General features: G+C 57.1%; 49 protein-coding genes and 1 tRNA gene (2 of these 50 cut by a window edge). 15 read left to right on the forward strand and 35 right to left on the reverse strand.

Annotation, left to right across the window (positions count from 1 at the left end; translation table 11 throughout):
- Both ROO76_04520 and ROO76_04525 read left to right on the forward strand, forming a co-directional pair.
- Positions 1 to 183, forward strand: partial view of a PEP/pyruvate-binding domain-containing protein gene (locus tag ROO76_04520; protein ID MDT8067411.1) — the 3' end only. Its footprint begins 1,599 nt before the window's first position; only the last 183 of its 1,782 coding nucleotides appear in the window; the start codon falls outside the window, past its left edge; its stop codon occupies positions 181 to 183.
- Complete coding sequence (locus tag ROO76_04525) at positions 180 to 3,350, forward strand: PEP/pyruvate-binding domain-containing protein (GenBank protein ID MDT8067412.1); 3,171 nt, start codon at positions 180 to 182, stop codon at positions 3,348 to 3,350. Before ROO76_04520 ends, ROO76_04525 begins: the two co-directional genes overlap by 4 nt.
- Here ROO76_04525 and ROO76_04530 read toward each other — a convergent pair.
- Complete coding sequence (locus tag ROO76_04530) at positions 3,347 to 4,195, reverse strand: metallophosphoesterase (GenBank protein MDT8067413.1); 849 nt, start codon at positions 4,193 to 4,195, stop codon at positions 3,347 to 3,349. The genes ROO76_04525 and ROO76_04530 overlap by 4 nt on opposite strands.
- A 227-nt stretch (positions 4,196 to 4,422) precedes the next feature.
- Positions 4,423 to 5,340: a PIG-L family deacetylase gene (locus ROO76_04535; GenBank protein ID MDT8067414.1), complete on the reverse strand. Its 918-nt coding sequence runs from the start codon at positions 5,338 to 5,340 to the stop codon at positions 4,423 to 4,425.
- A 136-nt stretch (positions 5,341 to 5,476) separates the two neighbouring features.
- On the opposite strand from ROO76_04535, the gene ROO76_04540 reads away from it, so the two are divergent.
- Positions 5,477 to 5,860: a hypothetical protein gene (locus tag ROO76_04540; GenBank protein MDT8067415.1), complete on the forward strand. Its 384-nt coding sequence runs from the start codon at positions 5,477 to 5,479 to the stop codon at positions 5,858 to 5,860.
- On the opposite strand, the gene ROO76_04545 is transcribed toward ROO76_04540, so the two are convergent.
- The 15 genes from ROO76_04545 to ROO76_04615 form a co-directional block, all read right to left on the reverse strand.
- Positions 5,832 to 6,653 carry a ribonuclease HII gene (locus tag ROO76_04545; GenBank protein ID MDT8067416.1) on the reverse strand — a complete coding sequence of 274 codons (822 nt, stop codon included), beginning with the start codon at positions 6,651 to 6,653 and terminating at the stop codon, positions 5,832 to 5,834. The genes ROO76_04540 and ROO76_04545 overlap by 29 nt on opposite strands.
- Before the next feature lie 129 nt (positions 6,654 to 6,782).
- Entirely contained in the window at positions 6,783 to 7,130 is a 348-nt protein-coding gene (gene rplS, locus ROO76_04550) for a 50S ribosomal protein L19 (protein ID MDT8067417.1), read from the reverse strand.
- A gap of 41 nt (positions 7,131 to 7,171) precedes the next feature.
- Positions 7,172 to 7,999, reverse strand: coding sequence for a tRNA (guanosine(37)-N1)-methyltransferase TrmD (trmD, locus tag ROO76_04555; protein MDT8067418.1), 828 nt, complete (start codon positions 7,997 to 7,999; stop codon positions 7,172 to 7,174).
- A gap of 11 nt (positions 8,000 to 8,010) precedes the next feature.
- A complete protein-coding gene (rimM, locus tag ROO76_04560; protein ID MDT8067419.1) occupies positions 8,011 to 8,598 on the reverse strand; it encodes a ribosome maturation factor RimM in 588 nt (195 codons plus the stop codon).
- A gap of 1 nt (position 8,599) precedes the next feature.
- Entirely contained in the window at positions 8,600 to 8,842 is a 243-nt protein-coding gene (locus ROO76_04565) for a KH domain-containing protein (protein ID MDT8067420.1), read from the reverse strand.
- A 95-nt stretch (positions 8,843 to 8,937) separates the two neighbouring features.
- Positions 8,938 to 9,186 (reverse strand): 30S ribosomal protein S16, encoded by a 249-nt coding sequence (gene rpsP / locus ROO76_04570; protein ID MDT8067421.1) that lies wholly within the window; start codon positions 9,184 to 9,186, stop codon positions 8,938 to 8,940.
- A 283-nt stretch (positions 9,187 to 9,469) separates the two neighbouring features.
- Positions 9,470 to 9,979 (reverse strand): DUF5818 domain-containing protein, encoded by a 510-nt coding sequence (locus ROO76_04575; protein MDT8067422.1) that lies wholly within the window; start codon positions 9,977 to 9,979, stop codon positions 9,470 to 9,472.
- 196 nt (positions 9,980 to 10,175) lie between these two features.
- Positions 10,176 to 10,898 carry a hypothetical protein gene (locus ROO76_04580; GenBank protein MDT8067423.1) on the reverse strand — a complete coding sequence of 241 codons (723 nt, stop codon included), beginning with the start codon at positions 10,896 to 10,898 and terminating at the stop codon, positions 10,176 to 10,178.
- 75 nt (positions 10,899 to 10,973) lie between these two features.
- Positions 10,974 to 11,411 carry a hypothetical protein gene (locus ROO76_04585; protein ID MDT8067424.1) on the reverse strand — a complete coding sequence of 146 codons (438 nt, stop codon included), beginning with the start codon at positions 11,409 to 11,411 and terminating at the stop codon, positions 10,974 to 10,976.
- A gap of 499 nt (positions 11,412 to 11,910) precedes the next feature.
- On the reverse strand, positions 11,911 to 13,269 hold the full coding sequence (ffh, locus tag ROO76_04590; protein ID MDT8067425.1) for a signal recognition particle protein: 1,359 nt from the start codon (positions 13,267 to 13,269) through the stop codon (positions 11,911 to 11,913).
- Between the two features lie 104 nt (positions 13,270 to 13,373).
- Positions 13,374 to 14,156 carry an MBL fold metallo-hydrolase gene (locus ROO76_04595; GenBank protein ID MDT8067426.1) on the reverse strand — a complete coding sequence of 261 codons (783 nt, stop codon included), beginning with the start codon at positions 14,154 to 14,156 and terminating at the stop codon, positions 13,374 to 13,376.
- Between the two features lie 24 nt (positions 14,157 to 14,180).
- Positions 14,181 to 15,170 (reverse strand): histone deacetylase, encoded by a 990-nt coding sequence (locus ROO76_04600; protein ID MDT8067427.1) that lies wholly within the window; start codon positions 15,168 to 15,170, stop codon positions 14,181 to 14,183.
- A gap of 93 nt (positions 15,171 to 15,263) precedes the next feature.
- On the reverse strand, positions 15,264 to 15,806 hold the full coding sequence (locus ROO76_04605) for a hypothetical protein (protein ID MDT8067428.1): 543 nt from the start codon (positions 15,804 to 15,806) through the stop codon (positions 15,264 to 15,266).
- Positions 15,807 to 16,340: 534 nt separating this feature from the next.
- A complete protein-coding gene (locus ROO76_04610) occupies positions 16,341 to 17,153 on the reverse strand; it encodes a helix-turn-helix transcriptional regulator (GenBank protein MDT8067429.1) in 813 nt (270 codons plus the stop codon).
- Positions 17,154 to 17,359: 206 nt separating this feature from the next.
- Positions 17,360 to 17,437 (reverse strand) — tRNA-Val (locus ROO76_04615).
- Between the two features lie 328 nt (positions 17,438 to 17,765).
- On the opposite strand from ROO76_04615, the gene ROO76_04620 reads away from it, so the two are divergent.
- Together ROO76_04620 and ROO76_04625 are read left to right on the forward strand one after the other, a co-directional pair.
- Positions 17,766 to 18,716: a hypothetical protein gene (locus ROO76_04620; protein ID MDT8067430.1), complete on the forward strand. Its 951-nt coding sequence runs from the start codon at positions 17,766 to 17,768 to the stop codon at positions 18,714 to 18,716.
- A gap of 59 nt (positions 18,717 to 18,775) precedes the next feature.
- A complete protein-coding gene (locus tag ROO76_04625) occupies positions 18,776 to 20,266 on the forward strand; it encodes a PLP-dependent aminotransferase family protein (protein MDT8067431.1) in 1,491 nt (496 codons plus the stop codon).
- A 45-nt stretch (positions 20,267 to 20,311) separates the two neighbouring features.
- Here ROO76_04625 and ROO76_04630 read toward each other — a convergent pair whose 3' ends face one another.
- The 6 genes from ROO76_04630 to dcd form a co-directional block, all read right to left on the reverse strand.
- The gene (locus ROO76_04630; protein MDT8067432.1) at positions 20,312 to 21,805 is read right to left on the reverse strand and encodes a serine/threonine-protein kinase; all 1,494 of its coding nucleotides are present in this window, start codon (positions 21,803 to 21,805) and stop codon (positions 20,312 to 20,314) included.
- 330 nt (positions 21,806 to 22,135) lie between these two features.
- On the reverse strand, positions 22,136 to 23,845 hold the full coding sequence (locus tag ROO76_04635) for a 30S ribosomal protein S1 (protein ID MDT8067433.1): 1,710 nt from the start codon (positions 23,843 to 23,845) through the stop codon (positions 22,136 to 22,138).
- Positions 23,846 to 23,903: 58 nt separating this feature from the next.
- A complete protein-coding gene (locus ROO76_04640) occupies positions 23,904 to 25,199 on the reverse strand; it encodes an amidohydrolase family protein (protein ID MDT8067434.1) in 1,296 nt (431 codons plus the stop codon).
- 136 nt (positions 25,200 to 25,335) lie between these two features.
- The gene (locus ROO76_04645; protein ID MDT8067435.1) at positions 25,336 to 26,130 is read right to left on the reverse strand and encodes a hypothetical protein; all 795 of its coding nucleotides are present in this window, start codon (positions 26,128 to 26,130) and stop codon (positions 25,336 to 25,338) included.
- 221 nt (positions 26,131 to 26,351) lie between these two features.
- Positions 26,352 to 27,374 (reverse strand): L-threonylcarbamoyladenylate synthase, encoded by a 1,023-nt coding sequence (locus tag ROO76_04650; protein MDT8067436.1) that lies wholly within the window; start codon positions 27,372 to 27,374, stop codon positions 26,352 to 26,354.
- A 1-nt stretch (position 27,375) separates the two neighbouring features.
- Positions 27,376 to 27,930, reverse strand: a complete 555-nt coding sequence (dcd, locus tag ROO76_04655) for a dCTP deaminase (GenBank protein ID MDT8067437.1) — start codon at positions 27,928 to 27,930, stop codon at positions 27,376 to 27,378.
- Positions 27,931 to 28,219: 289 nt separating this feature from the next.
- Between dcd and ROO76_04660 the strand changes: the two genes are divergently transcribed.
- The 6 genes from ROO76_04660 to ROO76_04685 all read left to right on the forward strand — a co-directional run bounded on the left by ROO76_04660 (position 28,220) and on the right by ROO76_04685 (position 34,499).
- On the forward strand, positions 28,220 to 28,489 hold the full coding sequence (locus ROO76_04660) for an HU family DNA-binding protein (protein MDT8067438.1): 270 nt from the start codon (positions 28,220 to 28,222) through the stop codon (positions 28,487 to 28,489).
- 175 nt (positions 28,490 to 28,664) lie between these two features.
- Positions 28,665 to 29,699, forward strand: coding sequence for a site-2 protease family protein (locus tag ROO76_04665; GenBank protein MDT8067439.1), 1,035 nt, complete (start codon positions 28,665 to 28,667; stop codon positions 29,697 to 29,699).
- 235 nt (positions 29,700 to 29,934) lie between these two features.
- Positions 29,935 to 31,020, forward strand: coding sequence for a tetratricopeptide repeat protein (locus ROO76_04670; protein MDT8067440.1), 1,086 nt, complete (start codon positions 29,935 to 29,937; stop codon positions 31,018 to 31,020).
- A gap of 492 nt (positions 31,021 to 31,512) precedes the next feature.
- Entirely contained in the window at positions 31,513 to 31,644 is a 132-nt protein-coding gene (locus ROO76_04675) for a hypothetical protein (protein ID MDT8067441.1), read from the forward strand.
- 66 nt (positions 31,645 to 31,710) lie between these two features.
- Positions 31,711 to 33,165 carry a potassium/proton antiporter gene (locus ROO76_04680; protein MDT8067442.1) on the forward strand — a complete coding sequence of 485 codons (1,455 nt, stop codon included), beginning with the start codon at positions 31,711 to 31,713 and terminating at the stop codon, positions 33,163 to 33,165.
- 206 nt (positions 33,166 to 33,371) lie between these two features.
- On the forward strand, positions 33,372 to 34,499 hold the full coding sequence (locus ROO76_04685; protein ID MDT8067443.1) for a tetratricopeptide repeat protein: 1,128 nt from the start codon (positions 33,372 to 33,374) through the stop codon (positions 34,497 to 34,499).
- A gap of 195 nt (positions 34,500 to 34,694) precedes the next feature.
- Here ROO76_04685 and ROO76_04690 read toward each other — a convergent pair whose 3' ends face one another.
- From ROO76_04690 to ROO76_04730, 9 genes are all read right to left on the reverse strand, one after another.
- Positions 34,695 to 36,218 (reverse strand): cytochrome c3 family protein, encoded by a 1,524-nt coding sequence (locus ROO76_04690; GenBank protein MDT8067444.1) that lies wholly within the window; start codon positions 36,216 to 36,218, stop codon positions 34,695 to 34,697.
- 338 nt (positions 36,219 to 36,556) lie between these two features.
- Positions 36,557 to 37,657 (reverse strand): 6-bladed beta-propeller, encoded by a 1,101-nt coding sequence (locus ROO76_04695; protein ID MDT8067445.1) that lies wholly within the window; start codon positions 37,655 to 37,657, stop codon positions 36,557 to 36,559.
- Complete coding sequence (locus ROO76_04700; GenBank protein MDT8067446.1) at positions 37,639 to 39,483, reverse strand: hypothetical protein; 1,845 nt, start codon at positions 39,481 to 39,483, stop codon at positions 37,639 to 37,641. Before ROO76_04700 ends, ROO76_04695 begins: the two co-directional genes overlap by 19 nt.
- A gap of 12 nt (positions 39,484 to 39,495) precedes the next feature.
- The gene (locus tag ROO76_04705; GenBank protein MDT8067447.1) at positions 39,496 to 40,524 is read right to left on the reverse strand and encodes a peptidyl-prolyl cis-trans isomerase; all 1,029 of its coding nucleotides are present in this window, start codon (positions 40,522 to 40,524) and stop codon (positions 39,496 to 39,498) included.
- A 76-nt stretch (positions 40,525 to 40,600) separates the two neighbouring features.
- On the reverse strand, positions 40,601 to 41,635 hold the full coding sequence (locus tag ROO76_04710) for a hypothetical protein (protein MDT8067448.1): 1,035 nt from the start codon (positions 41,633 to 41,635) through the stop codon (positions 40,601 to 40,603).
- Between the two features lie 95 nt (positions 41,636 to 41,730).
- Positions 41,731 to 43,041 (reverse strand): 6-bladed beta-propeller, encoded by a 1,311-nt coding sequence (locus ROO76_04715; GenBank protein ID MDT8067449.1) that lies wholly within the window; start codon positions 43,039 to 43,041, stop codon positions 41,731 to 41,733.
- A 14-nt stretch (positions 43,042 to 43,055) separates the two neighbouring features.
- Positions 43,056 to 44,468, reverse strand: a complete 1,413-nt coding sequence (locus tag ROO76_04720; protein ID MDT8067450.1) for a cytochrome c3 family protein — start codon at positions 44,466 to 44,468, stop codon at positions 43,056 to 43,058.
- 303 nt (positions 44,469 to 44,771) lie between these two features.
- Entirely contained in the window at positions 44,772 to 45,404 is a 633-nt protein-coding gene (locus ROO76_04725; GenBank protein ID MDT8067451.1) for a tetratricopeptide repeat protein, read from the reverse strand.
- Between the two features lie 250 nt (positions 45,405 to 45,654).
- On the reverse strand, positions 45,655 to 46,602 hold the full coding sequence (locus ROO76_04730) for a 6-bladed beta-propeller (GenBank protein MDT8067452.1): 948 nt from the start codon (positions 46,600 to 46,602) through the stop codon (positions 45,655 to 45,657).
- A 771-nt stretch (positions 46,603 to 47,373) separates the two neighbouring features.
- On the opposite strand from ROO76_04730, the gene rsgA reads away from it, so the two are divergent.
- From rsgA to ROO76_04750, 4 genes are all read left to right on the forward strand, one after another.
- The gene (gene rsgA, locus ROO76_04735) at positions 47,374 to 48,444 is read left to right on the forward strand and encodes a ribosome small subunit-dependent GTPase A (GenBank protein ID MDT8067453.1); all 1,071 of its coding nucleotides are present in this window, start codon (positions 47,374 to 47,376) and stop codon (positions 48,442 to 48,444) included.
- A 228-nt stretch (positions 48,445 to 48,672) separates the two neighbouring features.
- Positions 48,673 to 51,993, forward strand: coding sequence for an IPT/TIG domain-containing protein (locus ROO76_04740; GenBank protein MDT8067454.1), 3,321 nt, complete (start codon positions 48,673 to 48,675; stop codon positions 51,991 to 51,993).
- A gap of 613 nt (positions 51,994 to 52,606) precedes the next feature.
- The gene (locus ROO76_04745) at positions 52,607 to 53,215 is read left to right on the forward strand and encodes a hypothetical protein (protein MDT8067455.1); all 609 of its coding nucleotides are present in this window, start codon (positions 52,607 to 52,609) and stop codon (positions 53,213 to 53,215) included.
- An 885-nt stretch (positions 53,216 to 54,100) separates the two neighbouring features.
- Positions 54,101 to 54,382: a DUF2513 domain-containing protein gene (locus ROO76_04750; GenBank protein ID MDT8067456.1), complete on the forward strand. Its 282-nt coding sequence runs from the start codon at positions 54,101 to 54,103 to the stop codon at positions 54,380 to 54,382.
- 188 nt (positions 54,383 to 54,570) lie between these two features.
- Here the strand turns inward: ROO76_04750 and ROO76_04755 are convergent, their stop codons facing one another.
- The 3 genes from ROO76_04755 to ROO76_04765 form a co-directional block, all read right to left on the reverse strand.
- Positions 54,571 to 54,747 carry a hypothetical protein gene (locus ROO76_04755; GenBank protein ID MDT8067457.1) on the reverse strand — a complete coding sequence of 59 codons (177 nt, stop codon included), beginning with the start codon at positions 54,745 to 54,747 and terminating at the stop codon, positions 54,571 to 54,573.
- A 120-nt stretch (positions 54,748 to 54,867) separates the two neighbouring features.
- Positions 54,868 to 56,259 (reverse strand): PP2C family protein-serine/threonine phosphatase, encoded by a 1,392-nt coding sequence (locus tag ROO76_04760; protein MDT8067458.1) that lies wholly within the window; start codon positions 56,257 to 56,259, stop codon positions 54,868 to 54,870.
- Positions 56,260 to 56,387: 128 nt separating this feature from the next.
- A protein-coding gene (locus ROO76_04765) for a pitrilysin family protein (GenBank protein MDT8067459.1) crosses the window boundary here: on the reverse strand, positions 56,388 to 57,671 show its 3' portion. Its footprint extends 105 nt past the window's final position; only the last 1,284 of its 1,389 coding nucleotides appear in the window; its start codon lies beyond the right edge, outside the window — the gene reads right to left on this strand; it ends in the stop codon at positions 56,388 to 56,390.

Consider the following 57,671-nt stretch of genomic DNA (forward strand, 5'->3'; position numbering starts at 1 on the left):
TTCATGCTGCGCTACGATGGTCCGTACCAGGTCAACTGGGAGTGGCTGAATGGACAGTCCCTCCGGCGGGAGACAGCTCATTTGCGTCACGTCCGGGTGACAGAGCCATTGAGCATACGCGTGGATGGACGACACGGCCGCGGCATCATTCGGCCGCTTGCGAATGAGGCACCTCAAGCATGAAACATGACGAAGCCCAACTGATCCATATCATGCAGGCGCTACGCGAGCGCGCTAAGGAACTGAACTGCCTTTACCGGGTTGACGACCTCCTCAACAGCGGTAGCGAGCGGCCGCTTGACGAGGTTCTGCGGCAGATTATCGAAATCGTGCCGCACGGTTGGCAATACTGCGATATCTGTTCAGCGTGTATCACCATCGAAGATACGACCATTGCGCCCGTCGGTTTCCGTCGTACGCCCTGGGTGCAAACCGCGAAGATTGTCGTGGAAGGTGAGGCCATCGGGACGGTCGAGGTCTTCTATAGCAAGCAGATGCCACATGCCGACGAAGGCCCATTCTTAAACGAAGAGCGGAAACTCATCGAAACCATCGCGGAACGAATCGCCAGTACCATCATTCAGCGCAGGTTGCGTATGGCCCATCGCGACTGGATCGAGACTTCCGACGCCATCGGCAAAGAAAGGCACGAGTGGCGCGTAGTCCTCGAGTTCCTCCGTGAAACTGATCCGGTGCTGCTGAAGAGGATCTCCCGCAAGCTCATCAATCACTTGAGTTGGCGGGGTATTCACGAGGCGCGCGAACTGTTGCAGCGAGACGGAATCGGAAGCCTGCTCGTAAACGGATCCGCCGCCGACGATAATAGACCTCTGCAGAGGGGCCCCAGGAACGCACCCGACCTCACCCGGGACGCCTTCCGGATCGCGGGCGAATACCTCGACGAATCGGAAATCCTCGACTTGGTTACGACATGGATCAAGGAAGACAAGTCGAGTTTCCTGGTCAATGCCCTGGAGAACCAGGACACGCCGCTGGGCGACATCATCGAGGCCCTGGAACGCTACGAACATACGGCAATCGATGAAAGTGAACTCTCCACCGCAACTCAGAAGAGCCTTCGTGTCTCGCTGATCCGGCGGTTCTTTTCCGAGAGCATTGACTTCATCAGTGTTGCGGAACAGTTCATCGAGATCAAGGACCTCTATGAACTTCTAGACCGGATCATCTATCCACCGCGGTGCCACGGAAAGCTGGGTGGAAAGAGCGCCGGGCTGTTTCTCGCCAGGAAAATCATTGACAAGTCTCCGGAGGCAGGCGAATTGCTCCGGGCTATCAAGGTTCCGAAAACCTGGTACATCACCTCGGACTGGATTCTCAACTTCGTTCACCACAACGATCTCGAGGAAGTTCTGAGCCGCAAGTATTCCGATATCGATCGAATTCGCCAGGAGTACCCCCACCTGGTCGCGCTGTTTAAAAATTCTTCATTCCCAACTGAGTTCATCAAGGGACTCGCGGTCGCGCTCGATGACTTCGGGGATCGTCCTATCATCGTGCGCAGTTCCAGCCTGCTGGAGGATCGCTCGGGCTCAGCATTTTCGGGGAAGTACAAGAGCTTGTTTCTCGCAAACCAGGGAACCAAAGAGGAGCGGTTGACCGCCCTCATGGACGCCATCGCGGAGGTATACGCATCTATTTTCGGTCCCGACCCCACCGAGTACCGCACCGAGCGTGGGTTGTTGCATGTGCACGAGGAAATGGGGGTCATGGTCCAGGAGGTCGTCGGCCAGCGCGTCGGCAGATACTTCATCCCGGCTTGCTCAGGCGTGGCTTTCAGCAATAACGAATTTCGTTGGTCGCCGCGTATTCAAAGAGGGGATGGCCTGATTCGGATGGTTCCGGGCCTTGGCACACGGGCAGTTGATCGCGTTTCTGACGATTATCCCGTCCTGATTGCGCCGGGTCAGCCGAACCTGCGCGCCAATGTCACAGTCGACGAAATCCAGAAGTACTCGCCGAAGCATATAGACGTGCTTAACCTGGAGGCGAACACCTTCGAGACAATTAACGCGGTTGACCTCCTGCGAGAGTACGGCGAGCTATACCCGCAGATCAGGAACCTCGTTTCGATCGTCAAAGATGACCGGGTCGAGCAACCGATCGGCGTGCTGGACTTCCGAAACGATGACATGGTCTTCACATTCGAAGGCCTGATCAGGAACACCAAATTCGTGGTGCAGGTGCGTGAACTCCTGAACCTGTTGCAGGCGAAGCTTCGAACACCGGTAGACCTGGAATTCGCTTTCGACGGCAATGATTTTTATCTGGTTCAGTGTCGTCCTGAGAGTTTCGGCGGCGACTCTCTCCCAGCGCCGATCCCGCAGAATATTCCCGATGACCGCATCCTGTTTTCCGCGCATCGATTCATTTCCAACGGGCGTGTTCCCGACGTGACCCATATTGTTTACGTAGACCTGGAGGGCTATTCCAACCTGGGAGTCGCCCAGATGCGTGAGGTCGGTGAGGCCGTAAGTAGACTGAACAAGCTTCTCCCCAAGCGGCAATTCATCCTGATCGGACCGGGGCGCTGGGGCAGTCGCGGCGACATACGACTCGGCGTTCCCGTCACATATTCCGATATCAATAACAGCAGCATGCTGATCGAGGTGGCCCGCCAACGGGGGAATTACATCCCGGACCTTTCTTTCGGTACCCACTTCTTCCAGGATCTGGTGGAAGCATCCATCCGGTATCTCCCCCTCTACCCGGATGACCCTCAGGCGGTCTTCCAGGAATCCTTCCTGAAGCGGGCGCGCAATCTGCTTCCCGAACTGTTGCCGGATTTCGCAAACCTTGCTGAAACGTTACACGTGATCGACGTTCCGAGCGTAATGAACGGCCTCATTCTGCGCGTGTTGATGAATGCCGACCTTGAACACGCTGTAGCTTTCTTCGCGGTCCCGACCAAGGGATCGCAGCAACCCGCGCCGGACGAAATCACGGTAGAGCGTCCCGCGGAAGACCACTGGAGATGGCGTTTCCGCATGGCACAGCGCATTGCAGCCCAAATTGACCCAGCGCGCTTCGGAGTCAAATCTTTTTACCTCATCGGTAGTACCAAGAACGCGAGCGCAGGCCCCGGCAGCGATATCGATATCATGCTTCACTTCGACGGCACGGAGCAGCAAGAGAACGATCTCCTGATGTGGCTCACCGGCTGGAGCACCTGTCTTAGTGAACTCAATTTCTGGCGCACCGGTTATCGCACTGACGGGTTGCTGGATGTCCACCTGATCACGGATAAGGACATCGAGGAGCGCAGCAGCTTTGCCGTGAAGATCGACGCCATCACGGATCCTGCCAGGAAGCTCCCGATGGGCCAGGGCTAGATCAATTCCCTTGTAGAGTTTTCTGGATTTTCCAAATCAAGGGAGACAAGCGCTAGCTCCGGGCCGTCGTGCGCAGCGCTGATACAAACAGTTCTTCCAATTGTCGTCATCCACTCGCCGGTAATTCGAGCAGCCTCGTGAACATGGCCGTGCATTGTGAGACGTGGTTGCTTTTGCTCAATGAATCGACGAATGGCAATGCTGCCCACGTGAACGTCCAGCGGCGCATGATCCACGAACTTTCCATCCAGCGCGGCACGATCCAGCGCCGTGTCGTACGGTGGTGAATGAAAGAGGAAGATAGCTCGGCGCATATCATCCAACCCGGTCAGTCGAGTCAGATCGTTTTCGATAGTCCCCCACCTGATCTCATCGTTGTCGACGGCCACGGTTCGAATGCCGTCTTCCGGGGAAACGCAGCCTGGGTCGCAGTAGCGTGACACGTCATATCGCTCCCAATCTTTCAGCAGGAATGGCGTGGGCGGCACACACGCATATCCATAAAGGGAGTATTTCCCCATCGAGACGTTTCGGTTGTGCACATAGGACCAGAGACCTATCTCCTCGGTTTCTTGGATTGCTGACTCGAATATTCGGGGGTCATCATTGCCCAGGATGAGGTAGACCTGTGGGTATCGATCGGCCATTCGAGCTTTTAGAGCGGCGAACCCCGGGATCAGGACCTGCTCAATGAATGTGTCTTCCAGTCGGTGTGGGAGCAGGTCTCCGCCCAAAAACAATGCTGCTGGTTCAACAGCGCTGATCTTTTCCGACAGACTCTCATATCGGTTCCGCTGACCGTGCAAGTCGGTGGCGAACAGATAAGTGTTCTGTCGGCTGGGCATCCGTGAGCAGTATAGATCGAATAAACATGGTCGACGAGGTTCCTGTTTGTGAACGGCAGAGTCTTACAGCGGATGCATGCTGTAGAACCCTCCAACTGCTTCGCCGACCTCGCATTCTCGTGCGAACTCAATCAGGCGGTGGCCAACTGCGCCGATGTGTATCGGGGGTCCCGAGGTCCGCGCTCCTCATTGCGCGCCGCGCTAAGATCCTCGTTCAACGATCCGGATCAGGCGTAATCGTCTGCAACGCCTTCAAACAGATCTGCCTCTCGCCTGATTTCGCTGGGGGTCGCGCGGGCAGCAAGAGCAAAGCGTTCCTGGTGTCCGCGCTTGCGTGTGTGAGTATCGAATAGTTCGAACAACGGCGACTGCGTCGTGTGCTTCTTGAAAGCCTCAATTTTGCGGCTGAGGTTCGCATCTCCTATATCGATAAATGTGGATGCTGGCGGAAGTGCGACCGGTTGCCGCTCCGGCAGAATAAACTCGGAGGTCCCGTAATACAGTTTCTGAGCCCGCCACGGTTGTAGTGCTCCATTCAGTTGTTCGGGATAACGGTTCGTCCGCCCAGCCCATTGAAATGCCAGCGTCGCAAACACTCCTGCCATCCCATGATCCGTATGCGCCGTGACTGCTCCCTCCGGACCAAAAGTCAACACCACGTGTGGGCGAATCTTTCGAAAGCGAAGAACGAGCTCCTCGACGACCTCGTACAGATTTTCCTGGTCGAGGTGCGCATCGCGGAAGTTTAGAACCTCGCAATTATCGACTTGGAGATGCGCGCACGAAGCGGCGAACTCCTGTCGGCGCACTGCCGCCAGCTCATCCAGCCCCTCGTGCCCGCCCCGATGCGTTGCCGCCTGGCCCGCCGTCAGGCAGATCACATGCGTTTTAACTCCCCGCTCGTGATACAGCAGCAGCGTACCTCCGAAAAGTCCAGCCTCATCATCGGGATGGGCAGTAACGCAGAGCAGCCGCAGCATTTCTTTCCCTTTCCGGCCCGCGCGGAGCGTGCCTCCTGCATCTCTATTCGTGTACCACGGGGAGCGCTCGATGTCATACTCCCGCATAATTCGATGCTTGCCGATGATCCTGCTTTCACTGGCATCTTCGCTGCCGCTACTAGCCCAGGCTCCAAGCAGCGACACTCGTGCCCGCGTCTTCTGGATGAAAACGCCCCTCCCTCTGGGAGCAGAACAGATTACCCTTAAACCCTCGGGAAAGAAGTTTCTTCTGCTAGGCTGTATCGAGGATCAAAGCTTCAACCGGCTCGAAATATCCCGAGTGCAAAAATCGCCCTTCGTAATCGATGCTGCCGGTGACGTCTGGAAGAACTATCCAAAACAGGTGACTTTTCGCATTACTGCGAGCGCGATTGAGCCCGCCCTGCTGTCGGTGGACAGCTATACCATCGAAGAATCCGGCGGCATAAATTCATTTCTACTGGGATTGCGCTTCCGCCTGAAGTCGTTCCGCGGATTACATATAACCGAGTTGCAGCCCAGTTCCGTAAAGCTGATCGGTGTGCCGGCGGATATTCCTTACGCTGAGCGCGTCTATCGCGTTTCGTTCGACACGGGCGAGTTCCCGGTCGATGCCCGGCTGGTGATGGAAGTGCTTTCGCCGAAGGGTCAACTGCTCACTCGCTTCCATTTGGAACTGGAATAAGCTCCTCGTCCGCGACTTCTGGATTGGCGCTCTCTTCGGCAACGATCTCCAGGTCGGCGGTCGCAACATCTTCTTCCTGCATGAATCCCAGCAGTTCTTGCGTGGGTGAATTCGTCCACACCGGCGCAAACGACTGCCTATGCAGTGGAGACGGCCCAATCTCGCGCAGAGCCTTCAGGTGCTTCGGTGCACTATAGCCTTTGTTGCTCGCCAAACCATACTCAGGATAAATCGGGTCCCAGGCTCGGATCATCGCGTCGCGTTCGACTTTGGCCACGATGGACGCCGCAGCGATAGAAGCTGAGAGAGCATCGCCATGAATAATCTTCGTCTGTGGACACTCGTAGTCGATCCTGACGGCATCGAGTAGCAGGTGATCAGGCTGCGGCGAGAGTTGCGCAACCGCCAGCTTCATGGCCAGCAGGGACGCATGATAGATATTGATCTGGTCGATCCGCGCGACGTCAACCGCTGCCACGGCATACGCAATAGAATGCTCGCGAATCCTCTCGTAAAGCGCGTTGCGTTCGGGTTCAGGCAGCAGTTTGGAATCACGCAGCCCACGAATCCGATAGCTTCGATCGAGAATGCACGCCCCGGCAACCACGGGTCCGAATAGAGATCCGCGCCCAACTTCGTCCACTCCCGCAACCAGCTTCGCTCCCGAAGCCCAAGCGATCTTCTCGAATTTAAGAGTGCACTTAAGTCGCTTCAGCAGCCGCAACTTGGCGGCTGCAGGCGAAAGGACTTTGCCGGTCTTGGGATCCACGGTGAGGAGCTTACGACGACGCACGATGACGATAGTTTAGCGCGAACCGGGGTTGTCGAACGGAAGGGATGCTTCGCGGTTGCTCAGCATGACAAAAATGCCGGACCGACGAGATCAATCGTCAATCCGACATTCGTCCATCGTCAGTCTTCTTTATTCTACTTCTCGCAGACGGGCGGCCTTGCCGCGCAGGGCGCGCAGGTAGTAAAGCTTCGCGCGACGAACCTTCGCGGAGCGCACGACTTCAATCTTGTCGATAACCCGCGACTGCAGCGGGAAAATACGCTCGACCCCCTGTCCGAAGCTGATCTTACGGACGGTAAAGCTAGGCTGCGCGCCGTTAGCGCGCTTGATAACGGTGCCTTCGAAGGCCTGCAGCCGCTCCTTGTCGCCTTCCTTGATCTTCACCTGCACGCGGACGGTGTCGCCCGGGCGAAATTCAGGAAGGTCGGTACGCTGTGCCTTGGCCAGCAACTTCGTAATGATCGGTGATGTAGCCATTTTCTTTTCCTCTTCTTGGCGCAAGGCGCCGCAATTCAAAGTCAATTGGAACGCCCGGCATTCAACTCTGCCAGCAGTTCCTGATCTTCTTCACTCAACCGAACCTTTTCCAGCAGGTCCGGACGATTCCTCAATGTCTTCTCCAGCGCGCGGCGACGCCGCCATCGCCGAATTTCGTCGTGGTTCCCATTCAGCAGAACTTCGGGAACCGGCATTCCGCGAAAATCCGCGGGACGCGTGTAATGCGGGTAATCCAGTAAGCCGCCGGAAGCGATCGTCGAATCCGGTGCCGGCTTCCCGTCCGGCTCGAAAACCGGTTCAGCCTCCGCGGTGCTGAACGACTCCGTCCATGCAGAGGCCGCGTTTCCGAGTGCTCCCGGCAGGAGCCTCGTCACCGCATCAATGATGATCGCCGCGCCGAGTTCGCCGCCGCTCAGCACGAAGTCTCCGACAGAGACTTCGCGATCCGCGAGGTGGTCGCTTACCCGCTCATCCACTCCCTCGTAACGTCCGCACAGAAGAACGACGCGCTGCAACTTCGCCAATTCCTGCGCCATCGGCTGGCCGAACATCCTGCCCTGTGCCGAGAGCGAGATCATCGTCTCGTTCGCTGTTCCGGCAACGCGATCGTCGCGCGGACGCAACTTCAGCACTTCCGCGCATTCGAAGATCGGTTCCGGCTTAAGCACCATGCCTTCGCCGCCGCCAAACGGGCGATCGTCAACCGTTCTGTGACGGTCATGTGTGAACGACCGGAGGTCGTGGATCGTGATTTCAATGAGCCCGGCTTCGCGCGCCCTGCGCACGATGCCGTAATCCAGAGGCCCACGAAAGAAATCCGGAAAAATGGTTACGATGTCGAACCGCATTTCCGTGTGCCTCAGTCTTCCTGCTGTCCCCGGCGGGCCCGCTCCTTCTCTTCCCTGCTCAGCGGAGCGTCCAACTCCAGCATTCCCTCGGGGACGACCAGCGTGATTTCACGCCCTTTCAAATCCATCTTCTCGATGAAGCCCTCGACGAAGGGTATCAGGTATTCCTTCTTCCCCTCGCGAATCTCGAGCAGCGGGGCCTCGCCCGCGCTGAAGATCACGTCATCGATCTTGCCCAGTGACCGGGGCGGCTCGTTGCCACTGCGCGCCGTTACGACGCACCCTTTCAGGTCGCTGATGTACACGGAGCCTTCTTCCAACTCGGCCCGTTGCGCCGCCGGAATCTGAATTTCGGATCCGATCAGCGTTTCTGCGTCTTCGATCGAATCGATTCCGGCGAACTTGAAAACCATGCGGCCCTTATGAGGCCAGAACTCTTCCAGGTCCAACTCGCGCCGCTTGCCGTCGCTGAGCAAAGCCCACAGGTGGCGGCGCTCTTCGAAGCGTTCGGGAAAATCCGTAAACAGGTCGGCGGCCACTTCGCCGCGGCGTCCCTGGGTCTTCGCAACCCGCGCCACGGTGATGAACTCTTCCGCCACGCTAGTCGAGAATATCCAGCGAGTAGCGCTTGTCGGCACGCTGCCCGGCGGCGTTGATGATGGTCCGTAAGCAACGCGCCGTTCGTCCCGATCGGCCGATCACGCGGCCCATGTCCTCTTCAGCGACCTCGAGTTCAATCTCGACGCCACCATCTTCTTCGTATACGTCCACGAAAACAGCATCGGGCGCTTCGACCAGGTTCTTGGCCAAGTGCTCCACCAGCATGCGAACGTCACCGGGCATATGGACCTCTCAACGGAATCGACCTCCCAATGGTGCCGTTCCGCGCCCCACATCTGCCGCAGTTAGCAGATGTCGGTCTCTTCTACAACTTTAGACTATGCGACCGACGCAGGTGCGGCCGGCACCTTCGAATAGAGCCGGTTTACAGTGTCGGACATCTTGGCGCCCTTCGAGACCCAGTAGTCGATCCGGTCCCGCTTCAGGTCGATAGTAGCCGGGCTCGTGCGTGGGTTATACAAGCCCACCACCTCGACGGAGCGGCCATCGGTGGCGCGGTCCTTCTCGATCACCACCACGCGGTAAACAGGCTTCTTGGGCGCGCCTCGGCGCGACAAACGAATCATCAGCACAGGAACAATTCCTTTCGTATTTCGGGGGCTCTCAGAGCCTAACGGATCACGAGCGCACGTCCGCCCGCTGATCTGCTTCCCAGAATTCACGGGAGTACCACAGGCTGGTCCGGACAGACGTCCGGCTGACACTGGTGGCAAACCATTATTATCCGGGAAGTTGCGGGAATTGGCAAGACGGGAGCAAAAAGCCATGAGATCGGGAGTCGGACACCGTATCGAGCAAAAGAAAGGACCGCCACCTGGCGGTCCCGGTTCCCACTGCATTTAGGTTCCGTTACTTGCTGGACGGGCTCCCGCTGGTGCTGCAGGACTTCGAGATGCGCTTCACCGACTTCACGTCGAAGTTCTGGCCGGAAGCGCTGCTGGGAGACGCGCTGCTCGCTTCGCTACCTGCCGCACCGCTGGTGGACGCTGCGGACGAGCTCGGGGTGCCCTTTACAGCGACCTGTTCGCCAACATGCGACGACAGTTTCGAGGTATCGCCTGTCAGGTTGTAGGTGGTGCCGGAAGCATCGGCTAACGTGAAGCCGTTGGCACCCTGGCTCAAACAACCTTGGATCGTCTGCTCACTGCTCGAGGAACTTCCCATGCTACTCTGCGCAGACTGATCGGATGGCTGCGCAGACTGGTCGGACGGCATCGTCGAGGTAGGCGCAGACTGAGTGCTGGGGCTGGTTGCGCTGGGCTGCTGCTGATCCGTCGAGGACGGACTTGTTGTGGACTGGGCCATAACGAACATACTGCTCGCAAACAGGAACGCTGTGGCGAGTGCTAGCTTCTTCATTTACTAAACCTCCCTGGGGGTTAACCACGCCTCTTCTAATGCACGAATCGTTCCCAAGCAGGTACTCCGCTAAGTCGTGCTATTTCAGCAGCGGCACTAAAGAGACGTGCTGCTGAAGCAGCAGCTACCCGGATTCTTTTCTCAGGTGAATGACCGATTTACACCCCTAAGTGGATCGCCTGAATGGCTACGGGCCTTAGTACTTTTTCTTTAGTTCCAGGATCAAGAATCGGGCTTCGGCCGACCCGTCATTGCCCACTTCGTGAATACTCCCGTCGTGCCAGAAGGCCTGCCGAGGCTGCAGCGAAAACGTTTTGTTATCCGCGTGGCCCTGAAACGACGTAAGCGCAATGAGCAAATGCGGGCGGACATCGTCGTGCTGATGCATGTTCACCCCCGCTCCCATGCTCACCCGGTAGAGATTAGCCGTGTCCGTCTCAAAGAGTGTTCTCTGCCGATATTCGCCCGCCCCTGATTGCCCATACCGGGTCTCGGCACAATCCTTGGAACCAAGCCCACATCGAGCAGATCTTGGGAACAGGCTGCGCGCTACCTCCACCATCACTAGTTGCGCAGCATGGCTCGATTCATTCTCCAGTTTGTGCGGCCATCCGCCCTGCACGACCTGGATGTCCCCATCGCCGAACTTGAGCTCAAAATCGGTTTGGTAGCCGGTGACACGAAGGGAGTTGTTGCCGAGAGAAACAAGCAGGTAATCGTGTGTGTCCGCACTGACCGCCTCGGATCCCCCGGCGGGGATGTCGAGTTCGCGGACGGTTACCTCGGAATTATGGAACTCAACCTTGCCGGTTTGCTCAGCGACCGTGGGTTGCATTCTGGCTGGCTTGCCTGGTCTGCCCTGAGCCAGCAGAACGCTGGCCGCAGCGACAACGAAAAGAAGTACACGAAGCGTACGCATTGGTACGTATTCTAAGAAATAAGCCCACCCCAACACCACTGGGGTGGGCGACCGCGCGGGGGAGTTACGCGGCAATTACATTCCGGCAGTCGATTTCTTGTGCATGCTCTCTGCGAGCAGGTCAGCATTGCGCACATCGCGTTTCGAATACAGGAACTCGTACCCATACTTCTCTCCCGGGAAGTACCACGCCTTCACGTGCTCCAACCCCGCCTGATCGGGTTTCGAAACCGCTAGTTCCGTGCCGTCGGCTTGGGGACGCCATGCTGGGTACACCGGGAGGAACCCGAGGTCCTGACCTTTGGAACGGGTGATTTGCACATATGGGGGATATGTTGATGTGTCCACGAGACGGAATACGTAATTTCCTGGCCGCAGAATGTGCCCGGGAATAGCTACCGTCTTATCAACATGCACGTCCATCACGGTCTCCTGCTGAGCTAACACGGGCAGAGCAGCGAAAAGAGTTATTGCGAACAGCACCAACACGAAAAAAACAGAAAAACGCTTCATGGATATTTCTCCTCTGGCGCGCACCTGTGCTGCGCCCATCAAATGTTTCAGTGGGACTGCTTTTGCTGATTAACTGAATAATTCGGCTACAAAAGGCGTGGCGGCGGGCGCGTTATGGGAGCGGAAAGTGGCGCGTAAAGATAACGACCGCGGCCCGCGCTTGCCGAGTGGAAGAAGCCGAGGCCCGGCAAGGCGGGAAGGACAACGCTTGCGAGTGCGAATGGGGAGAAGACTCCTCGCAAGGAGACAACGTCCGCGGTCATGGCGCGTGAACGATGCACACATGGACGTCCCTCGAGATGCCTCCCGCGGCCTGCGACAACTCCGGAAATTAACAGCACCGCCAGGAGCGCTACCGCAACTCGAGTTTTGTTTGGCTGCACCATCAACGCCAACCTTAACTCTTCTAACACCCGGCTTAGGAATTCGTTGTTAACACGAAAAGGCCGCCCGAAGGCGGCCTTGGTGCCATGCGACACATCTATTTACATAGATTTGTTTACATCCCCGGCATCTTCATTCCCGCGAGGCGTTTCGCGAAGCTCGGCTTCGACATGCTCTTGAACATCTTGCGCATCTGCGCATACTGTCGTAGCAGGTTGTTCACTTCCTGGATCGTTGTTCCGGAGCCGCGCGCAATACGTTTGCGCCTCGATCCATTGATGCCTTCGTGATGCTCGCGTTCCCACGCTGTCATCGAGTTGATGATCGCTTCCACGCGCACGATCTGCTTCTCGTCAACTTTGTCCGCTACCTGCTGCATGTTCGCGAAGGGCCCGATCCGCGGCATCATCCCCATGATGCTCGAGAGTGACCCGAGCTTCTTCACCTGCCGAAGTTGATCGCGAAAATCCTCAAGCGAGAAGCCGTCGCCGGACAGTGCTTTCTTCGCGAACTCTTCCGACTTTTTCTTGTCGAGTTTTTCTTCCGCTTTTTCGATCAGCGACAGGATATCGCCCATCCCAAGAATGCGTCCGACGATGCGGTCCGGATGGAAAGGTTCGAGCGCATCGTACTTTTCGCCGACACCGATGAACTTGATTGGCTGCCCCGTCACATTGCGAATCGACAGGGCCGCGCCACCGCGCGCGTCACCATCCATCTTGGTCAGCACGACACCCGTCAGCGTGAGCTTTTTGTGGAACTCGTCTGCTGATTTCACAGCGTCCTGGCCGGTCATCGCATCGGCCACGAACAGGATTTCCTGTGGGGCGAGGATTTTCTTAAGCGACTGCATCTCCTCCATCAACTGCTCATCGATGTGGAGACGCCCGGCGGTATCGACCACCAGCACGTCACAGCCGTTGTTCACCGCTTCCTTGCGGGCTTCCTTAACCAGGCGCTCAACGGTCGCGGTGTTCGCCTCTTCGACCTGCCCTTCATACAGATGCGCGCCCACAGCCTGTGCCACGATCTTCAACTGCTCCCGGGCCGCCGGGCGATATACGTCGACCGAAACCAGCATCGGGCGATGCCCGCCCTTTTTCAGCCAGTGCGCAATCTTGCCCGAGGTCGTCGTTTTGCCCGAACCCTGCAGGCCCGCCATGAGTATGACCGACGGCGGCTGCGAGGCGAATTTCACCTTCGCCGTATCGGTGCCGAGAATGGCGATGAGTTCGTCGCGTACGATCTTCACCACCTGCTCAGCCGGACTGAGTGAGGTCATGACCTCCTGCCCGAGCGCCTTTTCGCGAATATGGTCGATCAGTTCCTTGACCACCTTGAAATTGACGTCGGCTTCGAGCAGCGCCATGCGGATCTCCCGCAGGGCCTCGTTCATGTTCTCCTCGGTCAGTGTGCCCTGACCACGGAGGTTCTTGAATGCGCGTTGGAGTTTTTCGGAAAGATTCTCAAACATGGGGAAAATGCGGTCCTGACTACATTTTACCAGCAACCTCACGTGCAGTCCGGGAGCTAGGCGAAGGTATTCTGATTCCCCACTTTTCTGATAACTTCCGTTCTTCAGGCGATCGATTCTTGCCGCTCTTCGAACTCGACCATTTCTCCATCGCAAGGAATTGCGACTCGTTCGCGCAACCGGTAATTCTTCAGTTCGCGATCCAGGTCATCCCGCCTCAGAAAGCAATGATTAATCGCCTCCATATGGACGGCGATCACACTTGTCTCAGTCGCGTACCCGCAAACCTTGGCCACATCGAGCGCATTCATGGTAATCGGCCCCCCGGAAGTGAATTGCGCCGCCCCCGCATTGACTACCGTTATGTCCGGCCGATGTTTTTGCAGCGCCGATTCCACCTCGGGGCAGTAGATCGTGTCGCCGGCAATATAGATGGATGGCGAACCGATCGTGCGCAGAACGAACCCCGATACCGGGGCCATCTTTCGGCCGATCTCTCCTGTGCCGTGCTGCCCCGCGGTCCGGGCAACTGTGACTCCGTCAAACTGCAACTCGGTCGAGCAAGGGCGCACATCCGTGTAACCCCATACCCCGAACTTCGCCGCATCCTCGGGCTGGCAGATGATTGGCATTGCTTTGGGGATCGCCTCGGTCGCGGCATCGTCCCAGTGATCGCGATGCGTGTGGGTCACCAGCACGGCTTCCACGTCCTTCAATATCTCGTTCGCCGAAAACGGCAGCGGCACCATGGGAATGCGGAGCGTATTGCTCGCATTCTGAATCGGCTCCATCGCCTCCTTCGCGCTGAACATGGGATCGATAAGAAAAGTATGGCCACCGATCGAAACGCGAAGAGTCGCATGACGAATCAACTGAACCTGCATCATGGATTCTAAAATCCTTGCTTGAGCTTATGTGAAAACCTGCTTCGCCGCGACTATTGTATTGGCGTGAATCCGAACCGTATCCAGCAGTTGTCGCGCGTAGCCGCCGGCCAAAGTCGCCATTACTGGGATGCTGTTTTTACGGGCGAAGCGGAAGACAGTTTCATCTCGTCGCCGTAACCCATCAATCGTAAGCCCCAGCCCGCCCAGCTGATCTTCCCTGTAAGGGTCGGCTCCGGCAACGTACACCAGCAGTTCCGGTTCGTGCTGGTCGAGTGCCGAACCCAGCGCTTTATCCAGCCATTCCAGGTACTCGTCGTCATCCGTTCCATCCGGCAGATTCACATCGATCGACGACGGTGGCTTCCACACAGGGTAGTTGTTCTCCTGGTGGAGCGAGATCGTGAAAACGTCACCCGTGTGAGCCTGTTCCATGTGCGCAGGTCTTCGTGGCATCGTCAGCCCGGCCGACCACGCTGGTGGCGGCGGGAATGGCTCCTGTGCCCCCCCAAAAATGGCCGCTGTGCCGTTGCCCTGGTGAACATCGCAGTCCACCGTCATCGCGCGAGTGATCCGGCCCTCCTTCTGCATCTTGCGAATCACAATCGCCACATCGTTCAGTACGCAGAAGCCCTCGCCGTGGTCCGGAAACGCGTGGTGAAACCCGCCGCCCACGTTCACGCACACGCCATCTCGCAGTGCCAGTTCCGCGGCGAGAACAGATCCCCCGGCGTGCGTCCAGAACGCGTCTACCAGTTCCTTGCTGTATGGAACTTCCAGTTCCAGTTCTTCGCGCGCCGACAGCGTCCCGGTCTTCAACTTGTGCACATACATTGGCGTATGCACCAGCAGAACGTCTTCGTCGCTCGCCGCGTTCGGCGCAACTATATCGTCTTCCGAGATTAAGTTCTGTTCGAGAAGATACCGGCAGATCAGCTTGTACTTGGCCGATGGGAAAATGTGTGCGCCTATTGGGAGGTCGTACTTCTGGCCGTAGACCAGTTTGAAGGGAAGCATAGGCGATTTGCGCGCGCGGTTGAACCTTGCATTGTCAAGAAAACCTCAGATTTAAGCAATACCTTGCAGCGCGGTGTCGGGTGCGGGAAGGGACTACATCAGGCTGACCGTTCGGCTCGTCATCGAAGGATTCTGCACGCTGACCAGGTGGACCAGGCACCGCTTCAATTCACCATAGTGCGTCACCACCGCCCCATTCCACTCCTGCTTCGCTGTCGGGAAGAACCACTGCGGCACAAAATAGAAGTAAGATCGAATTACAAGCAGCCGCGTTCGCATGGCTGTATTCGCAAGCCTGCGGCCCGATTCTGCAACCTCCGGATCGTCGCTGTGGCCCGCCAGTTCACCCATTGCGATCAGCAGCGCAGCATTGGCCGCCAGCGCATTCAGGTAAGACAGGGTGGCTGAGATTCGCCGCCGTTGCACACGCCGAAAAGCCTTCGGCGTAAGCGACCGCGCCAGGAATCTGGCTTCTTCCGGATCGGTCAGGTTCAGGAACGCCGGAAGGTCCACCTCGTGAAGGCGCGATTCCAACTCGCCGACACTGCCGTTTTGAAGGGAAGTACCACGGAAGGCCCACAGGGCAAGCGCAATGGCCCCTAATGCAACCGCTACCAGGATTATGATCAGCAGCATCGAGTAGCCCCGTTCCCAAACCGCGCTTCCGCGAAAAGACCGACGCCCCGCGCCCGCAGTGAGCGCAAGAATTCATCCAGGAGGCCCTGTTACGCCTCCTGAAGAAATGGTACTCTGCGAGAATTGAGAGGGACAAAATAAATACTTTTTGTTCCGAATTCGTAAATCTCGATATGAAGCTACTGTCAGCATCGGAAGACCTCACCATCCGAACCCTTGAAAATATGAAGGGAACGCTCCGTAAACTGCTCTATCTCGGGCACTTACGAGATTCAACCGGGAGCTACCGTCATTGGGGACTGTCGCAAGTCCACGGGGAAGCGGAATCGCAGACGGCGTTCCGGAACGCGCACAAATCGGTCCTTAAGGAAGTCCTGCGAAAACCTATCGGGGAATTATGGAAGGAAGCCGTTGAGATGTCGCCCGCAAGTGCGCGGGCAAATCGGCAAGCCACGCATGCCCAGTTGCACCGAGTTTTAGCGGAAGAATCCAGGTTGCTTCCCGATGGTTGTTCGCGAAGATCGGAATGCCACTTTAATTCAGTGCTGCGGGCTTTGGTCGAGTTGGAGAGCTCCCAGGCACGGGAGTCCACGCACCCAGTCGCATAGCGACCCCAACCACTTGACCGAGAATCTCTGCATCCTGCCCGTGACGAACCGATCGCGGCGGAACCGGCGACAGTGGGTGCGGCTGCAGAATCAGCATCTCGTCCACACGACTGCACCAACTGCACACGAAACCATCGCGCGTCTCCACGAAATAGATCGGGCGCTCGTATTCCGACCGCCACACCGTGCCCTCCTGTAACGTCGCCTTGGCCTCGTCAATCTGGACGAACGATCCGGGCATCACTAGCGGATACATCGTGAAGTCTTCTGTTCCGATGTAGCCGTACGTGTAATTTTCCGGAAGACATTCGGCAAGGTAAGCTACAGGGACCAACCCCCACTGCTCAATCATGCGGCTGAAATTCGTGGTGCAACAGGGATCAAATCCGGGATCCAGTGCAAGCGGTACCTTGAGAAGAGTCGCACTCTCTAGCGCATTCGCAAGGTGGGAACGCGGCGGCTCAGAAAGGTGAAGATCCGTGGCCGTGATATTCACATCGATCCCATACCACGAGAGCAGTTCTCGAAAATCGCGGCGATAAACCACGCTAAGCGTATACAACCGGTAGATGCTCGGTAAAACTCCCTTCGTCTCGATATCCGACAACCGGCTGAGAGGAATCCCAAAATCGTCAATTCCGTGTCGAGCCGCAATTTTCGCCCCTGCAGCTTCAACATCACGCATGTTGAAGCCCAATTGCTCTCGGAGGTGACGCAGTTTGTGTCCGGCCGACTTCAAACGGATATCCTCTGGTTGCTGGAAATCGGGATCTTGAGCAGACTACTCTACATCTTCCGGGATGGAAACCCAAATATCCAAGGCTCACAATCACATCGCGTTGTGGCTTGGGTCACATCTGTACGTTTACCAAAGTATTTGGAGCGGAAGGCGCTTGCGCACCAAGATCAATGAGGAACTACCCCAAAAAACGAACGAAAACAACATGGTAGGCCCGAATGGACTCGAACCATCGACCTCTTCCGTGTCAAGGAAGCGCTCTAACCAGACTGAGCTACGGGCCTACTGGGAACCGGCAGATCGGAGCGGGCGAGAATCCTTAGCACGCTCGAAATTCGGTTCTGTCGCTTATTGTAGCGGGCCTGGCACCTATGAGGCAAACTCGGTGGAAGTGCTCTGAAACGGCTCGTCAACAGGCGGTCTCGAAGGCGTTCCAGCAGTAACATTTCCGCGCGAAGTGGTCATGCCAAAACCGCCCTAAGTGGCTATTGCGGTTTCCACTTCTGACGGGAATACTCTCGCAGGTGATTTCGGGCGGCAGTTCAAGCTGCTTTGGTCCAGTTATGTGGCCTACCACGACCTGCCGCCCTCCCCATTCCACCGCATTGCGATATGTGCTATCCGAGCCTCCCCACTATTGCCGGAGCAGCCGTTTTTGTGGTCAAGCCCACCATTTTCTGGCCATATTTCATGGGCACTGTAATCCTCGTCATCGGTCTCGCCGCCATTCTGCGTAACCGGCGCTGGCATGCTCCCGGCGTAGAGAAAGCTCTCGTATTTGGCCCCTTATTTTTCGCTGCTCCCATGGCCGTCTTCGCGGGTGACCATTTCGTATTCCCCGCCCAAATTGCCAACATCGTTCCCGCCTGGATGCCGTGGCACCTGTTGTGGGTTTATTTCGTGGGTACTGCTCTACTTGCCGCCGGCCTCAGCCTCGCGCTCGGGCGATATTCCAAACTGGCAGCCCTCCTGTTGGGAACCATGCTGTTCTGCTTCGTCCTGGTGATGCACATCCCCAACCTCATCGAGAATCCTGGTGACAGGTTTGCCCTGGCCATTTTGTTGAGGGATTTGTCCTTCAGTTGCGGAGCACTGGCTTTTGCTCTTGAACAATCGCGGCCGGCCCCCGCGCGAATGCGTATCACGCTCTCCGTCTTGCGATGCACGATCGCCGCAGCCGCCATCATCTTCGGGATCGAGCATTTCTTTCATCCGGACTTCGTTCCCATCATTCCGCTCAGGCGCCAGTTACCCCCGTGGATGCCGGCTCATGCCGCGTTGTCTTTCACCACAGGAGCAATTCTTATCCTCGCCGGTTGCGCCCTCATCATGAATCGCAAGGCCCGTCGGGTGGCAACTTGGCTGGGGATTTTCGTCTTCGGCGTCGTGCTGTTGGTCTACGTCCCGATTCTCGTCGCCCAGCCATCCAGCAATGACGCCCTCAACTATGTCGCCGATACGCTCGTGTACAGCGGTGTCGCATTACTTCTGGCCGGTGCTTTGCCGAAAGAACAGCACAGGCAATCACGAACCGGCGAGCGCGCGACTACAATTGCGGCCTGACATTGTGGCTTTTACTCCATGCTCCGGCGAGGTGCACATCTGATGTTTGGGTTTCGGCTATGAAGAAAGTTGCCAAGAGCCTCTGTCCCGTTGTTGCGATCGATCACGCGGACGCACGCCCCTTGCACCGGCAGATTTACGATGGCTTTCGCGTCGCCATCTTGCGCAGTAATCTGAGCGCCGGCCAGCAGGTCCCCTCGAGTCGGCAGCTTGCGTCAGAGCTTGGCATCTCCCGCATCCCCGTCCTCACTGCCTATTCCCAACTCCTCGCCGAAGATTATTTCGAAACCCGCACCGGGTCGGGCACTTTTGTATCCGCGTCTCTGGCACACCGCAGCATTGCAACAGTCCAGCCTGCCAACGGCAACGGTCACCATCCCGAAACGCGTTCCGTATCTCGCCAGGCACTCGCCGCACAGCAACTCTATGCCGGTCCCTGGCCCTTCGGGTGGGGAGCCTTTGGCGTCGGACAGGTTGCGCTTGATCACTTCCCTTTCGCGACCTGGTCGCGCCTCCTCGCCCGCCACTCACAGCGAGTCCACGCTCGCGCTCTTCACTACAGCGATCCCAAGGGATCGCCGGAATTCCGAAACGAAATCGCCACCTATCTGCGGACTGCTCGTGCCCTCAATTGTGATGCCGAGCAGGTCGTGATTGTTAGCGGCACCCAGCAGGCGCTCGAAATAACCGCTCGTGTCCTTGCCGACCCGGGCGACCACGTCTGGATGGAGGAACCAGGGTACTGGTCCATCCGGCGGGTTCTGTCGATGAATGGCTGTTGCCTCGTTCCAGTCCCCGTCGACGATGAAGGCATCAATGTTGCCGCAGGAATCCGCGCCTGCCGCAAAGCTCGCGCCGCATTTGTCACGCCCTCACACCAGTTCCCGCTTGGCGCAACCATGAGCGCCGCTCGCCGCATTCAACTCCTGGAATGGGCCGAAGAAACCGGCGCCTGGATCGTCGAAGATGATTACGACAGCGAGTATCGGTACGAAGCCATGCCAATCGCATCGCTGCAAGGTCTCGATCGCAATTCCCGTGTCATCTACATCGGGACCTTTAGCAAGACCCTGTTCCCATCGCTGCGCGTCGGCTACCTCGTGGTCCCTCGCGATCTCGTCTCACGGTTCATCGCTGTTCGCGTCGCGAGTGACCTCTACCCGCCGCATCTCTACCAGGCCGCGCTGGCCGATTTCATGGCCCAGGGACACTTCGCTCGCCACATCCGCCGCACCCGCCAGCTTTATCGCGAACGCCGCAGCGCCCTCGTGGACGCACTCCGCCAGGAATTCGGCCCTTCCCTCGAGATTCTCGGCGCCGAAGCCGGTCTTCACGTCGTCATCAAGTTGCCGCACGGAGTCAATGATGTCCAACTGTCCGCCCGAGCCGTCCAGCAAAAGCTCTGGCTCTGGCCTCTTTCCTGCACCTACATCGGACCGCCGGCCCAAGGCGTAATCCTCGGATTTGGAAGCACCCCAACCCGCGAAATTCCAAATGCAGTTCGTAAACTTCGCGAACTCATCTGTGAAGCTTCGAGGTCAACTGCTTGAATTATTGTGTAAACGCGGGCAAACGGCCTTGAAATTTGAGAGGCGCTAATTCAGTTGCAGTTGCAACTGCGTGTGGTCCTTCTCCGCCGTAATCCGCAACTTCTGATCGTTCGTCTTGGAAAAATTCGCCGCCACGCTTCCGCTCGCCTCGTACTTCTCGTCGACACTCGAAACCTCAACCCGCACCGAATGGTCCCCAACCGGCATCTGGACCATTGTCAGGTACTCGGCCGGCGTCGTCCCTAGGTGCAGGAAACGTGCCTTCTTTTCACCGCGAATCCGATTCTTATACGTCAACTTCTTATCCACCCAGATCGACATCAGGCATTCGCGAAATGGTTGCCGTAATTCGATCGGCACCGCAACCAGCTCACCTTTAGTTGGAGGGATTGCGCCCCTGCTTTCTTGGGCTTTCGCCATCCCACTCACCGCAACCAGATGTGGTTCATCCGTCTTCGGCTCGGTTTTTCGCTGTGCGACGCTCTCGTGCTTCTCACTTGCCAGCACCGGCACCTCTAAATGCACCGAAACCGCCGGAGCAGGCGGTGTCGCCCGAATCAGCGGCTTGAACACCGCCAAGCTCGCGATGGCAATGCAGGCCCCGACGAGCGATGCGCCAAGGCGCCAAAATCTTGCACTCTTCGTTATCTCCGGCTTCTTCCTATCGGATGCACGTCCGGTCCCGGGAAACCCCAGGCTCTCCATCAATGCCAGATGTGCATCCACTGGCTCGTCTGCGCACGGCGCCGCCACTCCTAAATTCTTAGCCTTTTGAATCGCAACGATGTCGCGCCGCGCTTCCTCGGCAGTCTGGTAACGCTCATCGGGAATCTTCGCCATCAGACGCCCGACCACAAGGTCCAGCTCCGGCGTCAGCTTCATATCCATAACCGCCACCGGGACCGGATGCTGATGCACCAGCTTGAATCCTATCGTGGCATCCGTATTCCCCTGGAACGGCCGGAATCCACTCAGCATGAGATAGAGGATCACGCCCACCGAGAACAAATCGCTCCGCTCGTCGCCACTGCTCTTCAGTCGTTCCGGCGCCATGAATGTTGTCACCCCGCTACGCCGGATATCGCCGAAGTCTGTGATTTTTAAGTGTCCATCTCTTGTGAGTATGAGGTTCGAGGGCTTCAGGTTGTGATGACACATACGCCTCTCATGCGCATAAGAGAGCGCGTCCAGCAGCTCCACCGTGAGCGCCAGCGCTTCTGACTCCGGGAGCTTACCCTTCGCCAGCACTGCCTCCAGCGTCTCACCCTCCACGTATTCCATCACCAGGTAGGGATCGCCAGCGGGCTCCGTGTACCCTAGGTCGAAAATTCTCGCGATCCCAACGTGCGCCAACTCGCTCACCGAGCGCACCCGCGCCACCAGTTCTTCCTGGTTAAGTGTGCCCTTCCCTAGCAGCTTGATCACGACTCGTCGCTCAAGCTCCGGGTCTTGCGCAAGATAAGCCGTGCTGTTCAGACCTCGGCCCAGCTCCAGAAGAAGCTCGAATCGTCCGAGACGGAAATCCGCGCAGCTCTGCATGAAAATAGAAGTCCGATCTAGCTGGAAGGCTCCATCATTCTTCGCCCGGAACTTTCCATCAAGGTGACTGAAGTAACCAATCCCTATTGGCGCACCGAATATCGTAGCCGCGGGGTTGGATTTGGAGGTGGAATACGCCTGGGATGTCTTACCCTGGCGGATTTTGCCTTGGTCTGAGTACCAGGCGGTCCCAAGCACATCAATCGCTGCTGAGAAATGAATTAGATCACCCGTTCGATCGAATGCGTCGGTGACGGGTTTGAGTTGCGGGCAAGAAACGTCCGGTCTCCACACTTGTCTGGAATGAACTGATTAGCGCTCTTTTGCACACTACAACAACTCAACTTCTACCTTCTTCGCCTCGCGGTCCAGCTTAGTGATCCGAAAACTGCGAATCTGCCCGGCCCTCAGCGGCTCCGGCTTCGCAGGCCCGCTCGCTGCTCCCTTCCACTTCGACTGCAGCATCGAACTGAGTGACGAAAGATCGGCCTTACCCACCGTGGATTCGGCCGCAGCAGCGGCCTCGCCCTGCGCTGAAACCTTGCAGCCGGCCTGAATCCCTTCTCCAAGTTCCACCTGTGCCCGCTCGCCCGCAAGGTCCACAACGCGACCCGTCACAACATCCCCTTGCTTGTGCTCTGCGATGTACTCATCCAGGTCCGTCGGAGCCAGTTGCTTGATCCCCAGTTTGATCTGCCGCTTCTCACGGTCGAACGCCAGCACCTGCGCCTTCACCATCTCGCTGACCTTGAGCACATCCTGGGGATGATTGATTCTCTTTTCGGCGCTGATGTCGCTGACGTGAATCATGCCTTCCACGCCCTCACGCAGTTGCACGAATGCTCCGAACTTCGTCAGGTTCGTTACCGGCCCCTGCACGACCGAACCGATCGGAAATTTCTGCGCCGCGTCCTCCCACGGGTCGCCCAGCGCCTGCTTCAGCCCCAGCGAGATTCTCTTCTCTTCCAGGTTCACGCCAAGGATGACCACTTCCACCGTGTCGCCCGGTTTCACCATGTCGCTCGCCCTGCGAACCTTCCGGCCCCACGACATCTCCGAGATGTGAATCAATCCCTCGACGCCCGGCTCCAGTTCGACGAACGCGCCGAACTCCATCACACGCGTCACCGTCCCGCGCACCTTCTCGCCGATCTTGTACGTCCCCGCAACCGCCGTCCACGGGTCAACCTGCAGCTGCTTCATCCCAATCGAAATCCGCCGCTTGTCGCCCTCGGTTGAAATCTTCAGGATCTTCGCTTCAACCTGCTGGCCGACGGTCAGCACGTCTGTAGGCTTATTCACCCGGCCCCATCCAATGTCGCTCACGTGCAGCAGCGCATCCACTCCGCCGAGATCGACGAACGCCCCGTAGTCCATCAGGCTCCGCACCGTCCCGGTCACCACCGCGCCCTCGCGCAACTCGCCGAAGCGCCGCTCGTGCGCCGCACGCTCTTCTTCCTCCACCAGCGCGCGCCGATCCACCACGACATCTTCATCCGCGACATCCAGCTTGATAATCCGGCAGCGGATCTGCTGATCGACCAATCCCGCCAACTCCGCCGCATCCCGAGTCGCGCTCCGCGACGCCGGCATGAACGCCCTCACCCCCACATCGACGCTCACTCCGCCTTTCACCACGCCGGTTACCGTCCCGACGATCGTCGCCTTCTCCGCGAAAGCCTTCTCCAGCGCCGGCCAATCCGTCGGCGTCGCAACTTTCGTCCGCGACAGCTCGTAATAGCCCTCTTCGTTGCGCCCCGTAACCGACACCGGGAACTTGTCTCCCGGCTTCACCGTCTGCCCCGCGGCTTCGAAAACGGTCAGCGGGATCACGCCTTCCGACTTCCGGCCAATATCGACATAAACGCAGTCCGCCGACACGGAAATCACCGTACCCTCAAGCTGCTGCCCGCCGTCTTCTTTCTTCTTGCGGGCGTGAGCCTGTTCGTATTCGGCAAGTAGATCTTTGAAAGACTCGGTGCTTTCGTTCGAGGTGGCTTCAGGGGTGTCGTTGAGTTCAGGATTGTTTGGATTCGGCATGGATGGATTGATGCTCGCTGGTGTAACCCTTACGATAACACCAGCGCCAACGTCAGTGCTATTTCCGGTACACCACTCCGCCCTTCATCACGAAAGCCACATGCGCAACCCCGCTGATGTCCTTCGTCGGATCGCCTGGCACGGCGATCACATCAGCGAAATATCCGGGCTTCAACTCTCCTAACTTTCCCTGCCATCCCAACAGCTTCGCGCCATTCAGCAGGTCTGCCTGCAACACCGCCACCGGATTCATCCCGTACCGGACCATCAACTCCAACTCGCGTGCCTGTGTCCCATGCGGAAACGGTCCCACGTCCGATCCCACCGCCATCGGAACTCCGGCCGCCAGTTGCTTCCTGAATTCCCTTTCATGCAATTCCTGCAATTGCCGCTCAAACTGCGCCGCCTGTGGATTTGCCGCGTGCTCAGCAAAATACTCGCCGATCGCGAACGTCGGCACGGCCGGAATCCCCTTCTCCTTCATCAGCCGCATTGTTTCGTCGCTGAGCTGATATCCGTGATCGATCGACTCCACCCCGGCCTCGACCGCATACAGCGCTCCCGGATCCCCCATCGCATGCACCCCAACCCGTTTCCCTGTTCGCGCCGCCTCAGCCACCGCTGCCGCCAACTGTGCTTCGGTGTACTGATAAGGCGTCACCAGCCGCCCGTTCACGATGCGATCGTGGCCGGTCTGGTAGACCTTGATGAAGTCGGCGCCTTCCTTCACTTGCTTGCGAATCACTTCCATCAGTTGTTCAGCGTCATTCGCATACGTCGCATTTCCCGGCACATGCAAGGCCGGGTTGAAATGAATCGCGTCTTCATGCCCGCCCAGGATGCTGATCGCGTTTGCACAGACCCGCAGTCGTGGTCCGGGAATCAGCCCTTCATTAATGGCGTTGCGTACGGCGGTAGAAGCCGGGCCCGCGCCCTCCGTCCCCATATCGCGCTCAGCCGTGAACCCCGCCATCAGGTCGGCCTTCGCCGCCAGCGTCGCCAGGATGGTCCTTTCCGGCACCGACTCCACCACTGTCTGCATGTCTTCCGCTCCGGGATGCAGGAACAGATGCACATGCGCATCGATCATCCCCGGCATCAGCGTCATGTCGCCGAGATCGATTGTCTGCGCGCCAGCAGGATGCGTGACGCTCGTCCCGGCTTCGACAATCTTGTCGCCCCGAACCAGCACCTCGCCGGGACTGACGACTCGCCCGCTCTCGACCTCGAGCAATCGCGCCGCATGCAGCACGATCGGCTTCGACGAATTTTCATCTACTTGTGTCTGTGCGTTGGCAGATGGAAGAAGGAAAAGGCTGCAAACAAGGACTGCGACGTATCGGAGGGACTTCATGGCGGCTACGAATAGTACCAAAATTCAAGGGCGCGACCCCGTCGATCGCGCCCCGCAGTTGCTTTTTCGATCCACGATTTACAATCCACTGGTCACGTATGTCGCGTTGCTTCATGTGCCTTCGTGTCCTTTGTGGTTAATTCTCCTTGCTGGCGCTTTCCGCCGCCGCCACTTTCGTCCCATCCGGGGCGATCGTCACCGTATTCAGAATGCTGTTTAAGCGCGACATCACCTGTTCCGGATTCACTTCGCGCGCGAGGCCCTTGTCGTTCAGCGTCTTCAATCCGGTTTCGAGTTCATAACAGTTGCCACTCGTAAATGCCACGTAGTTGCGTACCTTCGCCGCGCTGCCGCGGCCGCCGCTATTCGACTCAACCCAGCGGAAATCGACGCCGTTGATGCTCGCCGTCTGCAGTTTGTCTTTGTCCTGCCCAAGCGTCGCATAGCACTCATCTTCACCGAGATCCTGGTTCAGGCTCAGCATGAAGTACGCACTGTCGAAATTCGTGTCCGGGTAGTAGCCCTTGGGAATCTCAACCCGCGCGAGCGTGAACTGCGCATCACTTCCATCCGCCTTCGGTTTGAGCGAGTCATCGCCCGTGGCAACCGTCTTCGCATTCAAGTACGCATACTGCCACGGGTACTGGAACGAAACGCCATAGTCGCGGCTCTTGAAGGTGAGCAACTCCGACCTCGGCCGCTCGACCGAAACCTTCTTATCTACCGCAGCCGCTGCCACTGCCTCTATTTTCGGAGCCGCTGGCGCAAGCGATTGTGAGATCGGTTGAGCACTTTCCGCACTCCGTTTTGACGACGCCTTCGCCGTCTTCGGTCCATCGTTGCAGGCGACCGTCGCCGCCAATAGCGCGCCGAACAGGATCACAGCGCAGGTCTTGCCGATCTTTTGCAAGTTGTTGTTGGCTGACTTCATATGGCACCTCCTTGGGGCGCACCCGCAGAAGTGCACGGAACGTGCCAACGCAACTGTGTTGATTTTCTTGGATTTACGCGACCAACGTGATCATGAGAACGTGGCAGTGCTGACACGCCGTGGACGCCGAAACACGGTGGAAAGCTCCCGCGGTTCTCAGTTGCTTACTGCCTTCGCGTTGCTTTGTGACCTTCGTGGTTCCATTCGTTTTTCCGTTCAGTTCACCCCGCCGCCTTCTTCAATCGATCCTGTATCGCCACTCCCAACCCTTCTGCGGAGGGCATTGGACAAATTGTGATCTCCACTCCCTGTTCATCGAGCCATCGCAGGCCCGCGTACAGTCTTTGTGCCAGGGTGTCGAGATCATTCCACTTCCCCCAGTCGAACACCACCGCCTCCGACTGCATTCCGTGTAACCAGTCCGACGGCAGCATCAGCCCTATTTTCTGCCCGTGCTGTAACACCCTCATTGCAACATCCGAAAGTTCGTCTTCGCTCTCCACCAGCACCAGCTTGGATTTCGGCGCGTAATGCCTGATTCCCAACCCCGGCGATTCCAAACTGGTCGGCTCTTCCTCGCCAATCGAATGCTCGACCATGTGCACTGGCCCAATCACTTCTTCGATTTGCTCGCGCGTCACCCCACCCGGCCTGTAGATCGCGGGGTAATCTTGCGTGGGATCTATCACCGTCGACTCCACCCCAACATCCGCCGGACCCGCATCGAGCACGGCATCGATTCGCCCATCCAGGTCATCCAGTACGTGCGCCGCTGTCGTAGGGCTCGTTCCCCCGAACAGGTTCGCGCTCGGCGCTGCAATCGGCGTCTGCGCCGCATCAATCAGCGCGCGCGCGACCGGATGCGACGGAATCCGCACGCCCACCTTGTCGCGGCCAGCCGTGCACACCGAAGGAATGACATCCCGCTTGGGTAGAAGCAAAGTCAGCGGCCCCGGCATAAACTTCTGCGCAAGTGCCTCGGCCTTCTCCGGCCACACTCGCACCAGGTTGCGCAGCATGCCGAGGTTCGACGCGTGGACAATGATCGGGTCCCACGTTGGACGTTTCTTTGCTTCAAAGATTCTGAGGATGGCGGCGCGATCCAGGGCATTTGCGCCCAGCCCGTAGACAGTCTCAGTGGGGAAGGCGACGAGTCCGCCGAGCCGTATGATCAGCGCGGCCTGCCACAACGTGCGATCGCCTTTTCCGGCGTCGCGCCGGACCTGCAGAACTTGGGTTTTCATCTCACAGCTTGGGCAAAACGATTCCGTGCTGTGCCTGGTACTTCCCTTTCTTATCCGCGTAGCTGGTTTCGCAGGGCTCGTCGCCCTGGAAGAACAGGATTTGGCAAAGCCCCTCGTTGGCGTAAATCTTCGCCGGCAGCGGCGTCGTGTTTGAAATCTCTAGCGTCACGAAACCTTCCCACTCCGGCTCGAACGGCGTCACGTTCACAATGATCCCGCACCGCGCATACGTGGATTTACCCACGCAGATCGTCAATACATCCCTCGGAATCTTGAAGTATTCCACCGACCGCGCCAGCGCAAACGAGTTCGGCGGCACGATGCACACTTCGGCCTGGATGGTAACGAACGACTTTTCGTCGAACTTCTTGGGATCGACGATGGCGGACATCACGTTGGTGAAGATTTTGAACTCGTCGGCCACGCGCAAGTCGTACCCATACGACGACAGCCCGTAAGACACCACCCCCTGCCGCACCTGCTTCTCGCAGAACGGGTTGATCATGTCGTGCTCGAGTGCCATCTTCCGAATCCAACGGTCGCTCTTGATTGCCATTGCTCTCCCTTATCGGTGCCCCACATCTGCCGTTTTTAGCAGTTGTGGGTCTTGGAACGCCCTGCTTTGAAGGGGCACGGCTTCAGCCGTGCCGTCGAAAGTCCACCTGGTCCAGAAAGGGAATTCATCCCCGAAGGTGAGTTTGAGCAGGTCCATTCATATTAGGGGGCCAATAGCAAAATTGACAATGGGCGCTTGCGTTTTCTACGATTCGCCTTATAGTCTTATTTTGCAATGTCTTAGGACGGCCACCCGTCCGGGACACATCCTAGTCGATGGGAGCGGCTGCGTGATCAAGCTCGATATTATCAACGAAGTCGTGAGCCGGACCGGCGTCACCAAGACGAAGGCCGAGCGCGCGGTGGAAATCGTCTTCGAGACGATGAAACAGGCACTTGCGAAGGGCGATCGCATCGAGCTTCGCGGTTTCGGCGTCTTCAACGTCCGTCCGCGCAAGACCGGCATCGGCCGCAATCCGCGTACCGGCGCCGAAGTCAACATTCCACCGGGCAAGGCCGTCCGCTTCAAGCCCGGCAAGGAGTTGCACTCCATCGACTAACAAGGAAGATACCGGTGCCCCACATCTCCCGCAGTCAGCAGATGTGGGTTCATCAGCCGCGGCGGACTCGAAGTTCCACACTTCCCCCGCCGACATCTAAAGCGAGAAGCATTAGCGAAGGCTTTTGCTAATGGCTAATTGCTAATGGCTTATAAGAAAGTGGTTCCTGTTCTCGATGTCTGAATCTGGTATCCCAGTCTCACCGCCGGAAATCCATGAGTTTCGACAATACCCCGTCTACGTCGTCCAACCCTCGCGTCCGCGCTATTGGCTCCACCTCTTACTGCTCCTGCTCACGCTGCTGACCACCACCATAGTCGGCGCCCAACTTCAGGCCAATTTCGACCACAACGTTCCCGTACTCCGTCCAGGCGACACCTATCTTCCGCTCTTTCCCTTCGAATGGCTGGTGCGCGACCCTCACGCGATTCTGCGCGGCATACCATTCTCCCTGACCCTGATGCTCATTCTTTTCGCGCACGAGATGGGACACTACATCTGCGCCCGCCGATACCACGTCTCCGCGACCCTGCCGTTCTTCATTCCCGCACCGACGCTCATCGGAACGCTCGGCGCTTTTATCCGTATCAAGTCCTACATTCCCACCCGCGAAGCACTCTTCGATATCGGCATCGCCGGCCCCATAGCCGGATTTATCTTCGCCGTTCCTGCAATGTTCGCCGGACTCCTGCTCTCACGCCCCGGCGTGCACCTGGTAGGCGACGACATCGCGCTGGGATATCCCGCGATTTTCCATCTCGGACGCCTCGCACTCCCGCACGCGGCCGCGGCATTTACTCATCCGCTCAGTTCGCTCAATCCTCATCCAATCGCGATTGCCGCCTGGGTCGGAATGTTCGCCACCGCTCTCAACCTGCTCCCCGGCGGTCAACTCGACGGCGGACACATCATCTACGCCGCTTTCCCCCGTGCCCACAAGTGGGTGTCCATGCTCACGATCGTCGCCCTTATCCCACTCTCATTCTTCGGATGGCTGGGATGGCTCTTGTGGGCGGCCATCCTCGGCGTCACCGGACTCCGCCACCCCAACGTACCCTCGCATCCCGGCCTCTCCGCCGGACGCCGCGCACTCGCCCTCTTCGCCATCTTCATGCTCTGCCTGACGCTCGTCCCGTCGCCCTTTCCCGGCAACTCCCTCCGCGAACTCATGGGCATCAAGACCGTCCATGTGCCTTTCCTTCCGCGGTAGACCTTTTTCACCACCAGTCATTTCGTCATTCGTCGTTGCGGTTCTCAATCCTCAATTCACTCGCATGACTCCCGGCCATTCCTGTTCTGTTACCGAGCCTCTTATGACCTCAATCACCCCCACCCGTGAGCCTTCTCACGGAATTCTCTCTTCTGTCGGCACATAAAGTGCTATTCCCGATCGCCGCCGCATGCGAATCCCCATGCATCGTCGCCGGTTGGACGGATGCAATACGATGCAGTTACCTCCTGCTTGCTGCTTACTGCTCTGTGTTGGCTGCCTCCTCGGAAAAGCCGGTTCCCAATCTCAGCAGCTATTACCTCCGCCAACCGCGCCATTAACCGCCGTCACCGAGGCAATCGTTGACGCCCAGATTCGAACGCTCAATTTGGAAGATGTTGCCTTACTGACCGAAAAAGCCGCTCACGATGACGTCCAGGCTCAGTGCATCCTTGGAGTGGCCTACGCCGACGGATTGAAGCTCCCGCACGACGACCGCGAGGGACTCCGATGGCTCCTCCGCGCCGCGGATCACGGCATTACATGGGTGCAGAACCGCATCGGCCTCATGTACCGCCTGGGGGAGGGGACGACACCAGATGATAAAGAAGCGGTGAAATGGTTTCGCACCGCCGCCGAGCAACTGGAACCGCACGCTGCAACCAATCTTGCTTACATGTACTTCAATGGCTACGGAGCGTCGCAGGACTTCAAACTGGCGGCGAAATGGTTCCGCGTCGCTGCTGATCAGGGCTACGCCAGTGCCCAGAACAATCTTGGAGCCCTCTATCAATTTGGGCTCGGCGTTCATCGTGACTATGCGCAAGCCATGCACTGGTATGTAGCCGCCGCGGAAAACGGCCTCCCGGCAGCCGCCGACAATGTCGGTGCTCTCTACGCTTCCGGATTGGGCGTGAGCAAGAATTACGCCGAAGCTGTCCGCTGGTTCCTGCTATCCGCTGCGCAAGGCGACCCCGTCGGCCAGGAGCAATTGGCGATCATGTATGACGAAGGCAAAGGCGTTCCCCGTGACCGTCGCGTTGCCGCCGACTGGTACCTCAAGTCCGCCATGCAGGGCTACGCCTCCTCGCAATTTCGCTTGGGTGAAATGTACGCTGCCGGACTCGGAGTTCCCCTCGATTACGCTGCTGCTTACTTCTGGTTCATGCTGGCTTCGAGTGGCGGATATGCAAAGGCCAAAGGATCTGCCCAGGATTTGTCGCGCATCATGACCCCCAGCCAGCGACAGGCTGCGGAAACTCGCCTCGCCTCGCCTCGGAAACCCAGCTCATCCGCCAGACCAGCCGGGTTTTTGCATTGAAAGGTCAGGCCAAAGGTCTGCTCGCAACTGAAAGATTGCCCGACTGAGAACGCCCACCCAGCATCACTGCTAAAATTCATCGGTGGCTCGTTTCCAGCAACAATGGCCTGCAGTCTCCCTCCTCTGCCTGACCTTCCTTCTGGCGGGGATTGCCCCTGCTGGAGGGCATACTTCTTCCATTACACCGCCGCACCCTGCGGTCGTAATTTCATTCGACACCGCAATCCTCCCTGCCGCAACCGTACATCGCGGCGTCACCGCCCTGGGTACTACTCTCAAGCGCCTCATTGCTGCGTTTCCGACCTGCTGCTATTCAGGTGGACTTCCCACTGCAAGAAGTTATCGCGAGCTAAACACGTTCAGGAAGTCTTATCTCGCGGCACGCGTTGCTCGGTGTCGCGCCCCGCCTTCACCTCCCTCCGTGTAGTTGAAGCGAAAACAATCGGGACCTTTGCGTCCCCGCATTCACACGCACAAAATTCGAGGTGATTTATGGAACCCAGCAGTATCGTGGTGCTCGTGCTTACGCTTGCAGCTGTCGCGGGCCTGGTCTATGCCGAAATCAACTCTCGGCGAAACACCAAGACCCATAAGCAGCAACCCGGACAACCCGAACCGAAATAGTCGATCGCAACCACCCGGCCCGGGCGGACTATCCTCTTCTCGGGCCGGCAACCTCGCTGGAGCACCGTGCCAAGCGTCGAGACCGTTCTCCTCATTGCCGCTTCTTTGTTCGTTGTCAGTATCCTGGCGAGCAAAGCCTCGGCACGTCTTGGCGTGCCCTCTCTTTTGCTGTTCGTCGGAATCGGAATGCTCGCGGGCTCCGACGGTCCCGGCGGCATTTACTTTGACTTTCCCTGGGTCACCCAGTTCGTAGGCGTCACCGCTCTTGCACTCATCCTTTTCGCTGCCGGCTTCGACACTCGCCTCAAAGTCGTTCGGCCGGTAATCGCTCCCGCCATCAGTCTCGCCACTATAGGAGTTCTCATCAGCACCGCGCTGGTAGGTCTCTTCATGGCATGGGTCTGGCAACTCCCACCGCTCCACGGCCTCCTCGTCGGCGCCATCATCTCTTCCACCGACGCAGCCGCGGTCATCTCCTTGCTTCGTTCCAGGAACTTATCTCTTCGCTCCGGTCTTCAGGAGGTCATCGAGTTTGAATCAGGTAGCAACGACCCTATGGCCGTTCTGCTCACCATTGTTCTGCTCCACCTCGTCACTTACGAAACCGCGAGCACGTGGCAAGTCGCATCGCTTCTGGTGCGACAAATCGTCATCGGACTGGCGGGCGGATTTGCACTTGGTCATGTCGGCGCAAAAATCATCAATCGCATCCGACTTGAATCCGAAGGCTTGTATCCCGTCCTCTCTGTGACTATCGCCCTGCTCTCATATTCCATCCCGGCCTCACTCAGTGGCAGCGGCTTTCTCTCCGTCTACGTCGCCGGTCTAATCATCGGGAACAACAATCTCATCCATCGCAACAGTGTCCGCGTCTTCAACGATGGCATCTCCTGGCTCATGCAGATAACGATGTTCCTCGTCCTTGGCCTGCAAGTATTCCCATCTCGGCTTCCTTCCGTAGCCGCCCCCGGCCTGCTCATCGCGAGCTTTTTAATGTTCGTCGCACGCCCCGTCAGCGTCTTCGCCGCCCTTCCCACTCGACGCTTTTCGTGGCGCGAAAGACTCTTCATCTCCTGGGCCGGACTTCGCGGCGCCGTCCCCGTCGTCCTCGCCACATTCCCTCTGCTCGCTGGAATGCGGGAGGCCGGAACCATTTTCAACGTCGTCTTTTTTGTCGCACTCACCTCGCTGCTCATCCAGGGAACCACGCTGCCGCTCGCCGCTCGCTTCCTTCATGTCGGCTCAACCCTCCTCACGAGACCATCCTTCCCCATCCAATTCAATCCAACCGAGTTCACCGACAAAGAACTCGTCGAGCTAACGATTCGCGCGGGAGCCCCAGCCGACGGCAAACGCATCATGGATCTCGGCCTCCCTGCCCGTACGCTCGTTGTCCTTGTGGGACGCTCCAATCAGTTCGTGGCTCCCGAAGGCGGTACCGTTCTTCGCCAAGGAGACATCGCTTCCGTCCTCACCACGCGCGAACATCTTTCAACCGTTCGCACCATCCTCGAAGGCTGATCACCGCCGGGCATAGTGGTGGGCCCACGTTCACCGCTCTTTGACTGACCAACACCTTTATGACCCCAATCACCACCACCCGTGAGCCTTCTCACGGATTTCTCCACGGCGCGGCGTAATCTAGGCTCGTTAGGTTCTAATACTCCCGGTCGTCGTAGTACACGCAGCCCGATCGCCGTACCCTCGCCGGTTAGATGGATTCGCGCATGGCGTTGCACCGCGGCCTCGTTCTCGGCTTTATTTCTCTTCTCTTGGCCGTTTCATCGCAAGCTAAGCCGCTTTCTCCCGTCGAGCCTGCCGCCGTTTCCGAACAAAGCATCGATCAGCTTTTGCGCAATCTAAGCCCGCAAGACGTGCCCTCGCTCGCACAAAGAGCGGCTGCGGACGACATCGACGCGCAGTGCGTTTTAGGGGTTGCTTACTCCGACGGCCTAAGACTCCCGCACAATGACGGCGAAGGTCTGAAGTGGCTGCGTCTCGCCGCCGGCCACGGCCTGACTTGGGTGCAGAATCGCATCGGCTCCATGTATCACCGTGGCGAGGGCGTGCCTCGCGACGACAAGCAAGCAGTGAAGTGGTTCCGTATCGCCGCAGAACAGCACGATGCGCGCGCAGCCGCCAATCTCGCCTACATGTATCTCCAGGGCTACGGCGTCTCACAGGATTACAAGGCGGCCGTGCGATGGTTCCGCATCGGTGCCGAACTCGGCTATGTCGCCGCTCAAAACAATCTCGGCGCTATGTATCACTATGGCCTCGGCGTGCGTCGCGACTACCCCGAGGCTCTCAAGTGGTATCGCGCGGCCGCGCAGCAGGGCTCGCCCACAGCCGCCGACGGCCTCGGCGTCATGTACGAACAGGGATTGGGTGTAACGCAGGACTACGCCACCGCCATGCAATGGTTCCACCAGTCCGCCGCCGCGGGTGACGCCATAGCCATGGCTCAAATCGGGCAGCTATACGACAAAGGCCTCGGCGTGCCCCGCGACTATCACCTCGCCTCCCACTGGTATCTCAAATCCGCCACACTCGGCTATGCCATGGCGCAATACCGCGTCGGCCAGATGTACGCCAATGGCCTCGGCGTCCCTCTCGATTATGTATCCGCCTACGTCTGGTTCACCTCGGCCTTCCGCGGCGGTCTCGAGCCCGGACGCCGATCGGCCGCCGAGGTCGCCCAGATCATGACTCCCTCGCAGCGCCAGGAAGCCGAGGCCCGCCTCGCCACCGATGCTCCCATCTCCAATCCTACCGCCGCGATTCTCGAGATGAAGGGCAAGGCCAGGGGCCTTATCGCCAAGGAAAAGCTGCCAGATTCAACTTCCGCCCACTGAGACAGAGCGGGAATGGGTTTCCATCCTGTGATGAAATCGTTGAAACAGACTAGCGCGGGCAGGCCCCTTTTCGCTCAGGGCTAAAGTCCTCGCTATGCGGAGGACTGCGAGCTTCTCCAAGGGTACCTTCAACTTGCCGAATCCAAGCTCACCCTGCAAGTCACCTCTGCGCTACGACAGATGATTCGAACGTTTTCACTTCAAGTGGTCGTGATCCCTGCCGTGGCAAGTCAACGTGCAGGATCCCCTGACGTAAGAAACCGTACCCTTGAAAGGTCCCACCACAGTCATATCGAAATTTATCAATCTCTCGCCCGTGAAGTTCGCGTTGCCGGACGGCACTCCGTGCGCGGAGTGACAAACCGAACAGGAAAATCCATCCTGCAGGTGGTTCGAGTGATGAGCGAAAGATTGATCGCTCATGATGCTGTTGAGGTTGTGGCATTTTGCGCAAAGTTCGAATGGACCATTACTTCCAGGTTGCAGGCGAGCATCACCGGGTTGCAGGTTCGTAACGAGATTGATAATGTCCGTGCCAGGCGCCGCGCTGGGTGCGACCTGGCTGATCAGGTAAGGACGCTCGAGAATATGGTCATAGGTCGACCCGTGAGGCCCGTTCGGTCCGTTCCCGCCAAATTCCCGGTTATTGTCACTGTTGTGACAGTCGCTGCAGAACAAGCGCGACCCCATCACCCTGGCTTGTGTACTGCCGCCGATGGACAGAATCCCTGTGCGGAGGCTTGGCTGGTTAGCCAATTTGGCATCCGTCATAACGGGATGTTTCGAAAGCGCCGTAGTACCGAACTGGTAGATCAAATTGAGTTGATCCGCTCCGGTGGCACCCCGGAGTGGAAGGTAGCCATAGACCGATGAAAGTATCTGCTTGCCGGTGCTGTAACCGTGACAGCGGAGGCAGATTTCGTATTGGTTTGCCGCAGACCCCGGAAGAAGAGTCCCGTCGGCAGCGACACCGGACACTCCATTTTGCGAGGGCCTCACACCCGGAGGCACATTGAAAGTTGTTGTAGGCTGCGCAGCGTGTCCGTTGTGACAATCAGCGCAACTCGCGTGACGATTCTGATCCGGTACGACGGACTCTCCCCCAGTGTGCGGATTTGTGTCAGTAGCATACGGATGGCCCTTTGTGCCCATCACGTCGACGACATTCAGGAGCGGCTGTAACAACACGGTTCCACCACCGTGGCACGTTGCACAGTTTTGGCTTACCGGATCAAGGTTAGGAAGCAGTGTCGTACTGGTCCGCAGAAGACCCTTTTCCGCACCGGCGTTGTGCGGAACGTGGCACGCGATACAGGCAAATTCCGCAACTGTGTTGTATCCGCCCCAGCCGGCAGACGAATTCACCACAGCATTGCTTCTCGCGTGCGCGTTATTTGTCCACTGCGCCAGCGGATTGTTGATCGTATTGACCGTCCTCGCGTTCACCGTGTGACAGGCAAGGCAGAGGCTTCCGTTGCTATTGTCCTTCACGAGGAAATTCGTGGAACGCTTATCGATTCGCTGATTGTGAGGTTCATGGCAACTGCCGCATTCGAGATTGCCCTTGATGAGCTTCACTGTCTGTGTCGCGTCGGCGGTCATTCCCGAAGAAGCCAGGCTCGGAACGAGGTTGGCGGCATCCTTCAGGGGGAGTTTCAGGCTGAACGGATGTGAGGCGGCAAGATTCGGAACCAAACCAGTCGACATTGTTTTCGACATCTGGATGCTTCCGTACGGTACTGTCTGTCCGGGTGCAACGGTTCCATCATGGCAGCTGAGGCAAAGAGAACTGTCCGCTCCGACCGCAGGCTGGACTTGCGTGTTCTGCATTGTGTCGCTTTGGTACAGCTGCGGATACACTTCAGTTGAGAGTTGTTGACTCCACAGAGGCCCCTTGCTGACACCCGAATGCGGCGCATGGCAATAAAGACATGCCGCCGACAAATTCCCTCGCAATTGCGACGAACCGTTCGAGAGGTCATGTGCACCAAGGACATCACTCGATTGCGAATATGCGAACGAAGCCATGCCCAAAATCAAGGCGAAGACAATGCCCTTCACTTCCGCGCTCCCTCCGCCCTTGTCCGGGGTCCAGAGTACTGGAACACCTGGATTCGGCGGTTATACGAATCCACCACATAGACTCGGTCGCTGCCGTCAATAAACAAGCCGGCGGGCAGTTGGAACCGCCCCAACTGCGTGCCCTTGCCACCGAAGTCATAAAGCAGCACACCCTGCCGATCAAAAACCTGAACATTACCCCTGAGTCCTTCGACCAGGTAAATGTGATCTTCTGAATCGATTGCTATGCCCTTGGGACGAAAGATCGTCCCTTCTGAATCGCCTATCGATCCGATCGCGCTTTGGAAATTGCCACTGCGATCGAAAATCTGCACACGGAAGTTCATCGCGTCCACGACTGCGATCATTCCGTTCCGGATCAACACCTCGGTTGGAAAATTGAATTCGCCATTGCCGGGGCCGCGCTTCCCGATCGTCCGCAAGACCTGCCCGGTCGGGTCCATCACGAATACGCGATCCCGGAGCGTATCGGTGACGTAAATCTGCTCAGTTTCGTTATCTACCGCGATTCCGGTGGGACGCTTGAAGAATCCCTCGCCCTTAATGCTGCCTAGCACTCGCCGATACTTCCCGTTGGCATCGAAGACGAAAATCTTGCCGGCCTTGGAGTCGGTGACGTAAATGTTGTCTTTGCCATCGACAGCTACGCACTGCGGCTCGAGCATGCTGTCCTTGCCCTTTCCCTTGCGCTCGAGCAGTTTGTACTTGTGCTGTGCGGGATCCAGCAGGTGAACTCCTCCGATGCCCGGGTCCGTGACGATCATGCGTCCCCGCGAATCGACTGCTATGCTGTATGGCCTCAGCATCCTCTTGAAATCCGGTTCACCGGCAATCACATCCACCAGTTTGGTCCAGAAACCAGGCTTGGAGCGGACGTCGCGCTCCGAACTGAAGGTGCTCTGAAAACTCAGTTTCCGGCCGCCCTCCAGCAACAGATCGGGCGGGCGCGGCGCGGCCTTGGGCTTTTCACGACGGCCCGCTAAACAGGGCGCCTGCGCAAGCACGACTAGCACAACGGCCAGCGCTGCGTTTCGAGTCTTCGAATTCAGTAAGCCAATCAAAATACGTTGAACCATCGCGAGACCGTGAATGAATACGAATTGACTGTGACTCCGTTGGGGTTCGCAGCGGTAATCACCTGTGTTGTTCGGTTGTAGTTTCCGATCAGCGACATTTTTCGAACCCGGTACTCTATCCGGGCGGCATAACGGTCGCCGTTGTTCATCGAATTTACAAGGTTCAGCAGTGACGACGTGTTGCTCTTCACCTTGGAGTAGTACCCGGTCAGAGTCATTCTCGACACGGGGTATGCGCTCCCGCTGATCGTATAGCTGCGCCCGTCGACCGTGACGATATCGTTGGTAAACACTCCACCGATCGGGGTTGGAACAAGGTCTCCGGAGTACGTCAGAACCGCGGTGCCATGTGCCTGCGAGTACGCTCCCGACACGCTGTACCGGTGCCAGCCGATGCCGCTAGAGAACGTTTCGGATCTGTTGCCTTCGCCTTCGCGCTGCGTTAGCGCACTGTGAGAGATACGGGCCGAAGCATTCCAGTAGCTGTCCGGTGAGAGTTTGCGGCGGACATACCCGCCATAGCTGTAATTGCTCGTCGAGTACATCGCAACCAGCGTTTGCACATTTTGCGAGTAGGAGAAATCGGCGGCTGTGTCCCAATGACCGAACTTGCGGGTCATGCCTACGTTGCCCACAAATCCAAGACTGCTGTTGCCTTCTTTGTTGGCTGTATCGACCAGGCTGAAGCTGAATCGCAATGTTCCGAATAGCGGACGAGCGTATCGCAGGTTGACTGTCCCCCCATACTGCGTATCCGCGTACTGCCGGTTGTCGTACCACTGTTCACGGTGTGTGAGGTTCCCGACCAATGAAATCTGGTTGGTTACTCTGAAGTACCCCATGTTGGTGGACACAAGCGACTTCGCATCCTGTGAGTGCATGACAATGGGAGCGCCATTATCGGGGTTAACAACATCGCGTGCCACATATTCGAGAAGGTTGCCGTTGTATCGGAGATCACTCGAAAAGGTGAACCTGCTCCACGGCGTGATGGATCCACCGACGGACGCGGTATTGCTGCTTGTCGTTCCGGACCTGTGCATACCGTCGGTGTAATTCGTGTGGGTAAACGATGACCAGAAAGACCCCGACAGCGGTATGTTGCGAGTCGCGGTCACGCCGTAGGTATTGGTTCCGACCTTGTCGTAACTGGCGCCGCCTAGAAAATCGGGGAAACTGGCGGTCGTATTCAGGTGCGCGAAGTAAGCGCCCATCAGGAAGCCCCAGCGGGTGTAGGAAGAATTGAGATCGAAATCCCGGTTCAGGGATTTCGATTCGCCGGGTGCTCCAATGATGGACTGCTGGTTCGAACGCGAAGAATAACTGGCGGTCAGTGTTGGCAAGTCTGAAAACAGAGCGCTCCAGGTGATCCCATATCCCTGCGACGAACCATCACTGCTGAGCGAGCCAAAACCCGGCAAGCCATAGTTCCCGTTGCTGCTGATGTCCTTGGAATAGAAGACCGTACCCGGGAAATGGCTACCAGTGAAAAAACTCGCAGAACTCGAAAACCCGGAGGCATTCGCAATCGACTGCATGTCGCTATTGGTCTGCGCGCGGTTGTAGTACGGCATCAACGTGAAGGAAAGAAAGTTCGGGTGATAGTAGTACCCGGTGAGGGTACCCGTTCCCGCAAAACTCGTGGAATGACTCGACCCTATATCGCCCCCTGAAACACCCGCGTAGCCGAATCCGACATTTCCCGAAAGATTGATCTTCGTGTTTTCTCCAACTTCAAGTTGCGCAAAAGCAGGCACGCCCGGAACGATCACGAGTACCAGCAGAAGAGCCAGGCTAGCCAGTTGCGATTTTCGACGTCGACTCATGAGGATTTCCCGCTACAAGATCTGGATCTTCGCCTTGCTTCGTAGTTTCTTGCCTAACGCTGATCGAAGTTGTTCGAGCTTTTCGTTCTCCATGCTCGCTTTCAGCTTGTCTTTCACCTCCGCGAACGGAACCGTTCCCGATGGAATGTGTTCTTCCAGCCTGACGATCGTGAATGCGTTTCCAAGCTGGATGAGGTCGCTGACGTCTCCGGGTTTCATGGCCGCCACGACCTTTACGACCGGTGGAGGCAGTTGGCTTGCCGGAACTTTCTTGTGATCGCCCATGTTGACCCGGTAGTCGTCCTCGGAAATCTTTTCGGCCAGTAATCCGAAATCCCGGTAGGTCTTGGCCAATTTCGCCTGCTTTACTGCTTCATCCGCTCTCTTTCGCGCTTCTTTCAGCGTCGCCGGGCTTTCGTTGGGCGGAAGGATCGAGATGCTCTGAAAGTGAATGGTCTCGGCTCGCTGAAAAAGAAGCGGATTCTTGTCGTAGTAGGCCTTGACCTGTACCGGGGTCACCTTTGCCTTGTTGGTGATCTCCGCTTTCATGATTGCGTCGATCAGGAACGAGCGGCGAATCTTCTCGCGCAATTCCGCCACCGAACCGTGCGCTTCTTCTTTCAAAAATGCTTTGTAGGCCGATTCGTCTGCGAACGTCTTTCGGAATTCTCGCTCCGCTTTTCTAAGACGCTCCGCAGGAATAACCATCTTGCGCCCCTTCGCTTCCTGGTAGAGCAACTCTTCGAAAACGATCATCTGCAGTGCGCCCTGCCGAATCTCGGGCTCCAGGTTCTTTGGAATCTTTCCATTGTGCTGTTGCGCGTATGGGAACATCGCGAACATTTCGCGGACCAGGTCACGATCCGTCAGCAATGTGCCGTTGACGCTTACGACTGGTTTCCCGGCAGCGCTCAAGGTCATCTCGGCCATGGGAGCAGCAGAAGCATTTGGCTTGAGGTTTGTGGGGGCGTGCGAAGCAACCTGTGCCGAGGCAAACAACGAGTTCAGGATTAATAGGGTAAGTGCGCAGTGTTTGTACATCGTTCCTCTTAACTGACTGAAAGTCGTGTCAAAATCCTTGGGGGAGGGAACCTCTCCTCCCCCAAGCCGAGACCAACTAGAACTGCGTGGTCACCGTCATGATTCCGGACCCTTCGTTCGAACCACCCGCGCCGGTGAAATGGCACTGGCGGCAGAACTGGGTGGCGGACGAAGCCGTGGTCGGATTCGTGACCGGAGCACCCGGGTTATACGGAGCCGTAATGAAGAAGTAAGTCGGATACGTACCCTTTACGCCCGCTGCCGTTCCGCTGAACGGATACATCGAGTGCGGAGTGTGGCAGGTGGTGCAAACGAGATAGGCAGTCGTGGCATCCGCTGCGCCGGTCGGGATCACAACCCCGGTGGTGCGGCCGCCCGATGGGTACTTCGTGGTCGACTGCGTGATGTTGAACGCACCGTAGTGGGCATAGAAAGCCAGGAACGCTGTATCGCCATCCTTCGGCTGCAGGCAGTCAACATTCGTGCCGTGGCTGCTGCAGGTTCCGGTGGATGCCGCAAAGAGCGTGAGGTGGCTCGCCACTCCTACTGCGCCGAGGGTTGCCTTCGGGCCGATTGGGTGGTCGTTGTTGTAGTTGCCGGCTGCGGTTCCGTCGGCGCCAAGCAGCGTCGGAATCGGCAGGCTGCCATAGGTGGCAGGCAGTAATCCCGTTGACTGCTCGTACGACTGGTTGGTCATCATCGCGCCTTTTGCGATGTTGCCGTCGTGGCAACTCAGGCACATCATGACGCCGGTGATCACGGCTTCCTGCTCCGGATCGGTCGTCAACATGCTCCCAGGCAACGTGATGTCATAAGCACCCTCTGCGCCAAAGTTAAAGGTCTTGGTGTAAAGGGGACCGAGGTCCTCACCCCAGAGAGCGAGGTCACCGGTGTTGGGGTCGGTTACGGCACCGCCTGTTGCAGCAGCGTTTCCGCCATTGCCACGAGCACCGCTGTGGGGGGCATGGCAGCCAACGCAACCGCGACCGCCGTTCTGGTGCGCGCCGAGTTTATCCACCCCGACGATACCAGTGCCCGATGTATAAGTTTGCGCAACCGCGAGACCTGCGAAAAGCAAAATGCAGAGCGCAACGATTGTCAGTTTCTTCACTGTATTAATCCTCCTGATGTTTCTTGCCAACTACTCGAAGCCCTGAGGTGTCTGGACCCCGCTTTGACTGACATCAACCAGCCAAAATCTATCCACTACGGTTCCCTCGGTTGCGGCGATGCCACCGCCGGAGTTCCATGTCCTGTCTCCGGATTTGCCTTAGGGCTTGCGGCCTTCTGCAGGGGTTTACTCTGCTCTTCGCCATCCCTGCGTAGCTTTTCGGCCCTTGCTTCCTCGTCCGTCGTGTATCGGAAAATCTGCACTCGCCCGGGATACTGCTCGGACGTAAAAACTCGATTGTTCTTGTCGATCGCCAGGCCCGCCAGCGCGCTGAACTGACCGGGCAACAGGCCATTGCCGCCCATGTAAAGCAACAAGCGTCCTTGCTGGGTGAAGACCTGGAGACGATCTTGGACCCCGTCGGCTACCCAGACGTGTCCATCGCTATCGATGGCGATTCCCTTGGGGCGCGCGAAATATCCGGGACCGTCACCCGGCTTGCCCCAGGTTCGGATGAAGTTGCCGTCAGCATCAAAGATTTCGACCCGGTCGTTCAGAGTGTCGGAAACGTAAAGGTTCCCGTCGCTGTCGACGGCCACATTGCTTGGCTTGGCAAAGTCCCCTGGGGTTGTCAGCGTGTGCTGCTTTCCGCCTGTCCCTATCTTGCGAATCAGCTTGTAAGGAGGATCGGCGTCGAAAACGAAAACCTGGTCCAGTTCCGCGTCGGGAACATAGAGAAACCGATTCTCGTTGTCTATCGCCAAACCGCCTGGATCTGCCAGGCCACTGCTGAAACTGCCTTCAACCTTGAAGTCTGGGGTGAAAACGATAATGCGATGATTGGTACTGTCAGAAACAAACAACCGGTCTGAGTCATCAATCGCCAGTCCGATGATCGTTCCAAATCGCGCGTGAACCCCGTTCTTGATCATCTCGAACTCGCCGGTTTCAGGGTTGACGACGAAAATGGCCGACACCTTCCGGTCCGCTATGTACAGGCGGTTCTTCGAATCAACCGCCATTCCGTACGGCATGATTAACTGGAAACGAGGTTTTTCCGCTGCAGATGTGTTGCCGACCGATATCCCTGCCAGTCGGTCCATCCACGATGCCTTTTGCGCCGGCTTATTTTGTGTCGTCTCTTTGAATCTCTCGCCGGAGAAATAGTTGATGTAACGGACACGGGTTATCGCCGGTGGATTTGGCCAGACGATCTTCGAATAGTCCAGCACGTCAAGGAAGGTCTTGTGCTGTTCGGCGGCCTGTTGTTTTTGTTTCTTTTTGTCTTTCTTGTCTTTCTTTTCGCCGTAAAGCTGGGGCGGTGTCGCTAAGAGGAGAACGAATATCGATATGACCGCCGCCAGGATTGCAATGAAACGCCCGACCTTCTGCACACTGCTGGACATCGTCAAGTCTCCCATTACTGCCCCCCCAGGTTTTTATGGCAGCTCGCACAGAACGCCATATTGTTGGCCTGGTCTTTCACAAGCAGCCCAGGTTGTGCTGAGGAATGCGGCTGATGGCAGGTTAGGCAATTGATTGGAACTCGAACTTTGGACACATCGTTCGGGTCCATCTGGTCAACTACGGGGTGACGGTCCACCGGATGGCCCACTCCGTACCTGAGAGGTAGCCGCGCTACCTTTGTGAAGTAATCGTCCGGCAACTTAACCTGACCGTTGAAAATCGTCACCAGGTGTTCATTCTCGATGCGCATCGGTTTTGCATCGGGACCGTGGCATTCAAGGCACAGCGCGTTCGGCGTTGCTGCCCGCAGCAGGTGCGCATTGTCTCCGCCGTGCGGTGTGTGACAGGTTGCGCATCCCTGTTCGAACGCGGGCTGGTGCAGATATTTCTTCTTGTGCTGTTCCGCCTGGTCAGCGTGGCATGCGAGACAAGCATTCACCGGATCCGGCTGCAGGAAGCCCGGAGTCTTACCGGCGTGCGGGTTGTGACACGCAGTGCACTCGCCCAGCGCTCCCGGATGCTGCACCTTCGCTTTTTCAATCTGTTCCTGCTTATCGCTGTGGCAGGTTAAGCAGATGGACTTCGCGTCCTCGGCCGTCAGTACCACTTTTCCGTCCTTCGCCGGCGAGTGGCACGTGTCGCACGACTTGTCCGCAAACGGCTGGTGTGTGAACTTCTGCATCAGCTTCGGGCGATCCGACTGGTGCGGGTTATGACACTGAATGCAGTTTGCGGTTCCGAACGGCTGCCCCTGGTGCGCCTTCACGAGGTTGGAATCGCTTACGTCATGACAGTCGAGGCAGAGGGCCGGAGTGGCTTTTGTGAGGTGGTAATCAAATTCCTGCTTGCCCGCTTCACCTGTTTTGTGAATAACGTGGCAGGTTTCGCATCCGCTGTCGAGTGCAGCGTGGCGGCTACCCTTTTCCGGGACGTTCTCGCCCTGGGTGTGACACGCGAGGCACAGATTCGCCTGCTTATCCCCAGAAGTTAGTTTGAGTAACTGGTTCTTGTTTGCGGATGTGTGTGGATCGTGACACTTGAGGCAGTCGCGGACGGCCGGAGGATGGATGCGCCCCTTCAATTCGGTGGGGTTCTTGTCTGCGTGGCACGAAAAACAGAGCGCCTGCGGAGTCGTGGTCGTTAGTTTGATACGGGTTACATCGCGGTTAACGCGGATCTCATGACAGCTGGTACAACCGGTCTGTACGGCGGAGTGCACGAATGCCGCTTTGGCTTTGTCGGCGTGGCACTCTATGCATTTCGCGGAATCGGTATTCTTATCGAGAGGAACAGGATGCTTCCCAGCAAAAAGCAGAACACTCCCGAAGATAACCGCCACAAAGACCAATGAATGCAAGACCTTCACTGCAAATGCTCCTCAACACCAAAGTGCCAGAACCCACAGGTAAATGCATTCGCATGGCCCTTCAAAAGGCAAGCTTTATAAATCCAGCTAAGTATTTGATTTCATTGGATAAAGCTCGGGACAGTCACATAATGGACAAAGAGAGAAGCGTCACAATGGTGGGGGATTTGAAACAGTGCCGCAAATGGGAATTAGCCAAATCCCCCACTAAAGATTTGTCCCTGAAATGGTGCATTTCGGCCATCAGAGCAGCCGAAAGTCCCCCATCCTCTGGGGAATGCGGACCAATGGGGTGGCTTGGTCTTATTTCGCGGCCAATTGCTGTTTGGCTGCCTCAATGAGGTGAGTGACCTGATCTTTGTGCTCGAAATTCGGGTTCAGTTTGAGGAGTTCCTCCCACGCGGCCAGGGCCCCGGCAACATCATCCTTCCCTTTCCACTTGATGATGCCGATGTTCAGGAGCGTGCCCGCGTGTTTCGGATCGTATTTCAGGTTCTGCTGAAGTTCCGCCAGAGCGCCGTCGGGATCGCCACCGTAAAACAGGCAAGAGGCTAGATTGGCGCGCACGACATAGTTCTTAGGGTCAAATTCGAGGGCCTTCCTGAAGTATCCGGCAGCTTCTTCGAACTGGTGAGTTCTCATGTAGATGCTGCCTGTCTGGATGAGCAGTTGAGAGTCGTTGGGCTTCTGTTTCAGCTTGGCGACAAGCGGTTCAGCCTGTTTGTCCGCCATATGCTTCATCTGCTCAAGGGTAGGCATAGCCCGGTCGGGTACGGCTTGTGCCGGTTGAACAATGGGGGCTGCGGCAACAGAAGGGGGCTTTGACCCGCGAATCATGTATCCGAGGGGAAGGCCTGCCAGGAGGCAGATCGCTGCCAATCCATACGCCTGTGCCGGGCCCCAACCGGTGTTTGAACTGTCAATGTCTCTGGCCATTGCCTCTTACGACTCCCTGCCGTCATCTGGTCGCACTGCTGCAGCAAAGGAAAGAAGCATTCCAGCTACCAAAGCCCAATCAAGGATCGGTTTGATAACTCTATCGAAATAGACAACTTACAATGAAAGACAAAGAAAAATGGAAATCGATTGTGCAGAATGACGGGGCATTCGACTCAGCGGGAGGGTCGTTTCACGCTGCAGGGGGAGGATGTCCGCGTTACACCTGTTCGGGGAGCGGCTCTGGAGCCTACGAACCGGACTCCAGAGAACTCAACTTGAACATCTGCACACGCCGATTCAGCGTATCGGCGACGTACAAGCGCCCGGCCGAATCGATGCATAGGCCGGCTGGACTGCTGAAATCTCCTGCGTTGATACCTGCCTGCCCAAGAATTCCCAGGGGCTTTCCGTCCGATGTCAGTATCTCTACCCGAGAGCCAACAGGATTGCTGAGGTAGATGTTGCCGGCAGCGTCCAATGCGATCGCAGTGGCGTGCACCTGCGGCGAATTTTCCTGGTTGGGAATGGGGAAACCGCCGAGGACATCGCCGTCAGGACTGAACACCAGAATGCGCGACCCAGAATTTTCGAGCACAAAAAAACGATTTTCGCCAACTGCGATCTGAAGTGGGTTGACGAACCGGCTGTTTTTGTCACGGAGTCCGCCGATGCGTCGAATCAGGCGACCGGACAGATCAAGAATGACGAGTTCGTGCATGGGTGCGTCGAGCACATAAATACGTTTGAGTTTCCGGTCGACCGCGATAGCTTCCGGATACTGAAACATGCTCTCGTCGGCAATCATGCCAATACTGCGCACGTAGTAACCCTGCGGATCGAATACCAGCACTAGACCCTTCTGGCTGTCGGCGACGTAAATATTATCCTCAGCGTCCACCGCCACGCTCGAGGGAGCGCGGAGACGAAGTTGCGGACCGCCGGCGATCCGAAACGAGCTACGCCCCTTCGGTTCCAGCACGTGGACCGCATGTTGCTGCGGATCGGCAATGATGAGCCTGCCCCGCGAGTCCGTTGTCACCATCGTGGGCGATCTCAGAACCCACTCACGGCCATAAGCGAGGGTAACGAGGTCGTCCCTGAGATTGCCGAAGAAGGTGTGTGCTCTTAAGCGTCGACTGGCATGTCCGGGCGGCTCGAAGTTTTCGACGACATCCTCGATCGAGTGCAGATCCATGAATTCCGGAGCAGGTCGCTTGTTCGAGGCATACGGTGAAATGAACCCAGGGGACGCGCCGCTGTTGCGTCCGAGAGTCCTTCGCGCTTTTCTAAAGGTACCGTCTGGCGCATAGAGGCCAGCAAAAACTGGAAGCTTGAACCTTGGTGTGATTACAGAGCCATCCGCAGGTGCTGGCGAGGAAGTCGCCGCGGCAACAGTTGAGAATGCGTGATCGGCCAATTGCTGAGAAGCAGAATCCTCTATACAGAACAGAATGCTGAAAACACAACACACACCGACACGGCAAAATGATCGAAGCATCACGGTCCTCCCCCGAGTGACGTGGCTTCGTCCCGTTTCAAAGACGAAAGAATGAATTTTGACGACTTAAGACATCAGCAAGTAAGCCACTGTTTTGAGCAGGTTGCAAGAGTACTTTGGAATTCGATGTTGGAAAATTTCTGATCTTGAGTCATTGCTCTGGATTCTCGAAACGGCCCCGACCATCGATTACCATCCAGAGCCCTGCCATCCCTTCGGCCTTGCGCCAGGATGCAAGCACGGTTGCGAGCGCCTTCGCGCCATGTCAGTCTCGCGGAATTGTCCCGCGCGCCGCGGGCTGCGGCACACGGCTCCACACGTCAGATCCCGTTTGACACGGCCGTTCGACCGCCCTAAACTCCATTCTTGATGACTGTCCTTCTCTAATTCGCTCCCATTGCGCGCCATCACCTTCCTGGGAACTACTGCGCGCGCATGATCGAGACCCTAACTTAAGGGAGATTAGAGATGCAGCTTTCTCTGCTGGGCTGGAGCCCAAGGTTCGCAGCCGCCTTCGCCGCTCACGCTTCCGCCGGACTCGTTCCCGGCCGCGTCGTTCAACAGTTCAACCACATCTACACCGTCGCCACCGAGGCCGGAGAGATCCGCGCCCAACTCTCCGGACGCCTGCGCTACCACTCCGCGGCGCACGAACTGCCCGTCACCGGCGACTGGGTCGCCCTGCGCGTTCCGCCCGACCAGGGCGCGGCGCAGGTCCTCGCCGTCCTGCCGCGACTCACTCGCTTCTCCCGTCGCGCCGCCGGAAAAGGCCAGCACGAGCAGGTGCTCGCCGCCAACCTCGACTACGCATTCCTCGTCTCCGGCCTCGACAATGACTTCAGCCCGCGCCGCATCGAGCGCTACCTCACCGCAGCGTGGGACAGCGGCTCGACTCCCGTCGTCATCCTGAACAAGGTCGATCTCTGCGACGATCCCGCTTCACGCGTCCGCGCCGTCGAGCAGGTCGCGGCCGGCGTCGCCATCCACGTCGTCAGCGCTTTGCGTGGAGATGGCCTGGGGGAACTCGCTCGATACTGCCTGCCCGGACAGACCATCGCTCTTCTCGGCTCCTCCGGCGTCGGCAAATCGACTCTCATCAATCGACTTCTCGGAAACGATTTGCAGACCACGCAGCCCGTGCTCCCGGATGGCCGCGGTCGTCACACCACCACGCGCCGTGAACTCCTGTTCTGTGCCGGAGGCGGAATGGTCATCGACACGCCAGGAATGCGCGAACTCCAACTGTGGGACGACAGCGAGGGTCTGCAGACGACCTTCGACGAAATCGAGACCCTGGCTCGCAACTGCCGCTACCGCGACTGCCGTCACGAATCCGAGCCCGGCTGCGCAGTGCTGGAAGCCGTTACTGCCGGCACTCTCAGCGCCGAAAGATTGTCGAGCCTTCACAAACTCCAGCGGGAAATCGCTTTCCTCGACCGTCGCGACGATCCCATGGCCGACCTCGCCGAAAGGCGCCGCTGGAAGGCCATCCACAAATCAGCCAAACGCTTCATGAACGAGTCGCCGAAATACAAGTGACGATTGCTTCAGGAACACACATTCTCACCATGGAATTCATCGCTGCCTCGTCCCGGCTTTGCTGCGGCAGGGGCGGTCCCCCCAAGGACAATTTAGATCTCTTATGTTCCATTTTCGGAACAAAAAAATAATCTCGTTTGAACTTTCCGGAGTTCTACTAAAGTGGCCACCGTTTAACAATCTCTGATTCCCAAAAAGGCTGCGACTTTTTCGAGACGGAGTAATTCGATGTGGCAAATATCCCGCTTTTCTCTTCTGGGCATTCTCCTCATATCGCTCACAGGAACCCTTTTCGCCGCAGTACCCACTATAAGCAGCCTATCGGTGACTTCGGGCACCGTTGGAACCTCGGTCACGATCAATGGTTCCAATTTCGGAAATTCGCAGGGCTCAAGCACGGTGACTTTTAACGGCGTTGCCGCAATTCCGACCAGTTGGAATAAAACCAAGATTGTCACGACTGTTCCACCTGATGCCACCACTGGCTTGGTAAAGGTGACAGTCAGCGGTACCGCCAGCAATGGCCTGAATTTCACGGTTGTACCCCACATCACTAGCCTCTCACCATCCTCTGGGCACACGGGAGATGCTTTGACGATCAGTGGGTCCGGTTTTGGACCTGTGCGCAACGCAAGTACGGTTGCGTTCGGCAGTGCGGGTGCCACCGTAAACAGTTGGGCTTCGGGAAGTATCGTCGTGGTCGTCCCGCAACAGCCGGGCTCCTCAGTGGTGGTCACAGTAAACGGAACAGCAAGCAACAGCACACAATTCACGCTCCTGCCCGGGCCTTCCATTACTGGACTGTCACTCACATCAGGTCCGGTGGGCACACCCCTGACGGTTTCGGGAGCGAACTTCGGAGGAACGCCGGGTTCGATAACGTTCAACGGAATGGCGGCCACGCCAACCTCTTGGAGTGACAGCAGCATCGGGGTAGCTGTTCCAGCGGGGGCAACTACTGGCAATGTTGTCGTCACCGCTTATGGGGCGCAGAGTAATGGCGTTCAATTCACGGTGACACCTTACATCGGGAGCCTTTCACCTATTTCGGGAACAGTGGGCACACCCGTGACCATAATGGGTACTAGCTTCGGTGTAGCCCAAGGAAGCAGCACAGTATCGTTCAACGGAACCCTCGCAATACCCACGTCCTGGGGCGATAACAGCATCACGACTCCTGTCCCAACGGGAGCGACCGCAGGAAACGTTGTGGTGACGGTCGGCGGTGTTCAGAGCAATGGGATTGCATTCACGGTAACTCAGGTAGCTCCGAATATCTCAACGGTGAGTCCGACAATGGCTCGCGTGAACGATGGCGTTTTGATTACGGGAACAAACTTCGGAGCCACGCAAGGATCAAGCACCGTCACATTCAATGGGACTTCAGCTCCCATTACAGATTGGGAGGATACCTCTATCACAGTAGGTGTTCCGAGCGGAGCGACGACAGGAAATATCGTCATCACAGTAAACGGGCAAAATAGTAACGGCATTTCTTTCACAGTGATGTCGGACTCCGCACCTTATATCGCCAGCATTTCTCCTGATTTTGGCGGTAAGGGGACTCCAGTAACAATCATTGGACTCAACTTTGGAGCAACTAAGGGATCGAGTTCTGTCACATTTAATAGTATGACCGCCAACACTCTAAGCTGGAGTGATACGGCTGTAACCGCCGCCGTCCCGGCGGGGGCGACTGCTGGAGATATTCTCATCAACGTAAATGGGGTTCAGAGCAACGGGATGGGGTTTAATCCTAACCAGTTGCAGGATGACACTGTCATTACCCCTGTTTACCAGCCGATTGCATCGACTGGAACAGACTCTTATATCCAAAAGAAGATGGCTGTTGGAATCGACGGATTCACGAGGTTCGTGACTGGAGACAGCACTTCTTCTGGCTACGATGATCAAATTGCGTACGTTCGCTGCCTCGATGCCGATTGCACCACGTTCCACACCGCCAAATTCACCATAGGGCAGTGGACCGATGCCTATGCGATTGCTCTCGGCCCCGATGGCTTTGCTCGTATCGCATATAAGAATTTTGGAAACGAGCCCCCAGCGGGTGCTGATTCAACTGTGGGACTGATCCAATGCGCAGATGACGACTGCACGTCTTACACAAACACGACCGTCGACGGCGCCAGTAATAATCAGATGTTGTCCATCGCTGTCGGGAGTGATGGCACTTCGAACATCCTGTATGACTACGGCAGAGACTATTGTGACTATTATCCTTTCCAGACTTACCAAGGAGTGGGGTTGGCGTCCTGTTCGCAAGGTGGTGGTTGTAGCTTGACACAAATTACCCCCGTTCACTGCTCATCTTCTATGGCTGGAACAATCACGATGGGTTCTGGCGGGAGTCCCGCATTCGCTTATGTCATTGAGGGAGTCTGGAACTACGGTGGTCAATACTGGGTTGTCCCGAATTCACTTCATTATTACTCCGATGGCAGCGACACCACGTTGGGAACCGCCGATTTGGCTTATGGGATTGTGGATATTGCGATGGGACCGGACGGTTTTGGTCGAATCGGGTCCTTTGCTGTCAGCGATATGTCGGGTAATCCGAGCAGATGGGTTGACTATATTCAATGCACGAATTCATCTTGCGGTGCGTACACAACTCAGCGGGTTAGTTCAACCTCGTTGGAGAGTCTGTCACTCACAGTACCGGATGACAATCAAGCTATCCTCGCTGCTGGCTCAAATGCATACGGTGAGGCGGACCTTCACTATATTCAGTGCTCGAGTGCTGACTGTTCGACCTACGACGATAATCCAATCCAAAACGACTGGTCCACAGGCGTGGGAGTCTCGATGATCGCAGGGCAGGACTCACAGTCTCGCATCGTGGCAACAGACTCCCAATTGCGGGTTAATCATGTACGTAAGACCGTTTCTGTGAAGATTACGCTCAGAAGCGGCAGTTCTCTCAACGCCTCGAATGATGATTTCGCTATAGGTACATACCTGACAGATTTTGGCACTACGCAATTGGGGAAATTTATATTTACTCGAGGTACTCAAATAGCAGGCTGTTTGAATGGAATTGAAGCAGTGGGGAAGCTGAGTTCTTCGTCATATCAAGGCAAGATAAAAATCCGCAGGCGTTACCTGGATGGGGCGTTGTGGGTTGATGGTCTGCCACAGAACCAATCACTGAGGAGTAATAGTGGTGATACTTCTCTTAATGCCTTCCGCGATGATGACCCGTACTCCGGAGGCTCGCAGGGTGTCGTGTATGACTTGGATGCACCGGGTCCTATTTCGCTGTTTGGTCCAATCATTAAGCGATCTAGGCAGAATTTTGTAGTGTGGGCGGAAATTCCAAATACCAGTGGTATACCGAACAACGATGAGACGCTAGATCATGGCGGCCCTTATGGTACTCGGGTCTCTCCAATGTACTATTTCTATGTCAGAGGGTCGTGCAGCTTTGCGCCGAATCTCGCGGCTCCCCCTCAATGGGACACTACTGTACCCGGTGACAACGAGTTTTGGCTCGGGAGAACTAACGTGAGTTCAGACCTAGTTCATTGAGGAAGAGCGTTATGATCAAAATCATTTGCGCAGTTTTGGTGTACTCACTGTTTCTGGTTTGCGCTCCTCTGTCTCGGGCGCAACAATGCAAACAGCTAGATAGTGCTACTCCCGACGAATGGCTTTCTTACTTGAATCGAGTAACGCGAGACGACCAAAGCAGGGAATGCATTTACTTTGCTCTCCGAGGACTCGATAGGATGCGCTGGGAGCCAGCGATAGGCACCCTAGTCAAGTTCTTAGATTTTCAACGACCTCTGAACCACTGGGAAAAAGTAGGAGAATCACATCCAGAAGGTCCCTACCCGGCGGTAGATGCGTTGACATCGCTTCGCCAGAAGGCACTACCAGCTGTGTTGACCGTCATGCAGTCTGATTCCGCGTCCGAGCTGGCAAGGCACAATGCCATGGTTGTCTGGATACAAGTGTATTGGGGCGAATTAGGCGATCTACCCAAGGCGGTCGCAATGTTGGCACAAGAGGTAGAAAAAGCTCCAACAGAAAGAGCTAAGCAACGTCTCAGAGAAGCACTTGCCGACGCAGTGAAGTACTGTCCTCCTGACGATAAGGCCAGATGCAAAGCGGCAAGTGAAACTGGAAAGGACACAGCACAATGACACGACGAGTCCTTCTAATTATTTCCGGAATCCTTCTCTCTTTTACTGCCCTTGCGCTGGGTCAAAACTGCGAAAAAATGCAGGGGTCTTCTGCGGACTCAGTTTCATATCTCACCAAAGCCAAGCCGGGACAGGAAGACGGTAATTGTGTGGCTGCGGCGATTAACAAACTCGGTGAGCAGCACGATGAGTCAGCAATTCCCGTGTTAGTAAAGTTCCTCGGTTTTCAGTACCCCGCTGGACCTCTGGGCAAGCGGAATCTCGAAGCTCGCAAGCACGGATTCGGTCCCACCTTCCCAGCAGAACTTGCACTTGAGAAGTTTGGCAATAGAGCACTTCCAGCGGTTCTGGAGCTTATTAAGAGCACATCGGCTTCCAGAGAAGCGAGGGAAAGCGCAGTTGCAGTGTGGATGAATTTCTATAAGGACAACGCCCCCACTGGAGTTGCTTTACTCAAGCAAGAGGCGGACAAAACTAAAGACCCATTTGCTCGTCAGAACTTGGGATACGCAGCTTTCCTGGCACAGTTGAACTGGTGCAGTCCTGAACAAAAAGCCCAGTGCAAAGCAGCGGCATTAGCGCATTATTCAAGCCCTCTGCAATGACCTAACGCTTTGTCTGTGCCCCATCTCTGCAGCGTTTCTTCGCAGATGTGGGGCCGTTCCCTGATTCGCCCTGTCAAGCGACCCACATCACAATCCCCCATAAAATATTCAGCGCACTCGGAATATAGTTCCAACCAAAACCTCAGAACTCATCCCTTGATTTGATATAATGTATTCGGACAGAGTCCATCAAGCGGCGCCCCTAGTGGGCGCCGTCGCTATTTGGTATCCCATTCGTTTGGGTGCCCCATTCAAGCCCTCCTTTGGCTTGAGTGGGGTAGTCGATCTTTCTCAACCCGCGCACCGTCGATGTCAGCTCCTGGCTTGGTTCCTTTTGGTATTGCACTCACCACGGCCAAGTCGTTCCAGCATTTTTCGTGTGGGTTCGCTCTAACGAAGAACGAAGAACGAACCACGAACAACCAACTGAGAACTGAGAACCGCGAACTGAGAACTGGAGGAAGATGTGCGCCTTCCACTTCCCAGGATTGAAATCCTGGGCTACAACCAGTCGTCGCACGGACTCGCTCGCGTCGTTGATTTTGGTTTTGGTTTTTAACTGAGAACTGAGAACTGAGAACGGAGAACCCGGTCTTTTACGTCCGATAACTCGCAGTGGAAATCACATTTTTCGCGCGCAAAATCCTGAAAACAAACGCTCTCAGGATGTTTTTAGATTTAAGACCTTCCGGCTCAGCAGCTTACGGCGAAAATTTCCGCAAAATATTGAAAACAAAAAAGAGCAAAACCGGGGGTGGGTAATTCGAATTCAGGAAGCAAGTCACCGACGTAATGCCAAGCCATCACTCATTCATTGAGTCCCCAGTCGAGCAATGCTAAAAGCTTCACAGGCACTCAAGAACGCATTCTGCAGCGAGGGAAACCGTGAAACGTGACATGAAGCTTTGCACGCAGATTTTGGCAGTCGTCGAGAAGCAGCCCAGCCTCGAACCCACTCCGGTCGGAGTGGAAGGCCGCGAGCCGCAGGAGGTGAACTACCACCTGATGCTGCTCAACGAAGCCGGACTGATCGAGGCCGAAATGGTCGAGCACGCCAACAACGGCCAGTCCCGCTGGCTCGCCCGCCGGCTCACCTGGGCCGGATACGACTTCCTGGAGAACCAGCGCGCCATCGAGCGCCGAACTGGCGGCGGACTAAGGTGCTAGGCTCCTGTTGGCCCGGCAGTATCCGCGAAACACAAAACCCGCCAAAAGAGCGGGTTTTGTATGGGAAAGCCTCTCCCCCGAAAGACTCCCCGGAACGCGATATTTATATTAGCCGAAATCCCTTGCCAGAAGCGGATTTTCGGCAAAAATAATTTCTACTTAGCTCTTCCGGGCGCTTACCGCTCGCTTCACCACCGAACACCGGAATAAAGGCTTTGAAGCCAAGTCGCACGACAGGAGTTCTGGTTCGTGATTTCCATTCGCCAGACCAGTTGCGGATGAGGCTGATTGGTCAGTTCCTGCACCAGCCCATGATTGCCGTTTGCAATCGCCGCTGCGTCGAATTCGATATTGCCATTCGGCACCCGCGTCGTATTTCCGGAGGAACAGTCTCCTGATCCCGGCACGCAGGAACTTGCAGCAGAGTTGCAATGGGAAGGTAAAAACCTGGCGAGATGGAGCGGCGAGTTAACGGCTACAAGTGCTCAGATGACATCGATGATGACGAGCGTGATGTCGTCCTGCTGGGTTGCGGATTGGGGCTGCCAGTTGCGTACCTCGGCGAGAAGGCGATCGGAGACTTCGACGGCAGTATGCGCCCGGGTGGTGCGAAGAACCTCCTCGAGTCGCGCATCCCCGAAAGCAGTACCGGCCGAGTTCTCGGCCTCGATGACGCCATCGGTATAGAGGATCAGGCGATCTCCGCTGGTGAGCGCGATGTCGGCTTCGGGGTACTCAGTGTCAGGCAGTACACCGAACAGGAGCCCATTGCTCTCGATTTGCCTGAGTTCATTCGATGCCGCGTGCCAATAAAGCAGTGGCGGATGCCCGGCAGCGGAGTAACGGGCTGCGTTCCGCTCGGTGTCGATCCAGAGATAAGCCGCGGTGACGAACTGGCCGCGCAGTTGCCCGGTGAGTACGCGGTTGAGGCCGCGCATTACGTCCCCGGGTTTATCGGCGACCGCGAGTACCGATTGCATCGCGACTTTCACCATGGAAGCGATCAGTGCCGCCGGAACTCCGTGACCGGAAACATCGGCGACCAGGAAACCCGCGCGGTGATGATCCACAACTACGAATTCATAAAAGTCTCCGGCGACGGAAGCCATGGGTTTGTATGCGGCAGCGATGCGGGCGCGCTCCAATTCAGGAACTGCGGCCGGAAGGATCGAGTTCTGGATTCCGCGCGCGATCTCAAGTTCGTTTTCGATGGATACGAGGCGTCGCTCGTTCGCGAATACTTTTTCGGCGGTAACGTAGCCGAGTGACAGCACAAAAATAGCGAAGGATGGCGGTTCAAGCTCATCGACAGGAGATCGTCCGAGGAGATGATCCACGTTGATGTACAGTGCCACGGCGGCAAAGATCAGCGTGCCGAAGGCCAAGACCCTGCCGGGCACGACCAGGTAACGGCGGGAAAGCGCTGGAACAGCCGAAACCGTCAGCAAAACCACGACAACGCAGACAGCCAGAGCATTGTTCCAACTCATGAACATCAAGGGCGATTTGCCCAGGGCGATTGCAGCAACTCCCGCAACTGCAATGAACACCGCTGGGATCATGGCGAGTTCATTAAACTGCCGGAGTTTGCCTTTGCTCAGTTCCCACCAGAAGAGAAGCGCGGCGACCAGCACAAGATATGAAGAGGTGTCGTTCGCGTTATCGAGGATGCGCCTGACGTGTGGGGATAATGCTGCGCCGCCCAGGGTTGCGCGCAGGAGCATGCGTGTTCCGTAAATTCCGCTGAAAAGCCCGAACCAGACGAGAATCCTGTCTTCCTTCCGCCGGCGAATGAGCGCAATAGCGAAGCCGCAGAGGCCGATGAAGACGAGAACAGAACCGAGTGCGATGTCGAGTTGGTCGCGTAGAACGAGCATGGAAACGGCGAGGCAGGCTGCAGAGCCAACATATCAGAAACCAGCGGAAGAATAGAAGATCGGGGAAATACGAAGAGAAGCCCCATCCAAGCCAACAACAGGCCTGAATGGGGCACGCGAATTCCGATTTACTGCGAAACGGTTTCGTAGGGAGTGAGTTGGTCAGCGATTTTGGATTTGTCGCCGACGACTACGATCGTCATCTTGCCGGGAACGAGGTATTTCGCGGCGATTTCCTGCACCTGCTGGGGCGTAACAGCATGCACCTTCTGTACGTACGTCGCCAGGTAATCTTCGCCGAGCCCGTTGAGATCGACGTAGTTCAATTGGCCGACGATGCCCCGCCGCGAGGAATTCCGAAGAACGAAGACCCCAGCGAGATAATTCTTGATGCCGGTCAGTTCCTCCGCGCTCGGCGGCTCCTTGGACAGGCGGTCAATCTCATAGAAGATCTCCTTCAGCGATGGTCCCGTCACCGCCGTGGTAACGTCGGCACTCTCAGCCCAATAAGCGGCGTGGTAATGCGAAGCCACCATGCTGTAGGGCGAGTACGTGTATCCCTTCGCCTCGCGGATGTTAGCGGTGATGCGCGACCCGAAGGAACCGCCGAGAAGAGAATCCATTACCTGCAGCGGGATGTAGTCGGGATTGGTGGGATCAGTGACCGGTAGCCCCATGATGATGGTGGACTGCGCCGCGCCTGGACGATCAACTACATCGACGACGCGCTTGCTCTCAGGCTTCGGCGCGAGCAGGAGTGGCTCCGGTCCCTTCGCCCACTTCCCGAACGCATCGGTGATCGCTTTCTTCACCGCCGCGGAATCGAACATCCCTGCGACGTAGATGTGCGTGCGCGCGGCGCCGAAGTTGTCACCGTAGAACTTGCGAACATCGGCGATGGTGTACTTGGACAGCATTTCGGAGGTGGGGTAGAGCCGCCCGTAAGGATGGTTGGGATAGATCAGCTTTGCGAACTGGTTTTGCGCGATCGAGCCCGGCTGAGACATGGCGATGCTCAGGGTCCGTTCCATGTCGTTCTTGACGCGAGCCAGTTCGGACTCGGGCAGCAGCGGGCTCTGCAGAACGTCTGCGATGAGCGCGACGGCCTTCGGTCCGAATTCGGAGAGGACGTCGGTCCGCGCGAAGGTCTGGTCGGCCATGGCGCCGAGTTCGAGTGAGCCGCCCATGCTGGCAAATTCACCGGCGACGTCCTGCGCCGAACGCGTCTTGGTGCCCTCCTTCAGCAGGTTGGTTGTGAGATCCGCGAGCCAGACCTGGTCGGCGCCTTCGTCGATGTTTCCGGCGCGCACCATAGCCGCTACAAATACTTTCGGCGTGGTGCCGTAAGGAACGAGCGTGACCTGCATTCCGTTGGGAAGCGCGAAAGTTTCATGTGCTGGAACTTTGAATGG

This window comes from Terriglobia bacterium, assembly GCA_032252755.1.
In the GTDB taxonomy this organism is placed as follows: domain Bacteria; phylum Acidobacteriota; class Terriglobia; order Terriglobales; family Acidobacteriaceae; genus JAVUPY01.

Coding starts and splice junctions, on each gene's coding strand:
- ROO76_04605 (MDT8067428.1), bottom strand. CDS start 15,806: ATGCTGCTGATCATAATCCTGGTAGCGGTTGCATTAGGGGCCATTGCG.
- trmD (MDT8067418.1), bottom strand. CDS start 7,999: ATGCGGTTCGACATCGTAACCATTTTTCCGGATTTCTTTCGTGGGCCT.
- ROO76_04690 (MDT8067444.1), bottom strand. CDS start 36,218: ATGTCGAAAACAATGTCGACTGGTTTGGTTCCGAATCTTGCCGCCTCA.
- ROO76_04630 (MDT8067432.1), bottom strand. CDS start 21,805: ATGCAGAGCTGCGCGGATTTCCGTCTCGGACGATTCGAGCTTCTTCTG.
- ROO76_04595 (MDT8067426.1), bottom strand. CDS start 14,156: ATGATGCAGGTTCAGTTGATTCGTCATGCGACTCTTCGCGTTTCGATC.
- dcd (MDT8067437.1), bottom strand. CDS start 27,930: ATGGCAATCAAGAGCGACCGTTGGATTCGGAAGATGGCACTCGAGCAC.
- ROO76_04695 (MDT8067445.1), bottom strand. CDS start 37,657: ATGGTTCAACGTATTTTGATTGGCTTACTGAATTCGAAGACTCGAAAC.
- ROO76_04625 (MDT8067431.1), top strand. CDS start 18,776: ATGAAGAAAGTTGCCAAGAGCCTCTGTCCCGTTGTTGCGATCGATCAC.
- ROO76_04745 (MDT8067455.1), top strand. CDS start 52,607: ATGACACGACGAGTCCTTCTAATTATTTCCGGAATCCTTCTCTCTTTT.
- ROO76_04600 (MDT8067427.1), bottom strand. CDS start 15,170: ATGCTTCCCTTCAAACTGGTCTACGGCCAGAAGTACGACCTCCCAATA.
- ROO76_04585 (MDT8067424.1), bottom strand. CDS start 11,411: ATGAAGCGTTTTTCTGTTTTTTTCGTGTTGGTGCTGTTCGCAATAACT.
- ROO76_04640 (MDT8067434.1), bottom strand. CDS start 25,199: ATGAAGTCCCTCCGATACGTCGCAGTCCTTGTTTGCAGCCTTTTCCTT.
- ROO76_04685 (MDT8067443.1), top strand. CDS start 33,372: ATGGCGTTGCACCGCGGCCTCGTTCTCGGCTTTATTTCTCTTCTCTTG.
- ROO76_04665 (MDT8067439.1), top strand. CDS start 28,665: ATGTCTGAATCTGGTATCCCAGTCTCACCGCCGGAAATCCATGAGTTT.
- ROO76_04675 (MDT8067441.1), top strand. CDS start 31,513: ATGGAACCCAGCAGTATCGTGGTGCTCGTGCTTACGCTTGCAGCTGTC.
- ROO76_04580 (MDT8067423.1), bottom strand. CDS start 10,898: ATGCGTACGCTTCGTGTACTTCTTTTCGTTGTCGCTGCGGCCAGCGTT.
- ROO76_04700 (MDT8067446.1), bottom strand. CDS start 39,483: ATGAGTCGACGTCGAAAATCGCAACTGGCTAGCCTGGCTCTTCTGCTG.
- ROO76_04565 (MDT8067420.1), bottom strand. CDS start 8,842: ATGCCCGGTGACGTTCGCATGCTGGTGGAGCACTTGGCCAAGAACCTG.
- rpsP (MDT8067421.1), bottom strand. CDS start 9,186: ATGATTCGTTTGTCGCGCCGAGGCGCGCCCAAGAAGCCTGTTTACCGC.
- ROO76_04650 (MDT8067436.1), bottom strand. CDS start 27,374: ATGAAAACCCAAGTTCTGCAGGTCCGGCGCGACGCCGGAAAAGGCGAT.
- ROO76_04575 (MDT8067422.1), bottom strand. CDS start 9,979: ATGAAGAAGCTAGCACTCGCCACAGCGTTCCTGTTTGCGAGCAGTATG.
- ROO76_04635 (MDT8067433.1), bottom strand. CDS start 23,845: ATGCCGAATCCAAACAATCCTGAACTCAACGACACCCCTGAAGCCACC.
- ffh (MDT8067425.1), bottom strand. CDS start 13,269: ATGTTTGAGAATCTTTCCGAAAAACTCCAACGCGCATTCAAGAACCTC.
- rplS (MDT8067417.1), bottom strand. CDS start 7,130: ATGGCTACATCACCGATCATTACGAAGTTGCTGGCCAAGGCACAGCGT.
- ROO76_04730 (MDT8067452.1), bottom strand. CDS start 46,602: ATGGATCTGCACTCGATCGAGGATGTCGTCGAAAACTTCGAGCCGCCC.
- ROO76_04740 (MDT8067454.1), top strand. CDS start 48,673: ATGTGGCAAATATCCCGCTTTTCTCTTCTGGGCATTCTCCTCATATCG.
- rsgA (MDT8067453.1), top strand. CDS start 47,374: ATGCAGCTTTCTCTGCTGGGCTGGAGCCCAAGGTTCGCAGCCGCCTTC.
- ROO76_04760 (MDT8067458.1), bottom strand. CDS start 56,259: ATGCTCGTTCTACGCGACCAACTCGACATCGCACTCGGTTCTGTTCTC.
- ROO76_04670 (MDT8067440.1), top strand. CDS start 29,935: ATGCAGTTACCTCCTGCTTGCTGCTTACTGCTCTGTGTTGGCTGCCTC.
- ROO76_04620 (MDT8067430.1), top strand. CDS start 17,766: ATGTGCTATCCGAGCCTCCCCACTATTGCCGGAGCAGCCGTTTTTGTG.
- ROO76_04525 (MDT8067412.1), top strand. CDS start 180: ATGAAACATGACGAAGCCCAACTGATCCATATCATGCAGGCGCTACGC.
- ROO76_04705 (MDT8067447.1), bottom strand. CDS start 40,524: ATGTACAAACACTGCGCACTTACCCTATTAATCCTGAACTCGTTGTTT.
- ROO76_04715 (MDT8067449.1), bottom strand. CDS start 43,041: ATGTCCAGCAGTGTGCAGAAGGTCGGGCGTTTCATTGCAATCCTGGCG.
- ROO76_04725 (MDT8067451.1), bottom strand. CDS start 45,404: ATGGCCAGAGACATTGACAGTTCAAACACCGGTTGGGGCCCGGCACAG.
- ROO76_04645 (MDT8067435.1), bottom strand. CDS start 26,130: ATGAAGTCAGCCAACAACAACTTGCAAAAGATCGGCAAGACCTGCGCT.
- ROO76_04530 (MDT8067413.1), bottom strand. CDS start 4,195: ATGCCCAGCCGACAGAACACTTATCTGTTCGCCACCGACTTGCACGGT.